General features: G+C 44.2%; 47 protein-coding genes (1 of these 47 running past the window's edge). 26 read left to right on the top strand and 21 right to left on the bottom strand.

Annotation, left to right across the window (positions count from 1 at the left end; all coding sequences use genetic code 11):
• The 5 genes from ACRD7P_RS12785 to aroC all read right to left on the bottom strand — a co-directional run.
• On the bottom strand, positions 1–285 hold the start of the coding sequence (locus ACRD7P_RS12785) for a flavohemoglobin expression-modulating QEGLA motif protein (protein WP_430908059.1). It extends 885 nt beyond the left edge of the window; only the first 285 of its 1,170 coding nucleotides appear in the window; its start codon is at positions 283–285; its stop codon lies off the left edge, out of view.
• Complete coding sequence (locus ACRD7P_RS12780) at positions 285–1,112, bottom strand: N-formylglutamate amidohydrolase (protein ID WP_430908014.1); 828 nt, start codon at positions 1,110–1,112, stop codon at positions 285–287. The genes ACRD7P_RS12785 and ACRD7P_RS12780 overlap by 1 nt, the downstream gene beginning before the upstream one ends.
• The gene (gene gshB / locus ACRD7P_RS12775) at positions 1,105–2,136 is read right to left on the bottom strand and encodes a glutathione synthase (protein ID WP_430908013.1); all 1,032 of its coding nucleotides are present in this window, start codon (positions 2,134–2,136) and stop codon (positions 1,105–1,107) included. The genes ACRD7P_RS12780 and gshB overlap by 8 nt, the downstream gene beginning before the upstream one ends.
• A 60-nt stretch (positions 2,137–2,196) precedes the next feature.
• Entirely contained in the window at positions 2,197–3,525 is a 1,329-nt protein-coding gene (locus ACRD7P_RS12770; RefSeq protein ID WP_430908012.1) for a dicarboxylate/amino acid:cation symporter, read from the bottom strand.
• Positions 3,526–3,741: 216 nt separating this feature from the next.
• Positions 3,742–4,806: a chorismate synthase gene (gene aroC / locus ACRD7P_RS12765; RefSeq protein WP_430908011.1), complete on the bottom strand. Its 1,065-nt coding sequence runs from the start codon at positions 4,804–4,806 to the stop codon at positions 3,742–3,744.
• Between the two features lie 252 nt (positions 4,807–5,058).
• On the opposite strand from aroC, the gene ACRD7P_RS12760 reads away from it, so the two are divergent.
• A complete protein-coding gene (locus ACRD7P_RS12760) occupies positions 5,059–5,919 on the top strand; it encodes a UDP-2,3-diacylglucosamine diphosphatase (protein WP_430908010.1) in 861 nt (286 codons plus the stop codon).
• On the opposite strand, the gene ACRD7P_RS12755 is transcribed toward ACRD7P_RS12760, so the two are convergent.
• Entirely contained in the window at positions 5,908–8,820 is a 2,913-nt protein-coding gene (locus tag ACRD7P_RS12755; protein WP_430908009.1) for an FAD-binding and (Fe-S)-binding domain-containing protein, read from the bottom strand. The genes ACRD7P_RS12760 and ACRD7P_RS12755 overlap by 12 nt on opposite strands.
• Before the next feature lie 251 nt (positions 8,821–9,071).
• Between ACRD7P_RS12755 and ACRD7P_RS12750 the strand changes: the two genes are divergently transcribed.
• Together ACRD7P_RS12750 and ACRD7P_RS12745 are read left to right on the top strand one after the other, a co-directional pair.
• Positions 9,072–9,584, top strand: a complete 513-nt coding sequence (locus ACRD7P_RS12750) for a hypothetical protein (protein WP_430908008.1) — start codon at positions 9,072–9,074, stop codon at positions 9,582–9,584.
• 102 nt (positions 9,585–9,686) lie between these two features.
• A complete protein-coding gene (locus ACRD7P_RS12745) occupies positions 9,687–10,817 on the top strand; it encodes a redoxin domain-containing protein (RefSeq protein ID WP_430908007.1) in 1,131 nt (376 codons plus the stop codon).
• Positions 10,818–10,892: 75 nt separating this feature from the next.
• On the opposite strand, the gene ACRD7P_RS12740 is transcribed toward ACRD7P_RS12745, so the two are convergent.
• Both ACRD7P_RS12740 and ACRD7P_RS12735 read right to left on the bottom strand, forming a co-directional pair.
• Positions 10,893–12,527: a hypothetical protein gene (locus ACRD7P_RS12740; protein WP_430908006.1), complete on the bottom strand. Its 1,635-nt coding sequence runs from the start codon at positions 12,525–12,527 to the stop codon at positions 10,893–10,895.
• 145 nt (positions 12,528–12,672) lie between these two features.
• Positions 12,673–13,323: a rhomboid family intramembrane serine protease gene (locus tag ACRD7P_RS12735; protein ID WP_430908005.1), complete on the bottom strand. Its 651-nt coding sequence runs from the start codon at positions 13,321–13,323 to the stop codon at positions 12,673–12,675.
• Between the two features lie 56 nt (positions 13,324–13,379).
• Between ACRD7P_RS12735 and ACRD7P_RS12730 the strand changes: the two genes are divergently transcribed.
• A complete protein-coding gene (locus tag ACRD7P_RS12730; protein ID WP_430908004.1) occupies positions 13,380–14,297 on the top strand; it encodes a lysophospholipid acyltransferase family protein in 918 nt (305 codons plus the stop codon).
• Here ACRD7P_RS12730 and glmM read toward each other — a convergent pair.
• The gene (gene glmM, locus ACRD7P_RS12725) at positions 14,294–15,682 is read right to left on the bottom strand and encodes a phosphoglucosamine mutase (RefSeq protein ID WP_430908003.1); all 1,389 of its coding nucleotides are present in this window, start codon (positions 15,680–15,682) and stop codon (positions 14,294–14,296) included. The genes ACRD7P_RS12730 and glmM overlap by 4 nt on opposite strands.
• Positions 15,683–15,777: 95 nt before the next feature.
• Here glmM and ACRD7P_RS12720 point away from each other — a divergent pair, with 95 nt between their 5' ends.
• The 3 genes from ACRD7P_RS12720 to ACRD7P_RS12710 are packed head-to-tail and all read left to right on the top strand — an operon-like array spanning position 15,778 to position 18,850.
• Positions 15,778–16,365 (top strand): ACP phosphodiesterase, encoded by a 588-nt coding sequence (locus tag ACRD7P_RS12720; protein WP_430908002.1) that lies wholly within the window; start codon positions 15,778–15,780, stop codon positions 16,363–16,365.
• Between the two features lie 58 nt (positions 16,366–16,423).
• A complete protein-coding gene (gene ggt, locus ACRD7P_RS12715) occupies positions 16,424–18,115 on the top strand; it encodes a gamma-glutamyltransferase (RefSeq protein ID WP_430908001.1) in 1,692 nt (563 codons plus the stop codon).
• Between the two features lie 21 nt (positions 18,116–18,136).
• On the top strand, positions 18,137–18,850 hold the full coding sequence (locus tag ACRD7P_RS12710; RefSeq protein WP_430908000.1) for a hypothetical protein: 714 nt from the start codon (positions 18,137–18,139) through the stop codon (positions 18,848–18,850).
• 34 nt (positions 18,851–18,884) lie between these two features.
• Here the strand turns inward: ACRD7P_RS12710 and ACRD7P_RS12705 are convergent, their stop codons facing one another.
• Positions 18,885–19,937 (bottom strand): transporter substrate-binding domain-containing protein, encoded by a 1,053-nt coding sequence (locus ACRD7P_RS12705; protein ID WP_430908058.1) that lies wholly within the window; start codon positions 19,935–19,937, stop codon positions 18,885–18,887.
• Between the two features lie 192 nt (positions 19,938–20,129).
• Between ACRD7P_RS12705 and ACRD7P_RS12700 the strand changes: the two genes are divergently transcribed.
• Positions 20,130–20,573, top strand: a complete 444-nt coding sequence (locus tag ACRD7P_RS12700) for a GNAT family N-acetyltransferase (protein WP_430907999.1) — start codon at positions 20,130–20,132, stop codon at positions 20,571–20,573.
• A gap of 38 nt (positions 20,574–20,611) precedes the next feature.
• On the opposite strand, the gene ACRD7P_RS12695 is transcribed toward ACRD7P_RS12700, so the two are convergent.
• Entirely contained in the window at positions 20,612–21,376 is a 765-nt protein-coding gene (locus tag ACRD7P_RS12695) for an XRE family transcriptional regulator (protein WP_430907998.1), read from the bottom strand.
• 117 nt (positions 21,377–21,493) lie between these two features.
• On the opposite strand from ACRD7P_RS12695, the gene ACRD7P_RS12690 reads away from it, so the two are divergent.
• A complete protein-coding gene (locus tag ACRD7P_RS12690) occupies positions 21,494–22,759 on the top strand; it encodes a putative DNA modification/repair radical SAM protein (protein ID WP_430908057.1) in 1,266 nt (421 codons plus the stop codon).
• Positions 22,752–23,573 (top strand): TIGR03915 family putative DNA repair protein, encoded by an 822-nt coding sequence (locus tag ACRD7P_RS12685; RefSeq protein WP_430907997.1) that lies wholly within the window; start codon positions 22,752–22,754, stop codon positions 23,571–23,573. The genes ACRD7P_RS12690 and ACRD7P_RS12685 overlap by 8 nt, the downstream gene beginning before the upstream one ends.
• 57 nt (positions 23,574–23,630) lie before the next feature.
• Here ACRD7P_RS12685 and ACRD7P_RS12680 read toward each other — a convergent pair whose 3' ends face one another.
• A complete protein-coding gene (locus ACRD7P_RS12680) occupies positions 23,631–24,542 on the bottom strand; it encodes a nucleoside hydrolase (RefSeq protein ID WP_430907996.1) in 912 nt (303 codons plus the stop codon).
• A 346-nt stretch (positions 24,543–24,888) separates the two neighbouring features.
• Between ACRD7P_RS12680 and ACRD7P_RS12675 the strand changes: the two genes are divergently transcribed.
• The gene (locus ACRD7P_RS12675; RefSeq protein WP_430907995.1) at positions 24,889–25,518 is read left to right on the top strand and encodes a L,D-transpeptidase family protein; all 630 of its coding nucleotides are present in this window, start codon (positions 24,889–24,891) and stop codon (positions 25,516–25,518) included.
• A gap of 6 nt (positions 25,519–25,524) precedes the next feature.
• Here ACRD7P_RS12675 and ACRD7P_RS12670 read toward each other — a convergent pair whose 3' ends face one another.
• Positions 25,525–26,055: a hypothetical protein gene (locus ACRD7P_RS12670; RefSeq protein WP_430907994.1), complete on the bottom strand. Its 531-nt coding sequence runs from the start codon at positions 26,053–26,055 to the stop codon at positions 25,525–25,527.
• A 209-nt stretch (positions 26,056–26,264) separates the two neighbouring features.
• Here ACRD7P_RS12670 and uvrA point away from each other — a divergent pair, with 209 nt between their 5' ends.
• The 5 genes from uvrA to ACRD7P_RS12645 all read left to right on the top strand — a co-directional run bounded on the left by uvrA (position 26,265) and on the right by ACRD7P_RS12645 (position 35,987).
• Complete coding sequence (uvrA, locus tag ACRD7P_RS12665; RefSeq protein ID WP_430908056.1) at positions 26,265–29,096, top strand: excinuclease ABC subunit UvrA; 2,832 nt, start codon at positions 26,265–26,267, stop codon at positions 29,094–29,096.
• A gap of 45 nt (positions 29,097–29,141) precedes the next feature.
• Positions 29,142–29,828, top strand: coding sequence for a TIGR00730 family Rossman fold protein (locus ACRD7P_RS12660; RefSeq protein WP_430907993.1), 687 nt, complete (start codon positions 29,142–29,144; stop codon positions 29,826–29,828).
• 117 nt (positions 29,829–29,945) lie between these two features.
• Entirely contained in the window at positions 29,946–32,696 is a 2,751-nt protein-coding gene (locus tag ACRD7P_RS12655; protein WP_430907992.1) for a metalloprotease, read from the top strand.
• Between the two features lie 333 nt (positions 32,697–33,029).
• On the top strand, positions 33,030–35,441 hold the full coding sequence (locus ACRD7P_RS12650; RefSeq protein ID WP_430907991.1) for an alpha-ketoacid dehydrogenase subunit alpha/beta: 2,412 nt from the start codon (positions 33,030–33,032) through the stop codon (positions 35,439–35,441).
• Between the two features lie 171 nt (positions 35,442–35,612).
• Complete coding sequence (locus tag ACRD7P_RS12645) at positions 35,613–35,987, top strand: DoxX family protein (RefSeq protein WP_430907990.1); 375 nt, start codon at positions 35,613–35,615, stop codon at positions 35,985–35,987.
• A 73-nt stretch (positions 35,988–36,060) separates the two neighbouring features.
• On the opposite strand, the gene holA is transcribed toward ACRD7P_RS12645, so the two are convergent.
• The gene (gene holA, locus ACRD7P_RS12640; RefSeq protein ID WP_430907989.1) at positions 36,061–37,062 is read right to left on the bottom strand and encodes a DNA polymerase III subunit delta; all 1,002 of its coding nucleotides are present in this window, start codon (positions 37,060–37,062) and stop codon (positions 36,061–36,063) included.
• Between the two features lie 26 nt (positions 37,063–37,088).
• On the opposite strand from holA, the gene ACRD7P_RS12635 reads away from it, so the two are divergent.
• The 3 genes from ACRD7P_RS12635 to ACRD7P_RS12625 all read left to right on the top strand — a co-directional run bounded on the left by ACRD7P_RS12635 (position 37,089) and on the right by ACRD7P_RS12625 (position 39,629).
• Complete coding sequence (locus ACRD7P_RS12635; protein ID WP_430907988.1) at positions 37,089–37,556, top strand: type I restriction enzyme HsdR N-terminal domain-containing protein; 468 nt, start codon at positions 37,089–37,091, stop codon at positions 37,554–37,556.
• Between the two features lie 119 nt (positions 37,557–37,675).
• A complete protein-coding gene (locus ACRD7P_RS12630; RefSeq protein ID WP_430907987.1) occupies positions 37,676–38,680 on the top strand; it encodes a glycosyltransferase family 2 protein in 1,005 nt (334 codons plus the stop codon).
• A 97-nt stretch (positions 38,681–38,777) separates the two neighbouring features.
• A complete protein-coding gene (locus ACRD7P_RS12625; RefSeq protein ID WP_430907986.1) occupies positions 38,778–39,629 on the top strand; it encodes an OmpA family protein in 852 nt (283 codons plus the stop codon).
• A 261-nt stretch (positions 39,630–39,890) separates the two neighbouring features.
• On the opposite strand, the gene ACRD7P_RS12620 is transcribed toward ACRD7P_RS12625, so the two are convergent.
• On the bottom strand, positions 39,891–40,511 hold the full coding sequence (locus tag ACRD7P_RS12620; RefSeq protein WP_430907984.1) for an L-threonylcarbamoyladenylate synthase: 621 nt from the start codon (positions 40,509–40,511) through the stop codon (positions 39,891–39,893).
• 375 nt (positions 40,512–40,886) lie between these two features.
• On the opposite strand from ACRD7P_RS12620, the gene ACRD7P_RS12615 reads away from it, so the two are divergent.
• The gene (locus ACRD7P_RS12615) at positions 40,887–41,537 is read left to right on the top strand and encodes an NAD(P)H-binding protein (protein WP_430907983.1); all 651 of its coding nucleotides are present in this window, start codon (positions 40,887–40,889) and stop codon (positions 41,535–41,537) included.
• A gap of 203 nt (positions 41,538–41,740) precedes the next feature.
• On the opposite strand, the gene ACRD7P_RS12610 is transcribed toward ACRD7P_RS12615, so the two are convergent.
• Complete coding sequence (locus ACRD7P_RS12610) at positions 41,741–42,277, bottom strand: SRPBCC family protein (RefSeq protein ID WP_430907982.1); 537 nt, start codon at positions 42,275–42,277, stop codon at positions 41,741–41,743.
• Between the two features lie 120 nt (positions 42,278–42,397).
• Complete coding sequence (locus tag ACRD7P_RS12605; RefSeq protein WP_430907981.1) at positions 42,398–44,725, bottom strand: ATP-dependent helicase; 2,328 nt, start codon at positions 44,723–44,725, stop codon at positions 42,398–42,400.
• A gap of 306 nt (positions 44,726–45,031) precedes the next feature.
• On the opposite strand from ACRD7P_RS12605, the gene ACRD7P_RS12600 reads away from it, so the two are divergent.
• The 3 genes from ACRD7P_RS12600 to ACRD7P_RS12590 all read left to right on the top strand — a co-directional run bounded on the left by ACRD7P_RS12600 (position 45,032) and on the right by ACRD7P_RS12590 (position 48,981).
• Positions 45,032–46,306, top strand: coding sequence for an amidohydrolase (locus tag ACRD7P_RS12600; protein WP_430907980.1), 1,275 nt, complete (start codon positions 45,032–45,034; stop codon positions 46,304–46,306).
• Between the two features lie 36 nt (positions 46,307–46,342).
• The gene (locus ACRD7P_RS12595; protein WP_430907979.1) at positions 46,343–47,920 is read left to right on the top strand and encodes an FMN-binding glutamate synthase family protein; all 1,578 of its coding nucleotides are present in this window, start codon (positions 46,343–46,345) and stop codon (positions 47,918–47,920) included.
• A gap of 290 nt (positions 47,921–48,210) precedes the next feature.
• Complete coding sequence (locus ACRD7P_RS12590) at positions 48,211–48,981, top strand: hypothetical protein (protein WP_430907978.1); 771 nt, start codon at positions 48,211–48,213, stop codon at positions 48,979–48,981.
• On the opposite strand, the gene ACRD7P_RS12585 is transcribed toward ACRD7P_RS12590, so the two are convergent.
• The gene (locus ACRD7P_RS12585; protein ID WP_430907977.1) at positions 48,978–50,030 is read right to left on the bottom strand and encodes a hypothetical protein; all 1,053 of its coding nucleotides are present in this window, start codon (positions 50,028–50,030) and stop codon (positions 48,978–48,980) included. The genes ACRD7P_RS12590 and ACRD7P_RS12585 overlap by 4 nt on opposite strands.
• Before the next feature lie 249 nt (positions 50,031–50,279).
• On the opposite strand from ACRD7P_RS12585, the gene ACRD7P_RS12580 reads away from it, so the two are divergent.
• The gene (locus ACRD7P_RS12580; protein WP_430907976.1) at positions 50,280–50,798 is read left to right on the top strand and encodes a hypothetical protein; all 519 of its coding nucleotides are present in this window, start codon (positions 50,280–50,282) and stop codon (positions 50,796–50,798) included.
• 120 nt (positions 50,799–50,918) lie between these two features.
• Positions 50,919–51,449: a hypothetical protein gene (locus ACRD7P_RS12575; protein ID WP_430907975.1), complete on the top strand. Its 531-nt coding sequence runs from the start codon at positions 50,919–50,921 to the stop codon at positions 51,447–51,449.
• 80 nt (positions 51,450–51,529) lie between these two features.
• Here ACRD7P_RS12575 and ACRD7P_RS12570 read toward each other — a convergent pair whose 3' ends face one another.
• Positions 51,530–52,477 carry a patatin-like phospholipase family protein gene (locus ACRD7P_RS12570; RefSeq protein WP_430907974.1) on the bottom strand — a complete coding sequence of 316 codons (948 nt, stop codon included), beginning with the start codon at positions 52,475–52,477 and terminating at the stop codon, positions 51,530–51,532.
• A gap of 2 nt (positions 52,478–52,479) precedes the next feature.
• A complete protein-coding gene (locus ACRD7P_RS12565; RefSeq protein ID WP_430907973.1) occupies positions 52,480–54,570 on the bottom strand; it encodes a M1 family metallopeptidase in 2,091 nt (696 codons plus the stop codon).
• A 64-nt stretch (positions 54,571–54,634) separates the two neighbouring features.
• On the opposite strand from ACRD7P_RS12565, the gene recG reads away from it, so the two are divergent.
• Complete coding sequence (gene recG, locus ACRD7P_RS12560) at positions 54,635–56,740, top strand: ATP-dependent DNA helicase RecG (RefSeq protein WP_430907972.1); 2,106 nt, start codon at positions 54,635–54,637, stop codon at positions 56,738–56,740.
• Between the two features lie 222 nt (positions 56,741–56,962).
• Here recG and ACRD7P_RS12555 read toward each other — a convergent pair.
• On the bottom strand, positions 56,963–57,671 hold a 709-nt coding region (locus ACRD7P_RS12555), incomplete at its 5' end, for an immunoglobulin-like domain-containing protein (protein WP_430907971.1).

Below are 57,671 nucleotides of genomic sequence, written 5' to 3'. Positions count from 1 at the left end.
GATATCCTGATAGAGTTGCCGAATGGCATCGTCCTGAACGCGTTCCAAACGCTGCGAAAAGAACAGCCGATGCAACTTATAGGCATCAAACTTCAGCTTTGGGTATCGAAACTCCGGGTTTTTGCTATACTTGGAGGCAAAAAATAGTTGCTTTTGCTTTTCGGTATTCAAGGGGTTTACATAGCTGAGCAATTCTATTTTCTTGACCAAACGGTCCAGGTTATGGTCAATATCGAACAGTTCGGTATATGCTCCCTGTAAATCGGTCTGTTGTTCGGTGATCATCATCCTTTTTTACTCAAGAATTCGTCGACTTGTCTGGGCATTGCGTCCATAAAATGTGAGGCAACGCTACGGACCACCTCCGGATAAATCATCCCCGAAAGCTCATCGCAATAAATTTTGGAAATTTCCGTAGCGAGTACCAACGTATTCTCAAAGGTATGGGTTATGTATTTTAAAAAGTGACCGTTCCCTTGAAAGGTATCATTGATTTTTGAGGTGGAAACGATACCGTTCGGCAACTTCATTTCCCCAAGCTGTCGGCGCCACGATTCCGCAAGCGCGCCAAATCTTTTTTCGTCGATATTCGCGGTACCGAGGTTCCATACCGGAACTTCCCGTTCCCATCGCCTGTAATTGTAGCTGTGCATATCAAAAACCAGTGCCGTTCCGTGTATTTTTTCGATCTGGCCGACCAAAGCACGGACCACCCGGTAAAAATTGTTGTGTTTTTTAAGGCTCAATTCCCGTTCCGTATCGGGCAAGGGAACTTTCCAAAGCGTTTTGCCCCAGGCATCGGTATACACGGCGGCCTCGGGCGCACGGTTCAGGTCATACTCGAACCGGCTGTCCCTCCCCGCGATGACTATGGGGTGGTCATGTACCATTTCCCTTGTACATGGGTCCTCTTCGTACCATCGTTCATATTCGGTATGGGTACAGTTTTCCCAAAGCGATTTTCGAAACTGGTGTCCATCGTGCACCGCGGCGCAGATATAGGGAGCGTACGAATCGATTTTCAAGCTAAAGGAATAGTCCTCGGCAACGGCCTCGAAGGCCTCCTGCCTTTCTATCTTCTCAATAATATGGGAAACGGAAAGTTTAAGCATTTTCTACCTCGTCTCGTAATCGGGTGCGCCGTTGAAAAGCCTGTAATTGGTCGAGCACCTTGCTCTCCACAAAATCGATTACCTTCGATTGTAGTTTGGCCTTGTACACCTTGTTCATATAGGTTATTCCTCCTGGCGACATCACATTGACCTCTACTAGCTTTCCGCCTATGACGTCGATTCCCACAAAGTAGAGCCCGTCCTTCACCAACTTCGGTCCGATCTGCTTGCACAGTGCCTTTTCCTGTTTGGTCAAATGGTGCTTGGCCACTGATCCACCGGCGGACACATTGCTTCGGTGATCGTCCGATCCCGGCACCCGTTTCATGGCTCCGATCGGTTCGCCATTCAACAATAATATACGAACATCACCCTGATCCGCACCTTCAATGTATTCTTGAAGTATTACATAGTTAGAACTTCCATCAGAGTTGGTTACGTAAAAATCTAACAATGATTTAATATTACTCATTGCCGATTTCTCGATTAGGATTACCCCGGATCCCCCAAAACCGTTCAAGGGTTTCAATATCATTTTATCGGCCTGGGATTCTTTAATCTGTTTCAACAGATATCCCTTATTTTTGGAAACATGGGTGGTCGGGATAATGTTGCTATGTGAATCCCCAAATGCTGCGGTGTAGAGTTTATTGTTTGCTTCACGAATGCCTTGCAGCGAGTTAACGATGAACACATCATCTTTTACGGAATCCAGAAAATTCAGCATGATCGGGTCCAAAGGCGGATTGGCCCGCATAAAAATCACATCAAAACCGGCCAGGGGAAGCATTTCCTCCCGCACCTTCGCCTGTTTGTAAAAGGTCTTCAAATTGCTCGGAACCTTCTCCATACGGCCGATAACGGTACAAAAAGCATTGGTAACGCTGTTGCGGATAGTAAGGTTGGCCGGGGTACAAATGGCTACGCCATGCTGTCTTTTCACACATTCGTGTATTAGCGCCAAACTGGTATCGTTCTCAGCGTCTATTTCCTCCCAAGGGTACATTAAAAAACAAATATTCATATGCTTCCGTTTAAAAATAATATCAAAGGCCTGATCGACAATGCGCCATTTGAAAACGTGTTACCGCACTTCTTCCAAATGGTCGTCCCATTCTTTTGGTTTTGGATCTCCTAACTTTCCTACCGATTTTGCAACGATCATTGAAACCGTGGCATCCCCGGTAACATTGACTACGGTCCGGCACATATCCAAGGGACGGTCTACGGCAAAGATCAATGCCAATGCGATAGGGTACAGTTCCGGAGGAAAACCGATGGATTCCAATACAATGACCAACATGACCATTCCGGCCCCGGGAACGGCCGCGGAACCGATAGAAGCCAATAGGGCCGTTAATACGATGATGAGCTGGTTACTGAACACCAGTCCCTCCGGCCACAACACTTGCATGGCGAAAACTGCCGCAACACCTTGGTACAAGCTCGTACCATCCATATTAATGGTAGCGCCGACGGGCAAAACAAAACTGGACACCTCCTTATCCACCCCGATATGTTCTTCTACCCTTTCCATGGTAACCGGCAAGGTAGCGGCACTCGAACTTGTTGAAAAAGCGAGCAATTGTGCCGGACTGATCTGTTTCAGGAACCACAAGGGATTTTTTCCCGTATATAAAGTTACCAAAACGGCATAAAACACGATCATCAAGAGCAGCCCCAGTACCACTACCCCAGCATATTTCAATAAGGCCACCAGAAGATCCGGGTCTCCGGAGGAGGATACCACATTGGCCAAAAGGGCAAAAACGGCATAAGGCGCCGACAACATAATGAGGTCGACCATTTTGAGCACCACCTCGTTCAGGGAATCAAAAAAGGACTTTAACGGACGGGCTTTCTCTTCTCCCACCAGTAGCATTGATATGCCTAAAAAGATGGTAAAGAATATAACTTGCAGCATTAGTTTATTATCGCTCATGGCCGCCACCGCATTGTCCGGGACCATATCCTTTAAAAACTGTAGGGGACCGTTGCTCTTTTGTTTCAACGCCTCGTCCAACTTATCGGTGACACCGCTGTCATTGGCGTAGGTCTGGGAAAATTTTTCAATGGTTTCAGCATCGATACCGTTCCCGGGTTGGAGCGTGTTTACCAGAACCAGGCCAACGGAAATGGCCACCACGGTCGTCAGCACGTAAATGCCAATGGTTCGCAAACCTATTTTTCGAAACTTGGAGATGTCCTTAAGATCTGATATTCCCTTGATCAAGGAAGCCAGAATTAACGGTACCGCTATCAGTTTTAGCAGTTTCACGAAAATAGCGCCGAAGGGTTCGATCCAATTGGCGACAAACGTTTTCCCTCCATCGAAATACGTCATGGCAAAGCCAAAAACGAGCCCCAACAGCATTCCGATCAAGATTTTCCAATGTAACGCCAATTTACCCATACCGCGGTTGCTTTAAGCGGGTAAGTTACTGTTTTTGGACGGAATGGAAAAGCAGATTTTGACGGTTGGCTTAGGGGCTATCGAAATCTTCGTCTTTCGTTGGGTGACAAGGCCGCAGGAGCGGCCTCAAATAATAGTATTGGGCGGTTGCAGGGAAAGTCTTTTTCCTTAGGTTCCTTCACACTTAAACTACATAATCAACAAGCTCCGGCACTATTATTTTTGAATGGTCCGGTTCAGTAAGGTATAGTCGGCGAGCACCAAGGCTGCCATGGCCTCTACAATGGGCACCGCCCTTGGCACAACACAAGGGTCGTGTCGGCCTTTTCCCTTGGTCTGCACCATGTTCCCATCCTTATCGATGGTCTCGTATCCTTGAATTATCGTGGCTACGGGCTTAAACGCCACCTTAAAATAGATGTCCATACCGTTGCTGATACCTCCCTGAACACCACCGCTGTAATTTGTTTTTGTGGTTCCGTCCGAATTAAATTGGTCGTTATGGGCACTGCCCTTCATGGTGACCCCTTCAAAACCGCTTCCATACTCAAAACCTTTTACCGCATTAATGGACAGCATTGCCTTTCCCAACTCCGCATGTAATTTATCAAAAACCGGCTCTCCCAGCCCTACGGGCACATTTTTTATAACACAATCGATTACACCGCCAATGGTGTCCCCTTCCTTACGTACTTCCTTGATATACGCTTCCATTGCTTTTGCCGATTCGGGATCGGGACAGCGCACGGCATTGGATTCGGTAAGGGACAGGTCCAGTTCCTGATACGGTGTTTCCATTTTTAACGCCCCCACTTGGGAAACATAAGCGTTTATTTGAATCCCGCTTAAGAATTGTTTGGCTATCGCGCCTGCAACGACCCTACTTGCCGTTTCCCTGGCTGAACTGCGACCACCGCCGCGATAATCACGAAAACCGTATTTTTTATCGTACACATAATCGGCATGGGAAGGTCTGTAGGAGTCTTTAATGTGGGAGTAGTCATGTGATTTTTGATTGGTGTTCCGAATGGCGAAGCCTATTGGCGTACCCGTCGTTTTCCCTTCAAAAATACCTGAAAAAAACTCAACGGTATCCGGCTCCTTACGTTGTGTTACGATTGCCGATTGCCCTGGCTTTCGGCGGTCCAGCTCCTTTTGTATCGCCTCCATATCCAATTCGATGCCCGATGGACATCCCTCGATCACCCCACCGATGGCAACACCATGGGATTCCCCGAACGTCATAATCTTAAACAAATTCCCAAATGTATTACCTGCCATAATGCTATACTTCTTTTAATGAAAATGGGCACGGAACCGACAATACCTTGCCGTTTATGCCCGAGAAAGCCAAAATCGTCAAGAAACAAAGGTAAATCTTAAATCAACGTTTGCCAACACGCAACCGCAGTAATATTCCCTTAACATAGCAACGTCCCCATTAAACTTCCCTTAATCAAAACAACATTCATTCTTGATGTTTTGATATCCTTATATTGATACCGATAGGTTTATTTTGTATAAAAATCCATTTTGAGAAAACGTACGCTAGAAGTTGTGGTCATTTCAGATATTCATTTGGGCACCTTTGGATGTCATGCCGAGGAACTATTGACGTATCTGAACAGCATCAACCCCAAACAATTGGTCTTGAACGGCGATATTATCGATATATGGCAATTTAACAAACGTTATTTTCCCAAATCGCACATGAAAGTGTTGCGAAAAATTATCGGGATGGCCGCAAAAGGCACCGAAGTGTTCTACATTACGGGCAACCATGACGAGGTACTCCGCAAGTTCAGTGATACGACGATGGGGAACCTGCACGTTTGCAACAAGCTGGTGCTGTCCTTGGATGGAAAAAAAGCATGGTTCTTTCATGGGGACGTTTTTGATCTTTCCATTCAAAATATGAAATGGCTAGCCAAATTGGGCGGATACGGTTACGACTTACTCATTGTTTTGAACCGGTTTGTCAACCGGGCGTTACACTGGGCGGGACGCGAAAAATTTTCACTCTCCAAAAAAATCAAAAACAGTATTAAAGGGGCCACCCGGTATGTTGGGGACTTTGAACGCACGGCGATAGACCTCGCCATAGCAAAAAGATATGACTATGTGGTATGCGGTCACATACACTTGCCCAAAAAGGAGGTTGTGACTACGCCAAACGGAACATGCACCTATTTGAACTCCGGTGACTGGGTGGAACATTTGACCGCCTTGGAGTATTCCTTCAAGCGCTGGAAAATATACCGTTACAATCACGACCGTCTTTCTCCGTTCTTTGCCGACGAGGAGTTAAAGCAGCTGGACATTCATGAATTGATCGCCTCCATAGCTTCTGAAAAGAAAGCTTCCGACACGGCGGAAGAACCCCTAATCGACTAATGCATTCTTTAAAATGGTCACGGGATGCAAGGCCTCGCGTTCCGTACCATCATGGATCTGATGTCGACAACTGGTACCGTTAGCGGCAATAATGGTATCCGCGGCGGCGTTGCGAACGGATGGGAACAATTTGAGCTCCCCTACCTGCATGCTCAGTTCGTAATGCTCCTTTTCATACCCAAAAGAGCCGGCCATACCACAGCAGCCCGAACTGATAATGGTCACCTCGTAATTTTCGGGAAGGTTCAACATGTCAAAAGTGACCTTTTGATTGCTCAACGACTTCTGATGACAATGGCTATGGATCTTTACTTTTCGTGCTTCCTTGGTAAATAGGTCTTTGGTCAGCACGCCTTTCCCTATTTCCGAAGCCAGAAATTCCTCGATCAAAAAACTGTGCTCCCCCACTTTAAGCACTTCCGACCGTTCGGGGACCAAGCGCTTGTATTCATCGCGAAACGTGAGTATCGCCGAAGGTTCCAATCCTACTATCGGAATACCCTCAGAGGCATACGCCAAAAGCGCCTTAACATTCTTTTTGGCCAACCGCTTCGCCTGTTTCAAAAACCCCTTTGAGATGAAGGTCCGGCCACTTTCCCCGAAAAACAGGGTCACCTCATACCCTAAACTCACCATAAGTGCCATCGCATCTTTACCAAGATCTACATCCATGTAGTTGGTAAACTCATCGATGTAAAGAACTACTCTTCCTTTATTCACAACACTATCTTTTTGAAGATGTTGCAGATGTTTATCAAAATTAAAACTTGAAACTTCGGGAAGGCTTCTTTTAAACGCCACCCCAGCGGATTTCTTTAAAATTCCGCCCAGCACCCCAGAGCGATAGATACGGTTGGTGAGCCCGGGAACCATGCTCCCCAGTCGGTTCAATTTGGTATTATAGGCGAAAAGTTTTGAACGCAGCGGATAGCCGTTCGCTTCCTGATACTGATACAAAAACTCCGCTTTTAGGGTAGCGATATCCACATTGCTCGGGCATTCACTGCTACAGGCCTTACAACTCAAACAAAGATCAAAGACCTCCTTCAATTCCTGCCGATCAAAGCGGTTGGGCTTTTCGGAGTGGGTCAAAAACTCCCTTAGGGCATTCGCCCTTCCCCGTGTAGTATCTTTTTCGTTTTTGGTAGCGTGGTAGCTCGGACACATGCCTCCTTTCATTTCGTGGGGCTTTCTACAGTCGCCACTACCGTTGCACTTTTCCGCCGCTTTTAATATTCCCTCGCTGTCCGAAAAATCCATTAAGGTTTCCACAACAGGCTCCTCCCTATCGATATCGTAGCGCAAAGCGGCATCCATGGGGTAGGCATCCACAATCTTTCCCGGATTGAAGATATGCTCGGGATCGAAATAGGATTTTACCCGTTTCAACAGCTCATAATTCTTTTCCCCTATCATCAAAGGAATAAACTCGGCACGCACGATACCATCGCCATGCTCCCCACTGAACGAGCCTTTATACTTTTTGGTCAGTTTGGCCACGTCCGTGGTAATTGCCCTAAAAAGGGTAACATCCTCGCTTTTTTTCAAATTCAAAATAGGCCGAAGGTGCAGTTCGCCCGCCCCGGCATGTGCGTAATACACTGCTTTTTGACCGTATCCCTTCATGATTTGGGAAAATTCCCCAATAAAGTCTTTCAAATCCTCCAAAGCTACGGCGGTATCCTCGATACAGGCAACCGCTTTTCGGTCGCCGACGATATTTCCCAAAAGACCCAATCCCGCCTTTCGGAGCTCCAGCGCCTTGGCAATGTCGCCCTCTTTTAGAACGGGACTTGCATAACTGAGCCCCGAGGCATCGATTACCGTCAGCAACCGGTCCAATTGTTCTTGCAACGCGGCACCCGTATCGGCCTTTACCTCCAACATCAATAGCGCTTCGGGATCTCCGGAAACAAAAAAGCGATTTTTTAACTGTTCCCTGTTGTTTTTGGTGCAATCCAAAATTACTTTGTCCATCATTTCGCAGGTATGCAAACCACATTCCATGACCGGGGCCACATCGGACAGACATTCCTCCAAGGTACGGTAATGGGTCACTACCATAGCCGACAAGGTTGGCGGCAATAGATCTAGCTGCAAGGTAACCTCGGTGGTAAACGCCAATGTTCCTTCGCTACCGCTTAACAATTCACAAAGGTTTACTTGGGTTTCCGAACCACCAAAAAGGGTACCGCGCAACAGCTCATCCACCGCATAGCCGGTATTCCGCCTATGAATTTCAGGTTTTGGAAATTCGCTGATAATTTCTTGCCTTATTTCCTTGTTGGACAACTCATTATAAAGGTTTTGGTATATTTTAGCTTCAATACCTTTTCCTTTGGTCTTTGCCATGAACTCCGCTTCGTCCAGCGCCCCGAATTCCACTTCCGACCCATCGGATAGCACGGTTTTCATGGAGACCACCTTATCCCGGGTTACCCCATATTTGATAGAGGTGGTTCCCGAAGAATTATTCCCGACCATTCCCCCTATCATACACCGATTTGCCGTAGAGGTATTTGGCCCAAAAAACAGTCTATAAGGTAGCAAAAAGCGATTTAACGCATCACGAACCACTCCCGGCTGAACGGTAACCTGGCGCTTTTGCTCATCCAAACCTATGATTTCCGTAAAATGCTTGGAAACGTCCACCACCAAACCGTCGCCCACGCACTGCCCTGCCAAAGAGGTACCCGCGGTTCGCGGAATCAAGCCTATGGCATGTTTCTTCGCAAAAAGAATCAGTTGTTTAAGGTCGTCTGTAGTTTTGGGAAACGCCACGCCCAAGGGTGTTTTACGGTATACCGAAGCATCCGTGGCATAAAGCGCTTTGGTCAACGCATCGTCTAAAAGCTCCCCATCGAGGGAAACGGACAGTTCTTTTAGCAAATTTTTATCCAAGTTCAAACAATTTTGAATGCAAAATTAAGTTTTTATTGGCGGAGGAACTTCTGTTCCCCTATTTTATTTAGAGAACTCGTTTAAACTTTTTCCATTTGCTAAAAAATTGCCCTTTTTCGTCCGTTCTTTGCCTTTTTTTCTTTCCGTAGTCCTGCTATGCAAATCAAAAAAGCCTTCAAATGGCCAAAAAATGACTAATTTTCGCTTAAACGCAAAAAGTTTAAACGAGTTCAGAACCAAAACGGATACATATGAAAATTTTAAAACTTTTTATCTTTTTAGCATTTTGTACGGTCGGTACCGATTTCGTACATGGCCAAGAAATTTCCAACCACGCGATCGGATTGCGTTTGGGCGAAAGCGATGGCTACGGTGCCGAAATATCCTACCAAAAATCCATCGGCAGGTACAACAGGCTAGAAATTGATCTGGGTTGGCGCGATAGCCGGGAATACGATGCCTTTAAGGTAGCCGTGCTGTACCATTGGGTGCGCCCGATAGATGGCGGTCTTCAATGGTACTACGGATTTGGGGGCGGACTCGGTGATGCCAATTTCGAACTTACCTTACGGGACAACGAAGCATTTCAGCCCGATGGTGGATTTTTCGTTTTTGCGGCAGGGACCGTGGGTATCGAATATAGTTTTGATTTCCCTTTGCTCCTTTCCTTGGACCTACGGCCCGAACTTGGGCTCATTGGTTACGGCGATTTCGATAACAATCTCGATTTCGATATCGGACTCGGGGTACGCTATCAGTTTTAAGCACAAATTCAGGTATAATTCTAGAGGCTCCTTTTCAACAAAAAGGAGCTTTTTTTATACTCGCTATTATTAGTACCTTTGAGCCGTTTTAAAAGAGAACAAATGAAAAAATTAGCAATATTTGGCGGTGCACTTTTAATGCTCGCCGCATGTGACTCGGCTCCGGAAGGCTATACCATTAACGGAAGCATAAGAGGTGAAGTCGCCAACGGTACCGCAGTATACTTAAAAGCCCTGGGCGAAAATAGCCAACCGGTCGATATCGATACCGCAACCGTTGAAAACGGAAAGTTCGTTTTTACCGGAAAGGCGGATGTTCCGGAAATGCATTATTTATTTTTTGATAAGCTAGGGGGCAACTCGGCACTGATCATCGAAAACGGTGAAATCGAATGGTCCGGACAGAAGGATAGCTTGAACGTGGCCAAAATCGAGGGAACGGAACAAAATGCAATTTTTAGTGACTATCTGGATAAGTTCAAGGGAATTTCGGGACGTGCGCAATCCATTCAGGAGGACATGCAAAAAGCGAACGCCAGCCGGGACGAAGCCACTTTGACCGCCCTGCGGGACGAAATGATGGAACTTCAAGAGGAGTACAAAAATTTTGACCTGAACTATATTAAGGAACATCGCAATGCATTGATCTCTACCTTACTGATCGAAAGGGCCATGGGTTCCAGGGCGTTGCCGAGCAGTGACATCCAGAACATGTACGATAGTCTTACCCCGGATATGAAAAATACCAAAGCGGCAAAAAGAATCCTTGAGCAATTGAAGGTGGTACGGGAACGGGAAGAAAACGCGAAAAGTACGGATATCGGTGCGACCGCCCCGGAATTTTCGGCACCTACCCCGGACGGAAAGGAAACCAGCCTTAGTGAGGTAAAGGGAAAACTGACCCTTATCGATTTTTGGGCGGCATGGTGCAAGCCGTGTCGGGCGGAAAATCCCAATATCGTAAAGGTTTATGAAAAATATCACGACAAGGGATTCAATGTGCTAGGGGTGTCCCTCGATCGTAAGGCGGAAGATTGGAAAAAGGCCATTGCCGATGACGGGCTAGTATGGAACCACGTTTCCAACCTAGCTTATTTTAATGATGCCATTGCCAAACTTTACAATGTAGATGCCATTCCAGCGGCATTTTTGCTGGATGAAAACGGTGTCATTATCGCCAAAGGCCTTCGAGGAAAGGCATTGGAGGACAAGGTTGCGGAAGTATTGAACTAAACCTCCCTCCCATCTCAAAAAGAAAAATCCGATACCGTAAAACGGTATCGGATTTTTTATGCATTTATATTTCCGTTAAAACTTGTTCTGAACATCATCGAAAGAACCGGTAATCTGGACATCGCCATTTTTTACCACATCGCCCAAAACGTTTACGACCGAATTCGCTCCTAAAAAGGCCAAGGTGGCCCCATCTTCAAGAATCAGATCGCCATAAATGGTAAGGTTGCCCTCTACCCGAAACGTGGCATCTTTGCCAACGGTCACATTTCTTCTGCGGTTGTTTCTTCCCACTACAAAGGTACCGTTCATTTCGAACGACCCGCTTTGGTTGATGTTTACCGCATTTCTTACGGTCCATGAACCACACAGCAACAACCCTCCGTCCACGTTTACGCTATTAAAACGTTTGGAACCTCGGTATGCCAATTCTTCTCCAGAATTTACGTTAAGGTTGGAACTACCGCTATAGACCGGGCTGGCACTGCATGCCGCTTCCAGACTAGTGCTCGGTTTGTTCATTTTTATAATCTGCAGACCCGATTTTCCGGAAGCCGCAAAAGCATAGTCGCCTTTGGTCTCTACATAATTGATGGATCCGTCAAGAGCAATAATACCTACCAAGTCCGTATTATCTCCGGCGTCTTCGGAAAGGCATAGCCCCGCACCACCGTTCGCCATCAAAACAATGCCTTCGTTAACCGCCACCGCATTGGTCACAACATCCGAATTGTCAACGCCTTCGGGATTGATAAGAATGGGTATATACTCCAAAAGTGTTCCGGAACCGGCTTCGTATACTCCAGCGCCTTTAGCGCCCTCGGAAACGATGATATTATTTTCATAAAAATCCAAGGTCCGTTTTGCAAAGTCACCAAAATCGGATACGATCCCGATTTGAGCGGTCACCTCTAAATCTTGGTTCAAAACATTGACACCCTGACTACCGTCTAAAACGGCAATGGTGTTGTCATTGATCGCCATAGCCCTTAAATCGGCAAAGGCGGCTTCATTGGTACTGGTTACGGTAGCTTTATCATATTTGGTGATAACGCCATCTTTTCCGCTGGTCACCAATAAGGTATTGCCCGTTATTTTTACATCGGTTGCGTTAAAACCTTCCTGAAAGCCATATGTAATGCCCCCACTAATATCAAAGCGGCCGTTGGTAACGTTCACTTTTCCAACAAAGGAATTAAATTCGATGGTTGCGGAACGTTCAGAATCGAATCCGCCAGCTAAATACACATATCCGTTGTCGTACTTTATGGAATTGATATCGGCATTGGTATAGTATAATCTTGAGGTAACCCTCGGATTGTTAGGGTCGCTTATGTTTACGGCATCGATACCGCCTAAATACGTATCACCAGAGGTGTTATACGAAATATAGGCATAATCGCCCTCCACATCCACATGGGAGGCGGTTAGCAACGTACCCCTGTACGAAGGACTTGTCACCTGACCCACTAAGGTAAGTGGGTAATCACCGGCCGTACCGTCTTCATTTTTCGAGACTTTACCGGTGGTCTTGTCCAGCTCAAAAATGTCCAGCACACCGGAATTTTCAAAACTGATACTGTTGTCTAAAATAGTTTGATTGTCCTCTAAAAGAACGTTTTCTTCAGGACTGTTGTACACTGTGGTTTCATCACTACATGATGCAACCAATATCATAGTGGCGATTGCCACGAGGGAAACTTTATTCATGATAAGTAGGTTTTACCAATTAGAATTGGGGTTCTAACTGAACGTAAATATATAGTTAATGGTATAATTTTATCATTTTATTCGACGAACGGAGTTTTTCTCCTACAAGGAGTGAATATTAGCTGTAGGAACGACTAGCAGCATGTCAAATTTTCCCGGAACGCTGCAATATGAAGAGCACGATAATAGGGATGGCCAGCAGCCCTACCATAAGGGTTTCGGTCTCAAATAGATAGGGTAGAAATATCAAGGTAGTTACATAACCGCCGATTGCACCACCGAAATGCGCCGTATGTCCAATATTTCCCAAACGGTTCTTCATCCCGTAAATGGAATACATCAAATAACCGATCCCGAAAATATAGGCAGGTATCGGAACGGCAAAAAATAAATATAGGTTCATCGTAGGTTGTAACAAAATGGCGGCATAAAGCACCCCGGTTACCGCCCCGCTAGCCCCTACGGCGCTGTAATAAGGTTCTTCCCTATGAAAAAAAAGTGCCAAAAGGCTTCCGGCGGCAAGGCTTATCGCATAAATTCCCAAAAATTTGGGTGCGCCCATACGGGAAATTACCGTATTTGCGAAAAAATACAAGGTGAGCATGTTAAAAATCAAATGGGTCCAATCCACATGTAAGAACCCTGAGGTAAGCATCCGTTCCTTTTGTCCCGATCGAATACCGCCGACGCTGAATTTATAACGCTCCAAAAAGGACCGGTCTTCAAATCCTTTGATTGAAACGAGTACGTTGGCAGCGATAATGGCAATGGTGGCAAGATGGATATTATCAAACATTTGACCTGTTTAGGTTACGATTCAAATATAGCTATATTTGCCTAGATTCATTTGAAATGCAGCGCTTAGTCTTTGTTTTGGCATACCCCTTTATTTGGTTGATTTCCATAGTTCCCTTTTGGCTACTCTACCGCTTTTCGGACGTCGTTTACGTTCTCGTTTACCGCTTGATCGGTTACCGTAAAAAAGTAGTCCGTTCGAATTTACAGCTCATTTTTCCGGAGCGATCGCAAATGGAGCGACGGCAAATAGAAAAGACCTTTTTTAAACATATGTGCGATATGTTTTTGGAAATGGTAAAAACCATGAACCTCTCCAAAACGGAAATCGCAAAACGGTATCGCATCAAGAATATGGATATGATACAGCGGTTGGAAAAGGAGAAAAGTATTTTGGTGGTATGCTCCCATTACGCCAGCTGGGAATGGAACATGAGCATGAACAATTATGTAACATCCAAAGGGTATGCGGTGTACCAACGCATTACCAATCCATACTTTGATAACTGGGCACGAAAAGTAAGGGCAAAATGGAATACCACCCTTATTACCCAAAAAGAAACGGTAAAGACCATCGTACGGAACAAACAACAGGGCATTACGGGCATTTTTGGTATGGTTAGCGATCAATCGCCACAGGCACACCGTGCCCATTACTGGGCAGAATTCATGGGCATCAAGGTTCCGGTAATCAATGGTGCCGAAACCTTGGCGCGAAAACTGGGCCTTGCCGTGGTGTTTTTAAAGGTTTCCAAAACAGGCCGTGGACATTACGAAGCGGAGTTCCTTCCCATAACGGAAAACGGAAAGGAAACCGAAAAGAATGAAATTACCGATTGTTTTCTTCGCTTAGCGGAACAGCAGATAAAGGAAAATCCCGCCTATTATTTATGGACCCATAAACGATGGAAACACCGGGGCAAAACCCCTGCCGCTTTTGCTACGGAACAACAAACCAAGTCGGAACAGGCTTAAGAAACCGCTATCGCCTCTATTTCCGCAATGATTTTGTCGGCTAGTGCATGTGCCTCTTCTTGGCTCTTGGCCTCCGTATACACCCGAATGATGGGTTCGGTATTCGACTTTCGAAGATGTACCCAATTCTCTGCAAAATCGATTTTCACCCCGTCTATGGTCGACAATTGCTCGTTTTTGTAAGCAGCGGCCATTTTCTCCAAAATACTGTCCACATCCAAGTCCGGCGTCAGGGCGATTTTCTTTTTGCTCATAAAATAGGACGGATAACCGGCGCGAAGCTCCGCTACCGTACCGTCCCTCTCGGCCATCAACATTAAAAATAGGGCCGTTCCCACCAAGGAGTCCCTACCATAGTGACTTTCGGGATAGATGATGCCACCGTTTCCCTCACCACCGATAATGGCTTTTGTGGCCTTCATTTTTGCAACCACGTTTACTTCGCCTACGGCCGCCGCTTCATAAACACCCCCATGCTTTTCGGTAATGTCGCGCAGAGCACGTGACGATGATAGGTTGGAAACCGTATTTCCCGGTGTTTTTCCGAGTACGTAATCCGCACAGGCCACCAAGGTGTATTCCTCTCCGAACATTTCCCCATCATTGGCAATAAAGGCGAGCCGATCCACATCGGGGTCTACTACAATACCAAAATCGGCCTTCTCTGCAACCACTTTTTCACAAATGGCACCAAGATGCTCCTTTAAAGGTTCAGGATTATGCGGAAAATGACCGGTGGGATCGCAATACAATTTTACCACCGTTACCCCTAAGGCTTCCAATAGTTTGGGTATGGCAATACCGCCAGTTGAGTTTACGCCGTCGACCACTACCTTGAACTTTGCCGCCTTTATCACTTCGGCATCCACAAGGGAAAGCTCCAAAACCTCGTCAATATGTATATCGATATACGCGTCGTTTCGGGTAACGGTACCCAAATCGTCCACCTCGGTAAAGGAAAAATTCTCCTCTTCCGCAATTTTCAGGATCCGGGCGCCCTGTTCGGCATCCAAGAATTCCCCTTTTTCGTTCAATAACTTTAGCGCGTTCCACTGTTTGGGATTATGGCTTGCCGTTAGGATGATACCTCCGTCCGCTTTTTCGAGCGGTACCGCTATTTCAACGGTGGGCGTTGTAGACAGGTCGAGGTCGACCACATCGATACCAAGTCCCACCAGGGTAGCGACGACCAAATCTTGGATCATTTGTCCTGACAGTCGGGCATCCCTACCAATGACCACGGTAAGGGCCTCTTTTTTGCTATAGTCTTTTAACCATGTACCATATGCAGCAGCAAATTTCACCGCGTCGAGCGGGGTAAGATTGTCTCCGGGCCGACCACCGATCGTACCACGAATCCCAGAAATGGATTTAATTAATGTCATACCTGTATCAAAAAATTTTTACAAATATAAAGGGTTGTCACCAAAGGCAACGGCTTAATTCGTAAATTCGGAGGGCTCCAATAACTGGTTGAAATATGAATTTTTTAGCGCACATTTACCTTTCTTTTGATGACGATGCCATTGCTATAGGAAACTTTGTGGCCGACAGTATCCGGGGCAATAAATTCAAGCATTTGCCCAAAAGGGTGCAACAGGGCATTTTCCTTCATCGGGAAATAGACACCTTTACCGATTCACATCCCATCCCCAAAAAAAGTAGTAAACGTTTGCACAAAAACTATAGCCATTACAGCAGGATTATTGTTGACATCTATTATGATCATTTTCTTGCAAAAAATTGGGATCGTTATTCCGACATCCCCTTAGCGGATTTCGTCGAGCGCTTTTACGATTTGTTGGAAGACCGATATGATTTACTCCCCGACGGGGTAAAACGCTTTATGCCCTACATGATCGCTGACAATTGGCTTTTCAATTATTCCAATATGGAAGGGATTTCCAGAACTTTGAACGGTATGGACCGAAGAACAAAAAACAAATCCAAGATGAATTTTGCCATTGTAGACCTTGAGGAACATTATCCCGCTTTTGAAGCGGAGTTTACCGAGTTTTTTGAAGCCTTGCGGACGTTCGCAAAACAGAAATACCTAGCCTTAAAATAAGGAAACCATAGCATGCCAATTCAATCCCCGTTTAACCTAAAAACCATTACCGTCTTCTATGAAAAATTTTAAAGCCCTTGTTCCAATTATACCTTTGTTGCTCGTTTTTAACTGCAAAACTCCTCCGGCAACGCCCACTGGCCTGGTCACCGAAAATGCCATGGTCGTTTCGGCACGGGAAGAGGCTTCCCAAATTGGGGCCGCTATCTTAAAAAAAGGGGGGAACGCTTTTGACGCCATGGTAGCGACGGAAATGGCATTGGTAGTGGCCTATCCGTTCGCGGGAAACCTTGGTGGCGGCGGTTTTATGGTATACCGAAAGGCCGATGGGGACGTTGGGGCGCTCGATTATCGGGAAAAAGCCCCGAAGACCGCTTCAAAAGATATGTATTTGGACTCCCTTGGCAATGTAGTGCCCGGTATGAGCACCATTGGGGCAACGGCAGTGGGCGTTCCCGGAACGGTCGCCGGTATTATAGAAGTTCACGAAAAATTTGGCTCACTCCCCTTAAAGGATATTCTGGCACCGGTAATCGCCCTTGCCGAAAAAGGCCTAGTCGTTACCGAAAAACAGGCGGAACGTTTTGCCAACTATCGTGAGTCGATCCTTGAAGTAAATGGAGGAAACACTAGCTTTCCCATCGGCTGTACCAAAGGGGACACCCTAAGATATCCCGTATTGGCAAAAACCCTGCGCGCGATATCCGAAAAAGGACGGGACGGCTTTTACAAGGGAGAAAATGCCAAAATCCTTGCGGATTTCATTCAAGAAAGCGGGGGCTATGTCACCATGGCCGATTTGGCGGCATATGAGGCAAAATGGCGACAACCCATCATTTTTAACTACAAGGATCTGAAGATTATTTCGATGAGTCCACCAAGTAGTGGCGGAGTGACCATCAATCAAATTTTTAAAATGATCGAAGGCCACAACATAAAGGAATATGGCCATAATAGCGCCCGTGCCATACAACTTTTCACAGAAGCTTCACGAAGGGCCTATGCCGATCGGAATTATTTTTTGGGAGACCCTGATTTTGTGGATATTCCGCTGGACGTTTTACTGAGTGATGACTATTTAAAAGAACGGATGGTCGATTTCTCCTTCGAAAAAGCGACAAAATCGACGGATATCGCAAACGGAAAGGTCGATGTAAACGAAAGTATGGAGACCACACATTATTCCATTGTGGACAGTGAGGGCAATGCCGTATCGGTGACAACGACACTGAACGGCGCCTATGGGTCCAAGTTGTATTGCGACGCCCTCGGTTTTTTTCTCAACAACGAAATGGACGATTTTAGTGCAAAGCCGGGAGTTCCCAATATGTTCGGATTGATCGGAGCGGCGGCCAATAGTATTGCTCCCGAAAAACGGATGCTGAGCAGTATGACCCCTACGATAGTAGAAAAAGAAGGCGAATTGTACATGGTAGTCGGCACGCCCGGTGGCTCTACCATTATTACGGCCGTAGCCCAGACCATTCTTAATAAATATGAGTTTCATATGAGCATGCAAGCGGCGGTAAACGCTCCACGTTTTCACCACCAATGGCTACCCGACATGGTCATTTTTGAACCAGAAGGTTTTTCGGATGAAATAAAACGGCAATTATCGGAAAAAGGCTATATCTTAAACGAGGAACGTACCCCCATTATCGGTAAAGTCGATGCCATCGGTGTTTTAGAGGATGGTCGACTTGAAGGAGGAGCCGACAAAAGAGGAGACGATACCGCCGTAGGTTTTTAAACCGCGGCAAACCCATAGAAAATGAAAAAAATAGTACGAAGTGTTTTAAAGATCCTTGCCGGGATACTCGTTATCGCCGTTGTCGGTTTTGGCTTACTCTACCTCGTTTTTAACGTGCCCGTTCCCGAAGGAAAAGAAGGCGCAAAGGCCGATGATCTGGCAAAACAAATGCTTCGTGCCATTCATTTGAAACAATACCAACAGACGCGTTTTTTGGAATGGTCGTTCGCCGGTGGTGCCCACTGCTATAAATGGGACAAAACCATGGGGACCGTGGTCGTATCCTGGTCGGATTATGTGGTGCGGTTAGATTTAAACGCATCTAAAAACAATAATGTAAAACACCAAGGCGAGACCGTGAAAGGTCGCAAACGACAAAGAGCAATTCGCAAAGCGCAAGATTTTTTTAATAATGATTCCTTTTGGTTGGTGGCTCCCTATAAAGTATTCGACAAGGGTACTACAAGAAGTATCGTGCCATTGGAAGATGGTACCGAAGGCCTGCTCGTTCGCTATTCCATGGGCGGCAGCACTCCGGGAGATTGTTATTTGTGGGAGTTGAACGAGAATGGGTTTCCCGAAAGTTATCGGATGTGGGTGAGTATTATTCCCATTGGGGGAATAGAGGCCAGTTGGGACGATTGGAAAATGATGCCCAATGGGGTCTACCTACCCCAATCCCATTCCATCGGCCCCATAAACTTGGACATGGGTACCCTAAAAGCGTACAATTGAATATTTCTTATACCATTTTAACTTTGAAATGGTATTAAATTTCCGTGAGTCCGTACTCGTTAAGGACAATGCGCCATTCGGCCGTTTCCATGATTTCCAAAATACGTTGTGAAATTTGTTGCTCGAGGGCCACCTTGTCCTTGGCAAGACCAAAAGCATAAAACTGAACGTCGAACTTTATGGGCAAGATGGCCAGTGCACTCAAACTGGAATCTGTTTGGATTCGGTGCGATAAAATGGGCTCATCATAAACGAAGGCCTCTATCCTATTTTTTTTAAGCGCCAGCAGGCCTTCCCCTACACTTTGAAAACCAGTGATATCCTTAAAAAATTGAGCACGCAAAAAGGCCATGCTTCCCGTTTTTTTAACCGACCCCACCTTCCGTTCCTTGAACTCGTTAAAACTATCAGGGTTGCTGTTCAACTGATTTACCGTGAGGCTAGAGGCGATTCCTGCGGTAAGGCCCGAAATAAAAAGCAGTCCCGTGAACATCAATACCAACGCGGCAATCTTACCAAAACCGGTTCGTGGGGACTTGTCCCCATATCCTACCGTAGTTAGGGTCACGGCAGACCACCAAAGTCCATCCCAAATGCCTTTCCACCCCGAACGAAAGTGTTCGGGGTTCGCCTTTCGCTCGAACAACCACCCCACAAAGCCGAAAAGCAATATTATGGTCAACAGCAGCAACAGCCCCCTTAAAAAATTGAGGTTGAAAAATCCTTTTAAAAATTGGACAAGTTTTTCTAGAGAGGACTTCTCCGCAATGGCAATGGTGGCGTTGGAGGCATAAAAAGAATGTGTAAACTCCATTTTTTTACTTCGTTCACTGGTAATGGTGAGGGGATTGATGCTCAAATCGATAGCGCCTGCCTCCAAAGAATCCAACATTTTAGGGAATTGCATTCGCACCAACTTATACGGTAAATCCAGGTCTTTCGCCACTCGATCCCACAACAATATATTGATACCGGACAAATCGGCGCCCTGTTCCAATATGAACGGGGGCGCTGCGGTATACCCGACAATCAGGGTGTCCCGCTCCGTTGTATTGGCCGAACCTTTACAAAAGACCAGTATGAACATCAAACATAAAAAGCGTATCCCCATAACGAAAATATCAATGAAAGCAAGATACAATATTTCATGATCCCTGTTTGTATTCCGTTATAACGCCCTTCACTTGACCACAGGAGAAAACCAAAAGGAGCTGTGATTTTGATATCCCGGTAATTTGTTGCGGTTATTTGCTTTGTTATTTTTGACAAAAGCCATTTTATGACCATCACGTTATTGAAGGGGAACACCGTTACCACCGAAGACCAAAAACAGATAACCTTGTTGTATCGACAATTGAATGCCCAGATAAAACAGCTGTCCGTAAAAAAGGTATTGGAACGGGACGAGAGATCGGCTTTCGTGGTTTGCAGGATAGAAAACGTAATCGTTGGGATGGCCGTGATGGCCATTTATACGGTTATCTCCGGAAAAAAAGGAATGATAGAGGATGTGGTTGTCGATGAAAAATACCGTGGAAACGGTATTGGAAAAAAAATCATGCAAGTGTTACTATCCGAAGCAAAAAACAGAAATGTTACCGAACTGTTGCTCTTTACGGGGCACCACCGAAAACCTGCCATCAAGCTGTACGAGGGATTGGGGTTCACCTTAAAACAAAGTGGCCTGTATACTCTTAAAACGGATACCCTTTCAAACCGTTAATACCATTTCAACATTAAAGTGATGTGAGCATATCCTTCCTAAACCTTTTTTACGTGTTTGATCTGGCTCTTTAATTCGTCCATCGATTCCTGAAGCTGACGTAATAGGCCTTTGTCGGTCGTAGCGTCCAAACTGAAAGTAATCTTACTATTGACTTCCCATAGTTCCTGTATTTGAAATGGTTTTATTTCGTAAGGAGGGTAATTGGGATTCAATGAAATTAGGGTAACATTGTTTGAATTGGGTTTTCGCTCAATTTTTTTGACCAGCACGGCATCTTCCAACACCACCACATACATCTTGTTCGCACTGACATAATCGATGTGTTCGACACCACGCGCCAGGACCCAGTCTCCAGGTTTTAGGTTGGGATACATGCTATCACCCTCTACCTGAAATCCACGATAAGTGGCATTTCTAAATTCCGGTATGGGTAGATCGAAGGCGGGCAATTGTCGGTACCAACTGGTATCCTGAATGTTTTGTGGATAGCCAGCGGCCGCTTTCGCATTGACCAGTACCATATTTTCATTTTCAGAGGCATCGACGGTCACTACCTTTGGTATAACGTTGATATTGGTCGGTTGTAGGTATTTTTCCTCGCTATCACCGAAAAGCCAGAGCGGATTTACCTTGAACTGTTTTAAAAGCTCGGTAACCACTTTTCCGGAAAGTTTTGTACGCCCCCTTTCAATATCGGCCGTGGTACTGGAAATGCCCAGAACTTTTGCAAACTCCACTTGGGTGTATCCCAAATCTCGCCGTATATCGATAAAACGCTTTAATATCAGTTCATTTTCCATAAGTCTGTGTTGTTGCAACCTTTCAAATATACGAATTATGGAATATATCCAAAATTTAATTGGAATATTTCCATTATTAGGAATATTTCCATATTTTTGGATTATATACTTATCAGCATGTCCTTTGAACGTATCCGAGAGAAACTGAACATATTGGCCGATGCGGCCAAATACGATGTCTCCTGCTCTAGCAGCGGTAGCCAGCGTACCAACAAGAACAAGGGGCTCGGTAACAGTACCGGCATGGGTATTTGTCATAGCTACGCCGAAGATGGACGCTGTATTTCCCTATTGAAAATACTGCTCACCAACCATTGCATCTTTGATTGCGCTTACTGTGTTACCCGAAAGAGCAATGATGTACAGCGTGCGGCCTTTAAAATTCAAGAGGTGGTCGACCTCACGATCAATTTCTATCGACGAAACTACATCGAAGGGCTTTTTTTAAGTTCCGGAATATTCAAAAGCCCTGACTATACGATGGAACGGCTGGTAAGGGTTGCCAAAAAATTGCGATTGGAGGAAAATTTTAATGGTTATATCCACTTAAAATCCATTCCCGGTGCCAGTGATGAATTGATGCACGAAGCGGGACTGTATGCCGATAGGCTTTCCGTAAATATCGAGATCCCCACGATTTCCGGGCTTCGATTACTGGCCCCGGACAAACAACATGAGGACTTTACCAAACCCATGTTAGCGGTGAAAAATGGAATAGACCGGTACCGCTCCGAAAAAAAAGTCATTCGCAGCACACCGAGCTATGCCCCAGCAGGGCAAAGCACACAAATGATCGTTGGGGCCACAGGTGAAACCGATAAGGATATCATGTATTCAGCAACCCACTATTACAAAACCTACAAAATGAAGCGGGTGTATTATTCGGGATACGTACCCGTAGCCGAAGACAGTAGGCTTCCCAGTATTGGATCAAAAGTTCCCATGCTTCGGGAAAACAGATTGTACCAGACCGATTGGTTGCTGCGTTTTTACGGTTTTAACGTCACGGAACTACTAAACGACCAACACCCCAACTTGGATGTCGATGTCGACCCCAAACTCGGTTGGGCATTGCGGAACCTACAGCACTTCCCTGTCGATATCAATACCGCGGACAAAAGAACGTTGGCCCGTGTTCCGGGAATTGGGATGTTATCCGTAAATAAAATTATTCAGGCAAGGCGTTTTCGGCCATTGCATTGGGAACACTTGAAAAAAATAGGTATTGCCATGAACAGGGCCAAGTATTTTATCGTTTGCAACGCAAACCACTGGTACCATAAGGACATGGACGCCCTTACGCTCAAAGGCCTTATCCTTAAAACTTCGCAAGGGAAGTTTCGAAAAAATTATAGTACCCAATTACAACTATTTAATGAATAGGATTCCACTAGCTATGGCAATCCGAAACGATATGACAATGGAAACGGCAACAACTCTAGTATATGACGGAAGTTTCAACGGTTTTTTAACCACCGTATTTAAGGCGTTCGAAGAACGGTTACACATTGCGGACATCCAAAAAAACAGCATCGGCCAAAATGGGCTTTTTTCAAAAACCGAAACCGTTTTCACCCAGATGGACAAAGCCAAAAGGGTCTGGAACGGTATTCGAAATAAAAGCAATTCCGCCATCAAACGTATCTACTTCGCTTATTTGAGTGGACATAAGGGTATTGAGGTATTGCTTTACCGCTATATTCAGGGGCTGTTCCAAAAAGACGGTGGAATCTCGGGAGATTTTTCCAATGACCTATACCTAAAAATAAGTCAACTTGCCAAAAGTGTAGGGCGTGAAAAACATCGAATGGAAGCATTTGTGCGCTTTCAGTATACGCAAGATGGAATATACTTTGCCAATATTGAACCAGATTTTGATGTGCTTCCCCTAATATCGAAACACTTTAAGTCGCGCTACGCGGATCAGGAATGGATCATTTATGACATAAAACGTTCCTATGGGCTGTATTACAACCTGAAATCCGTTGAAATTATTTCACTGGACCTAAAGGAAATCCATGCGAACAGTATTCTAAAAAGCAGTGTGTTTTCGGAAACGGAATACCACTATCAGCAGCTATGGAACGACTATTTCAGGAGCACCAATATCAAATCGCGCATCAACAAAAAATTGCATGTACAACATGTTCCAAAACGTTATTGGAAATATTTAAGCGAGAAAAAAGAAGCCGTGTAATAGAATGGTCAAGAACGATCCGGGTAGGCTCCTACACTGTTGAAAAGTGACGAAACCTTATTTTGGGGCTTTGTAAGCTTTTATTTTATCAAAAAAATCTTCTAACATCTTATCCGCATCAATATCCTTATAGTAATAGATTTCCCTGCCCCCATTGTCCTTGGAAGTCATTATGATTGTCTCTGTTGCCCATTCGGGGTGTAAAAAAGCATCGATAATCGCCAGGTCCCAGATGGTCCTCACTGCTCTACCCCCATCAACATGATCGTCCCATATTTTGAGCAGAAAATCACCTAGTTTTTGCCCTTTAAGCCTTGTTTTGGTGGTATCATAATCGAATGTCATCTTGGAGGCGACATTGACAGGAATCACATGCATTTCAACCTCGGAAAAGAGAAGATGGGTAAGCGCATACTGATCCATGGCACAGTTAAAGTCGTTTCGGCCCAATACCCCTTTTTCAAAATCATAACTGCTACCCAACCAATATAGCCGTATTTTTTCGGCTATTTCAGGTTCCATAAACACGGCAGAGGCAACATTTGTAAGTGCTCCCAGGGCAATAAGGTTCAAACGTTCGCCATCCTTCATTCTGTTGGCCTGGTCGATTATCTCGTTTGCGGCGGCCGAATATTGGGCCCTGTTCCCCCAATCGTACATTCTTGCCATAGCTCCCCTATTGGTCTTTACCGACAAGCCCATAGTTCCCAAAAGCATTTGATTCAAACGATGACTGTCCTCCATCGATTTTGGGGTAGACCAATGACTGTTTTGCCATTGGGCGGCGTTCAGGGCCAAAACCGACACCGACGAATCCATTAAAATACGAGATAGGGCAAATAGATCATCTACTTCATTTGCGGTATCGGCGTCCAAAAGAACTGTGGTTTTTGATTGTGCCCAATTTTGAGTGCCAAAATGAAGCATCAAAAATAAAACCGTCAAACGTAGTAATCGTGTATTTTTCATTTTCCGTTGGTTTTGGACCGAATTTAAAAAAATAGATCGTGTTTCTACCGTAACCACATCAGAAAAAGCCGGTTTTATAGAGCAGATTTTTTTTTGTCCTTAAATACCGTTCTCCGACAATTGCCCCAACCATTGTCCATTGCTAGTAACGTCCGATGACGAACGCAGTAAAACACCTGTTTCAATTTCAGTTGTTGTAGTAAACCTAACAGTACATCAAAGGGCAAACAGCAGTCATTTATAAATATAGCTCAGCCTCCCGGTATCCCGGTATCCCTTTTTCCCTAAATACCGTCCATCTCCTTAAAAAACAGGGTACTACTTTTGGTCCTATGAATGTATAATTATGGGAAAGAACAGGGCGTATTGGTTGATCGGAGTCGTTTTAACGGCCCTTGTGGTGCTTACGTTTTACTATAAACAAGAGTTTGAACAAAACAAGGGTATTGCATCAAATGCAAAACCTGATGTCCATAGCGACAGCGTAAAAACGGTTACTCTAAAAAAACTCTTGGACAGTGTTTATTCCCATGGCGAAACACTAAAAATAAAAATCGATAAAAGTGAGCTCACCTTACAGTTGCTTGCCGATAGTTTGGTTATTCGGGAGTATCCCATAGTATTGGGCACCGACCCTGTAGCTGATAAACGAATGCAAGGCGATCGGGCAACTCCGGAAGGAGATTTTAAGGTACGTGCCTTTTACCCGCACAAATCATGGTCAAAATTTATTTGGATAGACTACCCTACCGCGGAATCCTATCGCAAGCACCGGGCCGCCAAAGCTGAAGGTACCATACCAAAAAACGCGAGTATTGGTGGGGAAATCGGAATTCATGGCGTCCCGAACAACAATAATCGATTGATAGCCGAAAAGCAACACTGGACCTGGGGCTGCATTTCAATGACCAACCCGGACGTAGAAGAACTTTTCACCATCGTTTACGAGGGAATGCCGATTACAATTGTCCCTTGAGGCATTTTATTTAGTGCTACGTTCCCCTACGAAGAAATCCCCTTGACTCTTGAAGAGAACATTAAAAGTGGTTAAACTGCCGTAAATACGGGTAATGTACTGTTGTAAGTCTACCTTTTCACTATCGTCCAACTGTTTGCTGGAATTGATTTTTTGTTCCATAACCCGTATTCGGTCGCGGACCATTACAATTTTATGAAAAAAAGTGGCGATCGGAATTTCCTTGGCCGATAAATTAACATCCCCCGGTTGCAATACCAAACTCCCGTTCTTCCACTTGTCCGCTATCGGCGTCAAAGAACTTGCATCGCTCCATTTTCTTAAAATACCGATCAACGATTGTTCCACCTCGGAAAAACTGATGGTATCGACTTCATCCGTAACCGCCTCTAAAACTTCAAAATCACTATCGATGGCAATGGTCTCCAAACCGCTATCTATAAAAGTAACCCAATAGTGTTCGGAAGTTACATTGGTTACCACCCCCTTTCCATGGTCGGCGTGCGCGATCCTTGACCCGATTCCTAATATTTGCATGTTGTTGGTTTAATTTTACCACGAAGTTATAGGCTACATTTCAATTAACAAAGTTATAAGTATGGACGGTTTAATTTTTAACGGTCAAAATTGTAACTTCGCCACTTTGCTTTGAAAGGAAGATAACTAGGCGGTTGTGTGGTGTTATCCACACGCTTTTTGCCTTTTTGGTCCGTTCCAGAAGCATTAGGAAATACCAACAGATGCAAATGATCGACTACGAAGAGAATATCGAGGTCAAGGGCGCGAGGGTCCATAATCTTAAAAACATCGATGTTACCATACCACGGGAAAAACTAGTGGTCATAACCGGATTGTCCGGAAGTGGAAAGTCTTCCCTGGCGTTCGATACCATTTATGCCGAAGGGCAACGACGCTATATCGAGACGTTTTCGGCCTATGCCCGGCAGTTTCTTGGTGGGCTCGAGCGACCGGACGTTGATAAAATAGACGGACTGTCCCCCGTAATCGCTATCGAACAAAAAACGACTTCAAAATCGCCACGGTCCACCGTAGGTACCATTACCGAGATTTATGACTTTTTAAGGCTGCTTTTTGCCCGAGCGGGAGATGCCTATAGCTATAACACCGGAGAAAAAATGGTGAGCTACAGCGACGACCAGATACGGGAACTTATCATAAGCGCTTACGACAACAAAAAAATCAATATTCTAGCACCCATCATCAAATCGCGAAAGGGCCATTATAGGGAACTCTTCGAGCAAATTGGAAAGCAAGGCTTTGTAAAGGTACGCGTAGACGGTAAAATTGTAGATATCGTCAAGGGAATGAAGGTCGATCGCTACAAAACGCATGATATTGAGATCGTAATCGATAGGCTCAAGGTTTCGGAGACCGAAGAGTTGGGAAAACGTTTGGGCGAAACCATTAATACCGCCATGTACAGTGGCAACAATGTATTGATGGTTCTAGAAGAGGGAACTACGGAACCCCGGTATTTTAGCCGAGACCTCATGTGCCCTACCACCGGCATTTCCTATCCCGCCCCGGAACCGAATACCTTTTCTTTCAACTCTCCCAAGGGAATGTGCCCCCATTGCAATGGATTGGGGCATGTGTACGAAGTGAACGAACAAAAAATATTTCCAAACAAACAGTTATCCATTAAGGCCGGGGGAATAGCGCCCCTTGGCGCCTTTAAAAAATCGTGGGCGTTCAAGCAGATCGAAACCATAGGCCAACGCTACGGTTTCAAACTTTCCGACCCTATAGATGCTATTCCGGACGAGGCCATTGAAGTGCTTTTGCGCGGCGGCCATGAGGTATTCGAAGTAGATTCGAAGACATTGGGCGTAAAACGTAACTACAAAATCGACTACGAGGGCATTTCCAATTTCATAAAAAATCAATTCGATCAGGCCGATTCCACTTCCATAAAACGCTGGGCGAAAGAATACATGGATCGCGTGGTCTGCCCCACCTGTAATGGGTCGCGACTCCGTAAGGAATCGCTCAATTTTAAAATTGGGACCAAAAACATTGCGGAATTGGCGCATCTTGATATTGTCGAGCTTGCCGATTTTTTTGACCATCTGGAAAAAAACCTATCGGGTAATCAAAAAAAGATAGCGGAAGAAATTGTAAAGGAAATTCGTACCAGGATTCGGTTCCTTTTGGATGTAGGCTTGGACTATCTTTCGCTTAACCGGAGTTCCAAATCGCTTTCTGGCGGCGAGGCACAGCGTATTCGTTTGGCCACACAAATAGGTTCGCAACTCGTGGGAGTGCTCTATATTTTGGACGAACCGAGTATCGGGCTGCACCAACGGGACAATGAACGACTGATCCGGTCGTTGGAATCGTTACGGGATATCGGAAACTCCGTAATTGTTGTCGAACATGACAGGGACATGATCGAAAGAGCCGACCATGTCATCGATATTGGGCCAAAAGCGGGGAAATATGGCGGCAAAATCATTTCCGAGGGTACCCCAAAAGAATTAAGGGACTACGAAACGCTTACCGCAGCGTATATTACCGGAACGAAACAGATCGAGGTTCCGGCAAAACGGAGAAAAGGAAACGGTAAAAAAATTACCCTTTCGGGATGTACGGGGAACAACCTAAAAAACGTGACGGTTCATTTTCCCTTAGGCCAAATGATCGGGGTGACCGGGGTATCGGGCAGCGGTAAGTCGACCTTGATCAATGAAACGCTATACCCCATAATGAACGCACATTATTTTAACGGGGTAAAAAAACCGATGCCCTATAAAAAAATAAAGGGATTGGAACATGTGGATAAGGTTATCGACATCAACCAATCGCCCATTGGCCGTACCCCAAGAAGCAATCCGGCCACCTATACCGGGGTTTTCAGTGAAATTAGGGCACTTTTCACCAAAACTCCCGAAGCGGCGATACGCGGCTATAAACCGGGAAGGTTCAGTTTTAATGTTAAGGGGGGTCGCTGTGAAACCTGCCAAGGAGGAGGCCTCCGGGTTATTGAAATGAATTTTTTACCCGATGTGTATGTGGAGTGCGAAACCTGTCATGGAAAACGGTTCAATAGGGAAACCTTGGAAATACGGTATAAGGGCAAATCCATATCGGACGTTTTGGAGATGACCATAAACGATGCGGTTGCCTTTTTTGAAAACATACCCAAAATACATCGGAAACTAAAAACCATTCAGGACGTCGGTCTCGGCTATATTTCGCTCGGGCAGCAGTCGACAACGCTTTCAGGAGGAGAGGCACAGCGAATAAAATTGGCGACCGAACTTTCCAAACGCGATACCGGCAACACTTTTTACATACTGGACGAACCTACTACAGGGCTTCATTTTGAAGATATTCGTGTTTTAATGGAAGTTTTGAACCGTTTGGTAGACAAAGGGAATACCATTTTGGTCATCGAACATAATATGGACGTGATAAAAATGGCCGATCACATTATCGATATCGGTTACGAAGGCGGCCGTGGTGGCGGTATGATCGTTGCCGAAGGATCACCGGAAAAAGTAGCGAAAGATACCAAAAGTTACACGGCAAAATTTTTAAAGAGGGAGTTGGTATAACTCCTATGAATCTGTAAAAAACAACTCAGAACAATAGCATAAAAAATGAGAAACGAAAAACATCACAAAGGATGGAACGAACTAAAAACCAATGACTCTTGGGCGATCTTCAAGATTATGGGAGAGTTTGTAAACGGTTTTGAACGCATGAGCACTATTGGCCCTTGCGTTTCAATATTCGGTTCTGCCCGAACAAAGGAGGACGCGCCCTATTATAAGTTAGCGGTAGATATTGCCAAAGGCATTTCCGAAGCAGGATATGGGGTAATTACCGGTGGTGGCCCAGGTATTATGGAAGCAGGGAACAGAGGTGCCCATCAGGCCGGCGGCACCTCGGTAGGTCTGAACATTGACCTTCCTTTCGAACAACACGACAATCCGTATATCGACGGTGATAAAAGCCTTGATTTTGATTACTTTTTTGTGCGTAAGGTAATGTTCGTGAAATATTCACAGGGCTTTGTTGTCATGCCCGGTGGTTTTGGTACGCTCGATGAACTTTTTGAAGCCATAACCTTGATCCAAACCTACAAAATAGAAAAATTTCCAATTATTTTGGTCGGTACCACCTTCTGGTCGGGACTAATGGATTGGATCAAAAATACGATGTTGACCGAGGGAAATATCAGTCCCGAAGATTTGGATTTGATCCATTTGGTGGATACCAAGGAGGAGGTTGTGGAAATCATCGACTCTTTTTACAAGGGCCATTTGTTGAGTCCGAATTTCTAATTTTAAGTTTCCCCCTTGAAAAAAAAGGCTGCTATTTCATTTTTTCTGTTGCTCTTTGCGCTGTGTTCAAACACATATATCGCATGTGCGCAGCATGAAAATTTTGTAAATGCAAGTTTGAATGGAGAGACCAAGGAGATAACCATCAATCAGGAATTTACCTATTTCAATGATTCCAAAGTACGTTTGAGCGTGCTGTATTTTAACGATTGGGCACATTCCTATTCCGATAAAAACACGGGATTGGCCAAACGTTTTGCGGATGAGTTCAACCGGAGCCTGCATTTGGCGAAAGACAGGGAAAGGGGCAAAACAAAAATTTTAAGTGCTGTCGATGCCGAATACCGTGGACTGCACTTTGAGCGGACCAAAGAGCGGGATATTATTAAAATCGACCTGAACGAACCACTGGAACCGGGAGATTCCGCAACGCTATTTATTACCTATACGGTAAAACTTCCTCCAAAAAAATACACGCCCTACGGCTATTCCAATAAAAACAGCTATTACCTAAAAGACTGGTACCTTACCCCCGCTTTTTTTGATGGAACATGGCATTTGTATTCCAATAAGGGACTTGAAGACCTGTATACCGGGATCACGAACACCACGGTTAGTTTTACCTATCCCGAAAAGCTGTTTATCGCCTCTAATTTTGGAGTACTTAGCAATTCCGCCTTTCCGAAGAACCAAAATGCCCAATTGCAAGGGAGCAATCGAAAGAGCTGTGAAATCATACTGGAACCCATCGATCGGTTCGAGACCCATGTTACCGGGCAAATGACCGTAGTTACCGATTTGGAATCCAAACGTTTTGATGACGTTTACAAAAGTATTTCCATTTTAAAAGTTTCCGAATTTATATCTGAAAATTTAGGTGTTTATCCACATGGACAGCTATTGGTCAGTGAAATCGACTACCTAAAATATCCCCTCTATGGTTTAAACCAACTGCCCCGTTTCATCAGGCCTTACGAAGAAAAGTTTCAATTTGAAATGAAATTTTTAAAAACGGCGCTACAAAACATTCTTAAGGAATCCATGTTCCTAAACCCGAGAAAGGACCAATGGCTCAATGATGCCATAACAAACTACTTGATGATCGCCTATGTAGAACAACACTATCCCGATCAGAAGTTGCTAGGAAAGTTGTCAAAAATATGGGGAGTTCGCAGTTTCAATTTGGCTAAAATGGATTTTAACGAGCAATATCCTTTTTTATATATGTTCACCGCCCGTAAAAATCAAGGGCAACCTCTGGAAACACCTCAAGATTCCCTTTTGAAATTCAACCAACGTATTGCCAATAAATATAAGGCCGGTCTTGGGCTGGCATATTTGGCAAATTATATTGGAAAGGATAAGGTGGACAACAGCATAAAAACGTTTTATCGGTTTTATAAGGAAAACCGTACCAAGCCACTGGACTTCGAATCAATTTTAAAACGGGCAACCGATACAGACATCAACTGGTTTTTTCACGAATATGTTTCCACGGACAAACAGATCGATTTTAAGATCAAGGAAATCGAGAAAACCGAAGATTCCCTTTATGTCACCCTTAAGAACAAGAAAGGGACCAACGTTCCCATTTCGTTGTTCGGGCTGCGGAACGACTCCGTTGTATCGAAATACTGGTTCCATAATATAAAAGATCAGAAGACCTTTGCCATTCCCAGAAATGGGGAGGAAAAAATGGTCTTGAATTACGATCAAAAAATTCCGGAATTCAACCAGCGTGACAATTGGAAATCGCTCAAAGGTTTTTTATCCGGAAACAAAAAACTGAAGTTCACTTTTTTTAAGGATTCTGAAAACCCTTATCTCAACCAGGTGTTTTATGTTCCCATTGTCAATTTCAATACGTACGATGGCTGGGCACCCGGATTACGGCTCTACAACAAAACATTTTTGGAACGGCCCTTTGTGTACGACGTGGCCCCCTCCTACTCCTTTAGGGAAGGAGCCTTTGTGGGTTATGGTAAATTGTCGTATCGGCAATATCTGAATAAAAGTGGGCTGTATGTAGCCAATTATGCTTTCCGCGGATCTACTTCGCATTTTGATACCAATTCCAGGTTTACCTCGTTTACCCCTTCCATGAGCCTCGGATGGCGACCTTCCGATCTTCGTTCCAATAAAAGACAGTTTTTATCGCTCCGCTATATAAATATTTTTAGAGATCTCGATAACCTTGCCGCCACGGCAAATGCACCGGAGACGCCCGACTATAGCGTATTCAATGCCAGATATATCAACGTCGACAACAACATCATCGACTACAAGTCTTGGGTGCTGGATTTCCAACAGGCCGATCGGTTCACCAAACTTTCCCTAGAAGCGGAATACCGAAAACTCTTCGAAAACAATACACAGTTCAACATTCGTTTTTACGCCGGAAAGTTTTTATGGAACAATATCGACCCCAGTATCGATTTCTTCGATTTTGCATTGGACAGGCCCAAAGATTATCTTTTTGACTATAATTACCTTGGCCGATCCGAGGAAACGGGTATCTATAGCCAACAGATCATTATCGCAGAGGGTGGATTCAAGTCCATTTTAGACGAAGAATACCGGTTTTCGAACGATTGGATCACCACTATGAACACCAGTGTGAACCTTTGGAAATGGGTGGAGTTTTATGGCGATTTGGGTTATGTTAAAAACAGGGGCACTGCAGGTAAATTTGTATATGATTCCGGCATACGGGCCAATTTGGTTACCGATTTTTTTGAACTGTACTTTCCTCTGTATTCCAATAATGGTTGGGAAGTTGGCCAACCGAACTACGGTGAGAAAATACGGTTCATTGTTACCGTAAGCCCAAAAACGTTGATCGGACTCTTCACCAGAAAGTGGTTCTGATCCTCGTGAATATGGGTAAGGAGGCCCCATCCTTGAATTTTAGTTTAAACCAATTAGAGGAAAACCATTATCTTCTTCAAAATGTATTGTTCTTTTGTGGTACAACTTCCTATTGACAAAACTGTTTTTTCCAAATTATCTTTCTCCTAATTATCCTACACTTCTTATTTTGATTTATTCTCAACAAAAAGGCCTTTATTCTTTAAAATTTTACACATTCAACATCGTAAGCTTTAAATTTTTAATTATTTTTTAATAATTATAACAATACTACCATTGTAAAAGCTCTTGGGATATTGTATTTTTGCCCCAAATGCCAAATGCCAGATGCATATGAAACTTTCTTCTAAAACCAGTAGCGACATTTCCTTTGAAGATTTTAAAAAACAAATTTTCTTTGATTATGAAATCGCTGTTTTAAGCAGGACCTGCAGCCTGATCGGAAGAAAGGAAGTACTTACGGGCAAAGCGAAGTTCGGAATATTCGGGGATGGCAAGGAACTGCCGCAGCTGGCAATGGCACGTTCTTTTCAAAATGGGGATTTCCGAAGCGGTTATTATCGTGATCAGACCTTTATGATGGCGTTGGGGCTTTTAAAGCCTAAGGATTTTTTCCATGCGCTCTATGCCACCACCGACATCAAAAAAGAACCCATGAGCGCGGGAAAGCAAATGGGCGGACACTTTCTTACCTATAGCCTTAACGAGGACGGAAGTTGGAAAGACCTTATCCAACAAAAAAACAGTAGTGCCGATATTTCCTGTACGGCCGGGCAAATGCCGAGGCTATTGGGATTGGCCCAGGCGTCAAAGGTGTACCGGGCGGCCGAACAGATCGATTCGGAGAAATTTTCCAATAACGGAAATGAAGTAGCCTGGGGCACCATAGGGAATGCCAGTACCAGCGAAGGAATGTTTTTTGAATCGCTAAATGCCGCCGGTGTCCTTCAAGTACCCATGGTCGTTAGCGTATGGGACGATGCCTACGGAATATCGGTGCCTAATGAATACCATACGACCAAGGAGGATATTTCAAAACTTTTGGCAGGCCTTCAGCGCGATGAAAATCATCCCGGTTTTGAACTGTTCCAGGTAAAAGGATGGGATTATACGGCTTTGATGCACGCCTATGAAAACGCCTCGGATATCGCACGTGAGGAACATGTACCGGTATTGATCCATGTTACCGAACTCACGCAGCCCCAAGGACACTCGTCATCGGGATCACATGAACGTTATAAAAGCACCGATCGTTTGGAATGGGAAGCGGAAAACGACTGCAACAAACGTTTTAGGGAATGGATCATCACCTCGGGTATTGCCACCGACGAGGAGCTGTCAACCATAGAAAAGAATATTAAAAAAGAGGTGCGCCTTGCGCGAAAAGAAGCATGGTCCGAATATTTGGAGGAACACCTTCAACTCAAAAGAGCCCTGATCGGACTACTGGAACAAGCGGCAAATGGCAGTGTGAACAAAAACTTTTTGACCAAGATCAAAAACGATTTGATCGCCGTGGAAGAACCGATAAAAAAGGATTTGGCGGTCGCGGGTAGAAAAGCATTGCGTTACCTTTTAGGGGATGAACGTACGGAAAAGCACAATCTAAAAACCTGGATAGCGCGCTTTTTATCAGAAACCCAACCGAAATACAGTAACAATCTGTATAGCGAACTTCCGAACAGGGCTACCAATATCCCTGCCGTACCACCAAAGTATGAGTCAACGCCCGAACAGGTGGATGGAAGGGTCATCCTTAGGGACAACTTTGACAAACTGTTCGAAAATTATCCCGAAAGCCTTGTTTTTGGTGAGGATAGCGGTGCGATCGGAGATGTTAATCAAGGTTTGGAAGGACTCCAAAGCAAATACGGTGCAACACGGGTATCGGACACCGGTATTCGAGAGACCACCATTATCGGACAGGGCATAGGGATGGCATTACGCGGCCTGCGGCCCATTGCCGAAATACAATATCTTGATTATATTTTTTATGCGTTGGCCACATTGACCGACGATTTGGCCTGTTTGCGCTACCGGACCTCCGGAAAACAAAAGGCCCCGCTGATCGTGCGCACACGTGGACATCGTTTGGAAGGAATCTGGCACTCCGGTTCCCATATGGGAGGCCTGATCCATGTGCTAAGGGGTATGTATGTATTATCTCCAAGAAACATGACCCAAGCGGCAGGATTTTACAATACCCTTATGAAAAGTGATGAACCCGCACTCGTTATCGAAAGCCTGAACGGTTATCGCTTAAAAGAATCCCTTCCGTCGAACTTAGGAGAGTTTTGCACGCCTATAGGAGTGGTTGAAACACTGAGGAAAGGAGAGGATATTACCTTGGTCTCTTATGGTTCCACCCTGAGAATCGTATTACAGGTTGCCGAGGAGCTACAACAAGTGGGAATCGATGCAGAGGTAATCGATGCGCAAACCCTTTTACCCTTCGATATTGGAAAAGAAACGGTTAAAAGCGTACAGAAAACAAATCGCCTGCTGGTAATAGATGAGGATGTTCCCGGGGGATGCGCGGCCTATTTACTGAACGAAATCATTGAAAACCAAGGAGCCTACCAGTATCTGGATAGTGCACCGCAAACCCTTACGGCAAAAGCGCATCGGCCGGCCTACGGTACGGACGGTGATTATTTTTCAAAACCAAATGCCGAGGATATTTTTGAAAAAGTGTATGCCATCATGCACGAAGCCTCACCCGAGGAATATCCTGAATTGCGGTAATCCGTACGTATTATGGGGCATTGGGTACTACTCCTTCTTGTATCTGAAGAAGCATGTTTGCTATTTTGTGGCAATTGGTATAGCTGAAAATGCTTGAAACATAGCGGATGGGGCATTTCAGAAAAAAAACTTACTTTTATCTGTAGTCAAACCATTTTCAAAACACTTCTTATGCAACAACAATCCCTTAAAGATATAGGTCTTGCCCTCCTACGAATAGTTCCATCCGCTATGATGATCGTTCATGGATATGGTAAATTACAAATGCTCATCAATGGTGCCGATTTTGCCGATCCCATTGGAATCGGGGCTACTCCCTCATTGGTACTTACCGTATTAGCGGAACTCCTATGTCCGATATTGATTATCATCGGTTTTCGAACGCGACTTGCTGCGATACCCGCCGCGATAACCATGGCGGTCGCGGCCTTTGTAGTGCATGGTTCGGACCCTTTTCAAAAAAAGGAGATGGCCTTGCTCTATTTAACGATTTTCGTTGTAATCGCACTTACGGGTCCGGGCAAATATAGTATCGATAAAAAATAGTCGCCTGACTCCCCGCTTTAAGTAGAAGGACTTATACCATTTTTGCTTTGAAATGGTATTAAACCCCTTTTGGCTATAGAATTTTAACCAAAAGCTCCTTTAACAGGTCGGCCTGCTTTAATGCGTTCGCGCCGACTCCCTTGCCTTTTAAATCCATTTCCCGAAGGTGGGAAACGATTTGGCTCACCTTTTTCATGGGATAGTTACGTGAGGCCGTTTGAAACTCATTTACAAAATAGGGGTTGATGCGGAGTGCACTAGCAACCGTTTTTGGAGAATGGTCGTTCAATCCGTGGTACTTTAACAATTGCGAAAAAAAGGAATGTAACAAGGTTACCGTTAACACGAACGGATTGTCCTTGGGATTCTGTGCGAAATAGGTAATGATTTTGGTCGCCTTTACCACATCCCGCTCCCCTATTGCCTTTTTCAATTCAAAGTTATTATAATCCTTACTGATACCGATATGCGTTTCGATATGGTCCGGCATTATTTCAGTGTCCTTGGGAAGCACTAAAAACAACTTTTCCAGTTCTTTATAGATTCTGCTCAAATCGGTCCCCAGATACTCTACCAAAAGCGTGGAGGCTTTATGGGATATCGGATATCCCTTACTTCCCAAGGTTTTTCTGATCCAATCCGATACCTGGTTCTCATACAGTTTTTTACTTTCGAACAATAGTCCGTTTTTCTGTACGGCCTTGTAGAGTTTCTTTCGCTTGTCCAGTTTTTTATACTTGTAACAGATGACCAAGACCGTAGTCGGCTGCGGATTGTCGGCATAGGCGGTAAGACTCTCAATGGTTCGCGACAAATGTTGTGCCTCTTTTACGATGACCACCTGCTTTTCGGCCATCATGGGGTACCGTTTGGCATTCCCCACAATATCGTCGATCGTTACGTCCTTACCATACAATACCATTTGGTTGAACCCTTTCTCCTCCTCTTGCAACACATTGTTCTCGATAAATTCCGTAATACTATCAATATAATAGGCTTCCTCCCCGAACAGGAAATAGATGGGTCTGGTGTTTCCAGCACGAATATCGCCAACGATCTGCTTTACTTCTTCCATTCAAAAAAAATCATCAAATTTGCGCCATGCAAAAGCTACAATTTCCGCACTACGTATTCCGATTCAAAAGTAGCGAAAATAAGAAGTATATTTTTGATCAGATCCGCAAAAAGTTTGTAGTGCTACAGCCCGAAGAATGGGTACGCCAGCATGTTGTTCAGTTTTTGATTTCCGATAAAAAATACCCCATAAGCTTAATAAATGTAGAAAAACAATTGCGTGTCAACGGCATTCAAAAGCGATACGACATCGTGGTTTTCGACCCAAACGGGAGTATCCGGATATTGGTGGAATGCAAGGCACCGAAAATTAAGATCGACCAACAGGTCTTCGATCAGATCGCCCGTTATAATTTAAGTTTGGACGCCAACTATCTTATGGTCACCAATGGTATGGACCATTACTACTGTCAAATGGATTATCAACGGGAAACCTACGCCTTTCTGAGGGACTTACCGGACTACCGGAACATCAAAGCGGCGGATCGACCCTAATGGTGCCCAAAATACCGGCGCAAGAACATAACGAGTACCGATATTCTAAAATATTTCTTTACTTTGTCGGCCTGTACAAAAAACCGCATCGTACCAACCGTTTCATTTGGTAAGCCCCCATGTCTAAAATCGCCATCGTTATATTGAATTGGAATGGAGAGCTTCTTCTGGAAAGCTACTTGCCGTCGGTGGTGGAACATTCCAATGGGGCCGATATTTACGTGGCCGATAATGCTTCTTCCGACGATTCGGTCGCCTTTGTACGCAACAACTTTCCAGAAGTGAAAATCATACAGAATGCCGAAAACGGTGGTTTTGCCAAAGGCTACAATGATGCACTCGTTCATGTGGATGCTGAAATTTTCTGTTTGTTGAATTCGGACGTTGAAGTCACTAAAAATTGGTTACACCCCATTGCCGCCCTTTTTACGCAAAGGGAAGAAGTTGCCATCGTGCAGCCAAAAATTTTGGACTTGATGCGAAGGGACCATTTTGAATATGCAGGGGCAGCAGGTGGTTTTTTAGACCAACTTGGTTATCCCTTTTGTAGGGGGCGTATTTTTCAGGAACTGGAAAAAGACGAAGGACAGTATAACGACATTCGTGAAATTTTTTGGGCTACCGGGGCCTGTATGTTTATCAGAAAAAAGGTATTTGACGATCTGAACGGATTTGATGAGGCTTATTTTGCACACCAAGAAGAGGTAGATCTGTGCTGGCGTGCCCAAAACAAAGGATATAAAGTATTTTATGTGGGTACCTCGGAGGTTTTTCATTTGGGCGGTTCCACTCTGAGTAATATGAATCCCAAAAAAACCTATTTGAATTTCAGGAATTCCCTTTTTTCCATTGCAAAAAACCTACCCTTCCATAAAGCATTACCACTTATTTTTGCCCGTTTGTTGTTGGATGGGGTCGCCGCTTTGCGCTTTATTTTACAATCGAAATTCAGTCATTGCATTGCAATATTACGGGCGCACCTTAGTTTCTATCGGCATTTCGGGAAGATGTACCGTAAAAGGGAAAAAGCCAATTTTATATTAAAGTATTACCTCATTAAATCCATAGTGTGGTCCCATTTCGTACATCAAATAGAAAAGTTCGGCGATTTAGTAAAAGATTAACTAATTTCGCGAAAAGTAAATAGGACCATTCAATAATTTTGTGGCTTGTTTACCAAAAAGCTAACATATACAAACATTAATATTTAGGATCAACACTATGAGAAAAATCATCTTAGGCTGTTTAGGTATTTCTTTATTGCTTTCTTCATGCGTATCACAGAAAAAGTACGCGGATTTGGAGTCCAAGGCAAAAGAAACACAGGACATGTTAAATTCGGCTACAGTTAAATTAAACGACTGTTTGGAAGAAAAAGCAACGGCTACTTCCAAAATGAAAACCTTAGAAGATCAAAATGCCTTTTTAAAGGCTAACAATCAGGAATTGATCAACAATATGGGTAATTTGACCACTTTGACCACCAAAGGGGCAGAGAATCTTGAAAAGTCATTGGAAAGTTTAAAAGAGAAAGACCTGACGATTCGCAAACTCAACGATGCGATTACCCGACGTGACTCCGTAAACCTTTCTTTGGTACAGAGCCTTAAAGGAGTTCTTGGAAACCTTGATGACGAGGATATCGAGATCAGTGTAGAAAAAGGTGTGGTATTCGTATCCATTTCCGATAAGCTTTTGTTCAGCAGTGGCAGTTATAACGTAACCAGTCGCGCCAAGGAAATTTTGGGCAAAGTTGCACAAGTCGTCAACAACAAACCTGATTTTGAATTTATGGTAGAAGGCCATACGGACGACGTACCCTACAGTGGAGGCGTATTGAAGGACAACTGGGACTTGAGTGTGAAACGTGCAACCTCAGTGGTGCGTATTCTACAGAACGATTATGGTGTAGACCCAAAGCGCATGACCGCTGCGGGTAGAGCGGAATTTATTCCCGTATCACAAACGGAAAAATCCAAAAACAGAAGAACACGTATCGTAGTACTTCCAAAAATCGATCAGTTTTACAGCATGATCGAAGAAGGCATGAAGGATCCTGCGATAAACGAGTAAACCTTCTTACACACATTGAACATTGTAAAAGTGCGCCAAATGGCGCACTTTTTTTTGTGAAAAACTGAAATTAATCAATACTATTTTTAGTATTGATTTATCCGTTAAAAATTACTGATCCTCAAATGCGACTGCCAACTTGTCCATGATCAGTGGCCCTGAGTACTTGGAAGAACGGCGAACACGAAAACTAACGATTGTGATCGGTGAGTTGATTTTCCGGCAACCCTAAATAGTACTGGGCAAGCTGTACCGGTCTACCTAAACAATACTGCTATCTCCTTTTCCTTCCCTAACCAGGATAGGCGCGCCCTGCGATAAGTCTATTATCGTTGAGGCCACGTTATCGCCGTAACCACCATCGATGACGATATCGACCAAATCTGCCCATTTTTCAAAAATCAATTCCGGATCTGTAGTATATTCCAATAGTTCATCCTCATCGTAGATGGACGTGGATACGATGGGATTGCCCAAAGCGGACACCAAGGTTCGGGGAATACTATTGTCCGGTACCCGAATACCGACAGTCTTCTTTTTTTTAAAATCCTTGGGCAAATTATTGTTCCCGGGCAAAATGAAGGTATACGGGCCGGGTAACGCTCTTTTTAGGATTTTAAATGTTGCCGTATCTATTTGGCGTACATAATCGGAAAGATTGCTTAGGTCCGCACAGATAAAGGACCATTGCGCTTTTGAAAGCTTTATTCCCTTGATTCGGGCAATACGCTCCAAAGCCTTGGTTTTCGTAATATCGCATCCCAAACCATACACCGTATCCGTTGGATAAATTACCAAGCCCCCTTTTTGTAATACCTCCACTACCCTTGCAATTTTTCGGGCATCGGGATTTTCCTCATAAAGTTTGATAAATTCTGCCATATTGTGGTCGGGTTTGTTATGAAGTTATACCATTTTAACGTTGAAATGGCGCGTATAGAAATTGAATTATTTTTTAGTTGTTCGAGACAAAAAATCTAAGCATAGCCTTAGCTACGGTTATATTTTTTAACGAAGAACAGCTGAAAAAGAAACGATTTATTAGTGCTATTTCAAAGTTAAGATGGTATTATACCATTTTAACGTTGAAATGGTATTCGTTCTAATCGTAATGATAATTAAAATGTACCAAAAAAATCATATCTTGGCACTATTAAAATCTAGCATTAACATACCATCTGCCTAGTAATTTCCTAGGAAAAAAGGAGTGTCTTCATTCTTTAGGCACCCCATACACTAATGTTATGCCATTTTTTAATGAAAACAAACGAAAAAATCGCCGTAATCGGCGGTACCGGAAAATCAGGGTCTTACCTGGTTCGCCAACTTCAAAAACAAAAATATCACTTTAGACTTTTAGTACGTAACCCGGAACGTTTTGTTCCTGAGCTCGAATCCACTTCCGTTGTTGTGGGCGATGTTTCGGACGTGAACACCGTTCGCACCCTATTGAGGGGCTGCACTACTGTTCTCAGTTGCTTGGGAAGCGGTATCCCGGCCAGTAAACCTACCATTTTTAGTACTGCCACTGCAACTGTTTTGCGGTGCATGTCGGAATTGGACATCCAGAGGTATATCGTACTGACCGGATTAAATGTGGATACCCCCAAGGACAAAAAGGGGGTTGCAACCAAGTTTTCTACTGATTGGATGTATGAAAACTACCCTATATCGACAAAGGACCGTCAACGGGAATATGAATTATTGGTCAATAGTACTATCGATTGGACTTTGCTACGATTGCCATTGATCACACTCACCGATAAAACAACGACGACGGAAAGCAGTTTAATCGACTGTGGCTTCCCAGAGATAAGTGCAGCTTCCCTGGTCCGTTTTATGTTGGAGCAACTAAAAAGTGACCTTTATATAAAACAGGCTCCTTTCGTATTCGACAAACCGATCTGACCGCATTGTGTCATAAGTGACCTTCGGGCTCCCATTCTGGGGTTCGAAGGTTTTTTTCCTTGCATATGTTACCTTTGTTTTCTGAAAAAGAAAATACGGTGTACCGATACTCACTACTTTACATCTTCTAGTTTTTGAGGTTACCGCAAGTCATCCTTTTCATGGAGTCGGATCGTTATATCGGCCCAACTGATATCGATGCCCTATTCCAAATTCGATTTTAAATTTTCAAGTCCAATACTAAAATCGTTGCCTAGGGCTTCTTCCATATCCAAAAACAACAACATGATGTTCATGGGATAATCCATATGCCCTTCAAAACCCCATTTTACCATGGTTTGATCGGCAGAAACACTTTCTGTGGTCATATAGGCCTTGTCCGAAGATTCAAATGGCTCCTTAAATCGCAAAGCAAAATCAATTCGTGCGCCTTCTTTGATATCCATTATCTCTTGTTCCCCAACACCAACATCGGCACTATCGCTGGCCCAACCCGCAACAAAACCTACCGTACCATCGGTTCCGGAATAGAACCGCTGCATGTGCGGATCCATACTGGCCCACTTGCTAAATTTTTCCTGGTTTTTTAATGATTTGATGTAATCGAAAACCTGTTGATTGGGTTTATTGACCACGATTTCCCTTTCTACCGAGTAATCCTTATCAGTGAAAGCTGCGATTACTAACGGAACTACAATTATAATGACCAGCGCCAAAAAAACTTTTTTTAAGATTCCCATAGTTATACTTTTAGAATTGCAATGTACTAAAAATCAGCACAATCCCATTCGCATAGCACTTAAAAAACAGGTTTTTTAATCATTGGTATCCCGTTTTGGAAACAAGAGCAGCTGTAGGATTCAGTTCAAGACCTCCAATTTTGCAAAACGCAACAATAACTTTTTAATGTCACCTTTATCAAATTGTATCTCTGCCTTTTTATCGTTGCCGACCCCTTCGATCTTTAAAATTTTCCCTCTTCCGAAACGGGTATGGTTGACCAGGGTACCTACCTCAAGATTGGTATCCGCAACCTGGGTATTTCCAATGGGTTTGGAAAGTTCGGGTTTTAGTTTGCGAAGTTTCCGCAATTGATTTTCGTTGGGTTTGATTACGCTTGGTGGCGTTCCATTGGCCGGTTTGGTCTGTCGCAATTTGCTTTTGTCCACCGTTCCAAAAATATCCGAATCTATTAACGGTTTGTAGCGGTACCCACCGTCCAAAGGCGTTAAGTTCTCTACGTATTGCTCATCGATTTCCTCTAAAAATCGGCTTGGCTCGGCATCGATGAGTTTTCCCCAACGATATCGGTTTTGTGTATAGGTCAGATATGCCTGTTTCTCCGCTCGGGTGAGGGCAACATAAAACAACCTTCGCTCCTCTTCCAATTCACTACGGGTACTCATGCTCATTGCGGAAGGAAAGAGATCCTCCTCCATTCCAACGATATACACATAAGGAAACTCCAGTCCTTTTGCCAAATGTATGGTCATGAGCGCTACGCGATCGTCGTCACCGGTATCCTTATCAAGATCGGTGGCCAATGCCACATCCTCCAAAAATTCGGAAAGATCGCCTTTGGCACCATCTAATTCTTTCTGCCCCTCCACAAAATCTTTGATACCGTTCAACAGTTCCTCAATATTTTCCATACGGGCTATTCCCTCGGGGGTCCCATCTTTTTTGAATTCCAGGAGTACCCCGGTTTTTTTGGCCACATGTTCGGACAGGGTAAAAGCGTCGGCCCCTTCGTTCATGATCTGAAAACTTTTGATCATGGTCGCAAAATCCTTTAATTTGTTTTTGGTTCCCGAATTGATCCTTAAATCGATTTTATCCAAGTTTTCGATCACTTCAAAAATGGAACGCCCATAATGGTTTGCCGCAACGACCAATTTATCTACGGTCGTTTGCCCTATGCCCCTTCCCGGAAAATTGATGACCCGTTTTAACGCCTCTTCATCCTTAGGATTTACTACAAGGCGTAAATAGCCGAGTACATCTTTTATCTCTTTACGCTGATAAAACGAAAGTCCCCCATAAATACGGTACGGAATGTCCCGTTTGCGCAATGCATCCTCAATCGACCTCGACTGTGAATTTGTTCGATACAGCACGGCGAATTCCCCGTTCGACATTTGCTGCTGCATTCGGTTCTCCCAAATAGAGCCCGCAACGTAACGTCCTTCTTCCGCATCGGTAGGGCTTCGGTGTATTTTGATCATTGCCCCTTCATCGTTGGCCGTCCAAACTACCTTCTCGAGCTGGTTCTTGTTCTTTTCAATAATGGAGTTTGCGGCATTTACGATGTTTTTTGTAGATCGATAATTCTGCTCCAACCGATACATGCCCACATTTTCATAATCCCTTTGAAAATTTAGGATATTGCTGATGTTCGCTCCCCTAAAGGAATAAATACTTTGGGCGTCGTCACCCACTACACAAATATTGTGATACCTGTCGGCCAGTGCCTTTACAATGAGGTATTGGGAATGGTTGGTATCTTGATACTCATCTACGAGGATGTAGCGGAACCGGTCCTGATACTTCATCAATACCTCTGGAAAGCGGTTCAACAACTCATTGGTCCGTAGCAAAAGATCATCAAAATCCATGGCGCCCGCTTTGAAACAGCGATCTACATAATGTTGATAAATCTCTCCCATTCGGGGACGTTTTGCCATGGCATCGGCCTCGACTAGCTCCGGATTGTTCAAATACGCCTTTACGGTTATCAAGCTGTTCTTATAGGAAGAAATCCTGTTTTGTACCTGTTTGTATTTGTATACGTCCTTGTCCAGCCCCATTTCTTTGATAATGGATGCGATCAAGCGTTGGGAGTCCTGGGTGTCATAGATGGTGAAATTGCTGGGAAAACCCAGTTTGTTCCCATCGAAACGTAACAATTTTGCAAAAACCGAGTGAAAGGTGCCCATCCAAAGATTCTTTGCCTCGGACGAACCCACAATTTGGGCGATACGTTTTTTCATTTCGCGGGCGGCCTTATTGGTAAAGGTCAGTGCCAGAATATTAAAGGAATCAACGCCCTGGGCCATCAGGTGGGCAATACGGTAGGTCAGTACCCGGGTCTTTCCGGAGCCTGCTCCCGCAATTACCATTAAAGGCCCGTCCTTATGAAGAACGGGAGCTTTTTGGGCGTCGTTTAACTCGTCTATAAAAGTGCTCAAATCTAAAGGGTTTTTGCCCTGTGAAATTAGGAATAATTGGGGGTTTATACCATTTTAACCTTGAAATAGCGCTAATAAATCGTTTCTCTTCCCGTTTTTCTTCGTTAAAAAATAGAACCATAGCTAAGGCCATGCTTATATTTTTTGCCTTGAATACCTGAAAAAATAATTCAATTTCTATACGTACCATTTCAAAGTTAAAATGGTATTAGTAAAACGCTCCCTCTCATAATTATAAACAATCAATGGTAGATTTCCCGATTTTGGATATATTTAGGAACTGAACAGGTTTGAACACGAAAAAATATGAAGCGATTACTACTGAGTACTCTTTTTTTAACGATAAGCTGGTCCGCGAGCCACGCTCAGGACCTCTCCAAGTCCTACACCGACATTGAAAGCAAGGTTGTTGAATGGCGCAGGGATATCCATCAAAACCCGGAACTGGGCAATAGGGAGTTCAAAACTGCCGAAAAGATTGCCAAACACCTAAAGTCCTTGGGAATCGAGGTTCAAACCGGGGTTGCACATACCGGTGTGGTAGGCCTTTTAAAAGGCGGACAACCGGGTAAAGTAGTAGCCCTGCGAGCGGATATCGATGCCCTGCCCGTAACGGAAAGAAACAATCTTCCGTTCAAATCAACGGTTACGACCGAATTCGCGGGAGAACAGGTAGGTGTTATGCACGCATGCGGCCACGATACCCACGTTGCGATCCTTATGGGCGTAGCGGAAGTACTGGCCAAAAACAAGCAGCAGATGAAAGGTACGGTCAAGTTTGTTTTTCAACCGGCGGAAGAAGGACCACCACCAGGGGAAGAAGGCGGTGCACTATTGATGGTTAAAGAAGGGGTTATGGAAAACCCTAAGGTAGATGCCATTTTTGGGCTCCACATCAATTCCCAGACGCCCGTGGGAACAATCCGTTATAAAGCGGGTGGAATTATGGCCGCCGCGCAAAGTTTCACCATTAAGGTGAAGGGGAAACAAAGTCACGGCTCGCAACCTTGGTCGGGTGTCGACCCTATTCTGATCAGTGCGAAAATTATCGATGGCCTTCAAACGATCATCAGTCGTGAATCGGAATTGACCAATGAGGCCGCCGTAATTACCGTGGGTAAAATAAAAAGTGGCATCCGTTTTAACATTATTCCCGAAAGTGCCGAAATGATCGGGACCATTCGCACCTTGGACTATGATATGAAGGATCACATTAACCGACGTATGAAAGAAATGGTATCGACTATAGCGAAAGCTTACGGTGGGGAAGCTACCTGCGAAATTAGGGAAGCCACCGAAATCACCTATAACGAACCGGCATTGGTAGAACAAATGCTCCCAACGATGCAACGTGTTGCCGGAGCGGAAAATGTACAATTGCAAAAAGCGATTACCGGTGCCGAGGATTTCTCCTATTTCCAAAAGGAAGCGCCTGGATTTTTCTTTTTCCTGGGCGGAATGACACCGGGAAATACCGAATCGTTCCCACACCACACCCCTGACTTTTTAATCGATGATAGCGGTTTGTTATTGGGTGTTAAAACGCTTACCGAAATGAGTTTGGATTACCTGAACAATTGAATAGAAAAAAACGGAACATAACCCCAAAAGGTACCTATGGAGACTTTTTTAGCCTTTTTAAGTAATATCCCGTGGTATCTGTGGTTACTGGGAGTATTGGCCATCGTGGCCATACGTGATATTTTTTTTCAAAGAGCGCACACCATATCCCATAACTATCCGATCGTGGGGCATTTAAGATACTGGTTGGAGAGCATCGGGCCGGAAATGCGCCAGTATTTTGTGGCCAACAATAGGGAAGAACTCCCTTTCAACCGTATTGAAAGAGGGTGGATCTATGCCTCGGCCAAACAAGAAAACAACTATGAAGGTTTTGGTACCGACCGTGACATTTATGCACACCACCACATTTTTATTAAAAACCAGATGATGGGGTACACGGTTTCGGAAAATCACCCGAACGCAACGGATAAATCGTTTGTGCCCTGCGCCAAGGTCATGGGTGCCCACAACGGTCGTAAAAAACCGTTTCGGCCAGCTTCGGTAATCAATGTATCGGCCATGAGTTTCGGTTCGTTGTCGGCCGCGGCGGTCACCTCCCTAAACAAAGGGGTGGCAAAGTCCGATGCGTACCATAATACGGGAGAGGGCGGATTGTCGCCTTACCACAAACAAGGCGGTGATGTGGTGTTCCATTTTGGTACCGGTTATTTTGGCGTACGGTCCGAGGACGGGAATTTTTCAATGCCAAAAATGAAAAAACTGGTGGCCGAAAACCCTTGTATCAAAGCTATCGAAATTAAGCTCTCCCAAGGGGCCAAACCTGGAAAGGGCGGTGTGTTACCGGGTGCTAAAATTACTCCCGAAATCGCTGAAATCAGGGGCGTTGAAGTGGGCAAAGACGTGCTTTCGCCCGCTACCCATAAAGCCTTTGGCAGCATTCCCGAACTGTTACAATTTATAGAGGATATTGCTGAAGAGACCGGATTGCCCGTTGGCATTAAGGGCGCTATAGGAAAATTGGATCAATGGGAGGTTTTGGCCGATTTAATGGTAGCGACCGGAAAGGGGCCCGACTTTATAGCCGTTGACGGCGGTGAGGGCGGTACGGGGGCCGCACCCCCATCCTTTGCGGATCATGTTTCCCTGCCTTGGGTTTATGGCTTTTCGAGTCTTTATCGGGTTTTTCAGGAACGCAAGCTTACCGAAAGAATCGTGTTCATCGGAAGCGGTAAACTCGGGTTTCCCGCCAAGGCGGCCATGGCCTTCGCCATGGGAGCGGATTGTATTAACGTAGCACGAGAGGCGATGATGAGCATTGGCTGCATCCAGGCCCAAGTATGCCATACCAACGCCTGTCCGGCCGGTATTGCCACACAGAGCAAATGGAAACAACGGGGTATCGATATCCCTTTAAAAAGTGATCGATTGGCCCAATACTTTAAAACCTTTAAAAAGGAGCTTTTAGAAATAACACATGCGGCAGGTTATGAACATCCCTGTCAGTTTTCCATGCAAGATGTACAAGTAAATGTGGACGATATCGACCTGAACCGGAATTTAAAGACCACCTATGGATACGAAAAAACACCGGTACCCTTCACATCGGTCGAACATTTGGGCAACTGTCCGCATCTTGGCGGAAAACGCACTAAAACCACTAATGTAGGATAATATCGTGGCATTTCTTTCGTTTTCGCTTCTGTACAAATGAAAGGGTGTTCGCAACCTTGTTCACCATTCCATTATAATGAAATGGCATAAAATACGCCATATTTCATCTGTTAATATTTATTGTTTTTTAATGGTCAGATGTAATTCACCAATAATCATTTCGGTTGGTATCAAGAATTGTTATGGCTCATTTCATAATTCATTTGGGATATTATATTTTTGCCAAAAAACTAAAAGCACTGCCGTTTTGGCCTGCGCATCAAAAAGCAACTGAATCTAAAAGCCTATACATGAAACGACCACTACTTTTATTCCTTTTAATTTTTGGAAGCTGGGCTACCGTTACCGCTCAAAAAAAAAGTGAGCTAATTACAGAAAATAATGCGCTAAGATCACAGCTCGATTCCGTGAACGGGTTGGTTTTTGAAGCACAAAAAGATTCCAGGGTCAATATCGCAAAGGCAGAATCATTGGAAAGTCAGGTCAACGAGCTTCAGGATGCCAATGCCACCTTGCTTAAAAATTTAACCAGTTTCGCGGAAGTGTCCAGTAAAAATTCCCAGAACATCAACAATGCACTGGAAAGTCTGGCCGAAAAAGAAGCCCAACTTAAATCGATTACCGATGCTATTGCCAGTAACGATTCCACGGCATTGGTGGTACTGACAAATGCCAAACAATCGTTGGGAGAAAACGCAAAAATCACGGTATCCAATGGGGCAATCGTTGTTTCTGAAAGTCTTACTACTCTGTTCAATTCCGATACGGACAGTAACGTCAACGCCAATAGTGAACCTTGGATCGGAAAAATAGCGGCCATATTAAAAGCAAACCCCGCAATGGCCCTTACAGTAGAGGGATTGACGATGACCGGTGATATCGATTTGGCCACCCGCCAAGCCAATACGGTTGCCGCGGTACTCCAAAAAAACTTTCAGGTAGATCCAAATAGGCTAATGGCCATAGGAAAAGACGGCAACTTTAAAGAGGGTGTCAATTTTAAAATACACCCGAAGTTCGATGATTTTTACAACATGGTCCGTAAAAACATGAAAAATTAAGGTGTTTCGGGAAATACTAAATTCGCTCCATCGGCGTCTTCCATTTGCTGTAGTTCATTCCAAATAAAGGGAACCAGGGTCGCATATGATTCGCGCACTTCCGAATGTACCGTTTCAGGCACCTGAAAATCTGCCTCGGTCGGTATACCGTACATGGCCATATAATTGATCAGGCCTGCCAAAAAATAAATCGTGGGACGCCCATGGGGCGCATCATCTTCATACAACATGTTTACGGGTATGGTATTCAAGGATGTTTCGGTAAGTAACTTTCCGATAATAGGGCCTACGGGTATCATTTGTATCGTTAGATCCGGACGCGCATTTTTTAAATTTTGGTAATACTGCAACCACCAATCGTGAAAGTCACTACGTAAATAGGTATTGTAGTTCTCAAATTCGGTATCTGTCGGAGGAAATTGCTCCATAAACGGGGCCATATCGGGCCAGTTCTCATAAATATAAAAGGGAACACCAGGTTCCTGTTCCGACACCCAATCGAAAATTTGGAGTGTAGCCGATTCCGGGGAAAAATTATTCGGATTGTCCCCTTCATAAGGTAGGTCTGACGGGCGGTACTGCACAAAGTTTCCTGCGGTGAGCAATACCGTGTTAAAATTGGCCTGCGCGAAGGTTTCGGTATCCGAATCCCAGGCGGGAGTTACCACATCGAACCCCCACTGCGCAATTGGTGGTAAGTTTGCGTGCTGGGGCAAGAAACCATATTGACCGGATACGGAAAAATCCATATTACCAGCTTCCGAAAGCACATGCAACCAATGCGGAACGGTGGTCTCGTTGCTTGGGGTCGGAATCAAGGGAGGGTCGTGAACAATTAGACTATGTCCGAAAATATAGGTTTTTAAATTTGTGGTAAGCGGGGTCGGCATATCGTCCATCATACCGTCCTCTTCCGGGGTTTCGTCCAATCCCTCATTTTCAGGGGGTACAACTACCTCTTCATCATTTTCGGCCATGGAGGAGTCATCCGAACAGTTCGAAAATAGTCCGATAAAAAGAATAAACGAAAAAACAACGTATTTTCCCATACTTCTGAATGTCTTATAGATTGCTTCAATAACGTAAGAACGGACCATCGTATTGCTTCCTGTTAGAGGGATGATACCGCCATGGCCAATGGACTTTTTGAACATAGCACGAAATATGGGATGTTTTCCAAACAGAATAGGGCCGGTAAATCGTACCCGATTTCACTTTGGTAAAATACTTTTTGAAAAAAATATTCGTTGTACAACATGATATTGAACTACAACCAAAAAAACTAAATACACCATCAAATGAAAGGAGAACAAATTCTACAAATGTTCGGCTTCTTGTTGCCCGCCGTAGTTACCGGCGTTGTCGCATTCTATTTTTTTAAGTTGCATACCAAAAATGAGGATGGCAGAAGGCGTTTTCTTTTGCACAAGGATACCCAAAAGAACACTCTTCCGATACGGCTACAGGCCTACGAGCGTATGGCGTTGTTTTTAGAACGCATTGCGATACCTAGTTTGGTAGTGCGGGTCGCGCCAAAAACCGCAGATAAAAATGCTTACGAAAATTTATTGATCCAAAGCATTGAGACCGAATTCGAGCATAACTTATCACAACAGGTTTATATGACCGATGAATGTTGGAACGTGATTAAAGCGGCCAAGAGTGCGACCATTCAGATGATCCGTAAGGCTGGTATGAGCGAAACCGACTCTGCCGATAAACTACGAGAAGATGTTTTAACGGAAACCATGGACAAGAGTTCGCCCTCGGCCACCGCCTTGGCTTTCGTCAAAAAAGAAGTGGGCGACCTTTGGTAACGCCCATCTGCCGCGAAAACATACTATCGTTTTAGAACGACGGACTAATATTGTAGCTGTTTAAAACTACTACTGTCATGCAGTAAGAATGTAATTTATCTACAAATTGTGATTAATTAAATGGGAACGCATATTGACTGTATAATTCCGAAAGAAAAAGATTATTCAGTTAAGGAAGTTACTGAAAAACTGAATGGTGTCTTCGAAAAAGTAAAACCTGAATATCTTCATCTAGAGAAAAGCGGAACATTTACCAAAAAAGTAAATGGTAACTGGTGGATTACTAAAATAGAGGCTGATAAAGAAAATCCTGAATATGTAACTGGAGAAGGCGACAGTTTTAATATTAACATATACAAAAATGTAGTCTGCATTGGATGCGTCGAGAGGTTTTCAAGTTTATACTTAACTGAGAAAAGTATATCGAATGATTTATTTAAGATAATCACAGAATTAGGCGAAGTCTTTCGGTCCTCAAATAAAATACTGATTGGAGCTGGTGGATTTGGCGAAACGGACTTTATAACTGATATCGCCTATATTCAAAATGCCAATTTTGAACAAATTTGTAAAAAAATGACAAAAATAAATGGAAATCCAGCTAAGAGCTTAAAGGAACTGAATGAAAAATCGTGGTTTCTTAAAGAATAAAACTGATCACAACTAAGTATAAAAAAAATAGCAAAACATGTACATACGGGGTTTAATATAAGTCCTAAATATCTCGATTATTACGGCACTACGTTTCCTGTATCGGACGTTACCGTTTGTTCCAGCTCTGGTTCGATCTGATTCAGTTCTACGTTTTTGTATTTGGCATAATTATAACCACTCTCCCACCAAGCCGTCATTTTCTCCTTGTCGAATATCAAGGAATTTGTAGTCAATACTGTAGGGGTATAATAAAAGTTTATAATGGCGTCATGATGGTTGGCGACCAGTTTCCCGATCCGAATATTTTGATACTCGATCCTGTCGAGAATAAACTCAAAAATGGTAGTGAGTAACGAAAATGGATTTTTAGAGGGCATTCGATTGAGATGGTTGACCTCCGTTTGCAAAACGATGACGTCAATCTCGGTAGCCCCACGTTTTACGGCTTCTTCGATCGGTACCATATTACCCAGACCACCATCGGCATACTCACATCCATTCTTTCGAACCAGACTCATGAACGGGGCATAGTTGCATGAAATCCAAATCCACTCGCAAAATTCTTCATAATCAAAGTCATTGATGCTTTTATATTCCACCTGGTTCAAGGAAAGGTTGGAAACCGTAATAATAATATCGGTGGGTCCGTTTTTTAAGGTCTTGAACTCTTCTTCGGTCAAACTATCCTTGATCAACGCCAACAGGTTGTTGCTTTCCCCAAACGTTTTTCGTCCGGCATAGAAATTTTTCAATACGTTCCAATGGTTGATGCTGATATTCAATACCCCGTACTTTTTTTCTACCTTGAAGGGGCAAATACTGAAAATGCTCTTTTGATTTACCGAAGTATATACCTGCTTTATCTTTTCTACTTTTTCCAATGCCAAATGCGAAATGAGAAGGCTTCCGGTAGAAGTTCCTAAAAAAAGATCGTACCGGTGCCCTAATTCTTGCATCAAATATTGGGCAACACCGCCTGCAAAAGCACCTTTGCTACCGCCTCCTGAAATGACCAATGCGCGCATAATCAATCTAATTTATTTTGTAAATAGCTGGTTTTGTTCTTTTCAAGTGTTTTCAACAGCCCTGCTATCCGTTCTTTATAAACGTCATCTTTTAATAAAACGTCTAACAGGGCACGTGCAAATTTTTTAAATTGCCAGGAGTGATGGCCAGTGGCCTGCATCAAATCCAGCAAGTTGGTATCGGTAAAGCCAAACGCTTCGTTTAAATACCCGAACGCCATTCTTCTGGTTTCCGTACTATAAATACTTGAGGTGTAGCCCTGTAGCTCATCAAAATATTGCTTGGTCAACCGTCCGTTATAACCATCGGTCAAACACGCCAACGTCAGCCATAACAATCGTACGTTTTTGTTGGGCAATCCCTCAACGTTCTTTGTTGCCTCTAAATATTGGGACCTGTCTTCCGGGTAAGCTACCCATAATTGTAGCAGTGCGTTTTCTATGGTACGGTAACTGTTATCCTGCAACAAAGAGACTACTTTTTCTTTAGGGTACTTTGAAATATCATCGACCATTACTAGGGATTGGCGCAAAGGAATGGTATCGGCAGCAAAGGCCAACTCCACAATTTCCGGCGATATGGTCGGTGCATGTTCCGATATCAGATACCGCTTAAAATGCACGGATTCCGTTTTGTTCCAATAGTCTACATCATCCAGGGAATCTTTTTCCGGAGCGGCGTTGCGCTTTTCCATTTCAAACAGTAAGCGAAGCGATGCCGCTCCTTTTTGCAAACTGCTTTCTAGTGCTTCCCCCGGCAACTTGGTACTGACCAACCAATCGTTTTTAAACTGGGTTAGGTCCGTTTTGCTTCTGGAGGCCATGATGTCCAAAAAATGGGATACTGTTGCATTTTTATAGGCAAAGGTGCGCAGATACACTTGTATCCCTTTACGGAAATTGGCATCCCCTACCTTCTCTCGCAGCATATGTAACGCCAAAGCCCCTTTTTCATAAAATGTAAGGCTACTGGCATGGGCATCCAACAAACTTTCACCCTCGCCCTCTTCCACCTTTTGGCGGAGCCTTCGGTATGAACGGTATAACTTCCAGTAATAATGATCGTTCCCAAAAAGTTCCTTCTCTGCCAAATAGGCATAATATGTAGCAAAACCTTCGTGCAGCCAATGGTTTTCACTATCGGTTTCCGTAACCAAATTACCGAACCATTGGTGTGCCAGCTCATGCGCATTTACATTCACATAGTTCACATCTATATAGGCGATGGAATCCACTACGTAACTATCGGAAAAAAGCGTCGTACCGGTATTTTCCATTCCTGCATACAAAAAGTCCTTTACGGGAACCTGCTTGTAATTCTGCCAAGGGTATGCAACCCCGATTTCCTTCTCCAAAAAGTCAAAAATTCGGGTAGTATACCGGTATGTCGGTTCAACGCGCAGGCTATCCGCTGGATAATAATAGTTGACCAACGGAATACCACTTTCGGAAACCAAGGCCTGCGAATTATAGTTTCCCATGGCAAATGCCAAAAGGTAACTGCTCATGGGCTCTTGCATGCTATAGCTCCATTGCTTTTCATCCTTCGAAGCGTTCTTGGAACCCGTAAGTTTGCCGTTGGCGATTACCCTAAGGTTTTTCGGGGCCGTCAGGGTCATTTGAAACTGCACCTTCTCGGTCATGTCGTCAAAACTGGGCAGCCAATGACTGGTATACTTTCCTTGGCCCTGCGTCCAAACCTGCTCGTTTCCCGTAACGGCGTCGGACCAACCGATAAAGTACACGGTTTGTTTTGGGGTGCACTCATAAGCGAGGTCCAACGTATACGCTTTGTCCTTTTTTAGATTATGGTGCAAAACAATTTTTTCGTCGGAAACCGTGTGTCCCACCTTTTTACGGTTCAGTCGGACTTCGGAAAAATTCATATGATGTGCATCCAAAAAAACGGAATCTATTCCTTCGATTACCTTGAATGTATAGGTAACGGCACCTGATAAGCTTTTGCTTTCCGGATGGACTTGGACGGAAATGTCCGCGGTAAGAAAGTCTACGCTCGGTTGTTGCTGTGCAAGCAAACCTAGCACCGAAAAAAAGAAACCAATAAAAAAACGAAATACCATAATCGAATTCAAGTATAATCCAAATTTACCATTTTCGTTTGTTGCACTTCGTCTATCGATGCGCTAAATTCGTTTTATGAACGCCCAACTGCTCCAAACGCCTATCGCCTACCTTAAAGGAGTTGGTCCGAATAGGGCCGAAACCTTACGATCGGAGCTAGGAATTGCGACGTTTTCGGACTTGCTCAACTTTTTCCCTAACCGCTATATCGACAAAACCCAATACTACAAGGTGGCGCAACTACAGCGCAACAGCGCCGAGGTACAACTGGTGGGCAAAATTGTCAATATCAAAACCATTGACCAAAAAAAGGGAAAAAGATTGGTCGCTACCTTTGTTGACGATACGGGAACAATGGAACTGGTATGGTTTCGGGGACAAAAATGGATCAGGGAAAACCTAAAACTGAACACGCCTTATGTCATTTTTGGAAAATGCAATTGGTTCAACAATTCGTTTTCGATGCCCCATCCGGAAATGGAGTTGGTGTCGGAACATAAAAACGGCCTTAAAATAGCCATGCAACCGGTGTATCCTTCTAAAGAGAAACTGAGCAATAAAGGAATAACCAATAGGGTGATCAGCAAATGGATGCAGCAGGTTTTTATGGAGACCAAAGGTCGATTTTCCGAATCCCTGTCGCCATGGCTATTGGATGCCTTAAAGTTATTATCCAAAAGTGAGGCCATTTTCAATGTACATTTCCCCAAAAGCCAAGCGTTGTTGGCAAGGGCCCAGTTTCGATTGAAGTTCGAAGAATTGTTCTACATTCAGTTACAACTTATCGCGAAAAAACAGTTGCGCAAACAAAAGATAAAGGGGCTACCCTTCGATCGTGTAGGTACCTTGTTCCATGATTTTTACAATAATTTTTTACCTTTTGAACTTACCAATGCCCAAAAACGCGTGGTAAAGGAAATTCGCGCAGATCTTGGTAGTAATGCCCAGATGAACCGATTATTGCAGGGCGATGTAGGTTCCGGAAAAACGATTGTTGCGGTATTGATCATGCTTTTGGCCATAGATAATGGTTTTCAAGCCTGTTTGATGGCCCCGACCGAAATTCTGGCAACACAACATTACAATGGTATTCAGCAACTTTTAAAAGGAACCGGAATTGAGTGTGCCCTACTGACCGGTTCGGTTAAACAGTCGGTTCGCAAACCGTTGCACGAACAATTGGAGGAAGGTTCCCTACAGATCTTGATCGGAACACATGCCCTTTTGGAGGATAAGGTGAAATTTAAGAACCTAGGCCTTGCCATAGTAGATGAACAACATCGTTTTGGTGTGGCTCAGCGTTCCAAACTCTGGCACAAAAACACCCTTCCGCCCCATATACTGGTCATGACGGCCACTCCCATACCTCGAACGTTGGCCATGAGCCTTTATGGCGATCTGGATATTTCGGTTATCGACGAACTACCGCCAGGTAGGAAACCCATTAAAACGGTACATCGATTCGATAGCAATCGTTTAAAGGTATTCCGGTTTGTTCGCGATGAAGTAAAAAAAGGCCGCCAAGTGTATGTCGTGTATCCTTTGATCCAGGAATCCGAGGCGCTGGATTATAAAGATCTTATGGATGGTTATGAAAGTATCGCGAGGGACTTTCCCCTACCCGATTATCAAATTTCCATTGTACATGGGCAAATGAAACCGGCCGACAAGGACTATGAGATGGACCGTTTTGTAAAGGGCGAAACACAAATTATGGTGGCCACCACCGTTATTGAGGTGGGTGTAAACGTACCCAATGCCTCGGTTATGATCATTGAAAGTGCCGAGCGCTTTGGACTATCCCAATTACACCAGTTACGCGGGCGTGTCGGTAGGGGTGCGGATCAAAGTTTTTGTATTTTGATGACGGGACATAAGTTATCCTCCGAAGCAAAGACCCGAATGGAAACAATGGTCCGGACCAATGATGGTTTTGAAATTGCGGAGGTCGATCTGAAACTTCGGGGACCCGGTAACCTAATGGGCACCCAGCAAAGTGGGGTTTTACAATTAAAAATTGCCGATTTGATCAAGGACAATGCCATCTTACAGACCGCGCGGCATTACGCCATTAAAACCCTAAATGAAGATCCCGCACTTGGCCATCCCGAAAATCGGGTCATACGGGACACTTATGCCCAACTGAGTCAAAACAAGACCATTTGGAATTATATTAGTTGACAATAAGGTCAAAAGTGCTTTATTTTTACTTTTCACGTTTTGAAGTGGTTTAAACTTTTTCTCCCAAACCGTCGGTAGGTTAAAAAATGATTCTTTTCACACTTTTTTCGACTTATTTTCCTTCCGTAGCCCGGCTATGCAACTCAAAAAAGGCTTCAAAAGAGCAAAAAATCATGTCCCAAAGCATCGGAATCGCTTCAATCCAAAAAAGTTTAAATCACTTCATTGACAATCAATTCCATCATCACAACAAAGAGGATTATTTGGATCAGGGCATTCCGTCGAAATAATCCTCGTTATCCTTACCGTATCAGTATCGGTTGTGCCAACGTTATCCGTTACCTCTAATTCGAACGTATAGTCTCCTACATTGTTCATGTTCGAAACTGTAGGTATGGCACTTGTGGCATTAGTAATGGTGGGGATAGAAGCACCTGGCGACCTCGAAAGCAAACTCCATTGGTAAGAAAGTGGAGCTACCCCCCCACTTGATTGTGTCCCATTAAGATTAACACTACTACTATCCAATGTTCGGTCAAGTCCAGCATTCGCGTTAAGCGGGGCATTGTTTATACTTATGGTACGGTTTACCTGTACGGCCGCGTTATTTGCCGCATCGCTCACATTATAGGTCACCGTGTAGTTCCCTGCCACGGAAGTATTGACAGAGGAAGCATCGATTACGATGCTTCCCGTTATGTCGCCATCTACGTTGTCCGATGCGGTAGCACCCAACTCCGTATAGTCATCCCCTACCGTAAGCTCCTGGGGATTGGCGCCGTTAAGAACAATTACCGGAGGGGTATTGTCCGGGGCATTGTTTACACTTATGGTACGGTTTACCTGTACGGCAGCGTTATTTGCCGCATCGCTCACATTATAGGTCACCGTGTAGTTCCCTGCCACGGAAGTATTGACAGAGGAAGCATCG

It is taken from the genome of Maribacter sp. 2-571, assembly GCF_050589625.1.
GTDB lineage: Bacteria > Bacteroidota > Bacteroidia > Flavobacteriales > Flavobacteriaceae > Pelagihabitans.
Note: the sequence above shows the minus strand (reverse complement) of the source record. Positions and strands in the feature narration are given on the sequence as shown.

Excerpts from the sequence above, each read along its gene's own strand:
- ACRD7P_RS12780 (WP_430908014.1), bottom strand. The coding sequence starts at position 1,112 with ATGCTTAAACTTTCCGTTTCCCATATTATTGAGAAGATAGAAAGGCAG.
- gshB (WP_430908013.1), bottom strand. The coding sequence starts at position 2,136 with ATGAATATTTGTTTTTTAATGTACCCTTGGGAGGAAATAGACGCTGAG.
- ACRD7P_RS12770 (WP_430908012.1), bottom strand. The coding sequence starts at position 3,525 with ATGGGTAAATTGGCGTTACATTGGAAAATCTTGATCGGAATGCTGTTG.
- aroC (WP_430908011.1), bottom strand. The coding sequence starts at position 4,806 with ATGGCAGGTAATACATTTGGGAATTTGTTTAAGATTATGACGTTCGGG.
- ACRD7P_RS12750 (WP_430908008.1), top strand. The coding sequence starts at position 9,072 with ATGAAAATTTTAAAACTTTTTATCTTTTTAGCATTTTGTACGGTCGGT.
- ACRD7P_RS12745 (WP_430908007.1), top strand. The coding sequence starts at position 9,687 with ATGAAAAAATTAGCAATATTTGGCGGTGCACTTTTAATGCTCGCCGCA.
- ACRD7P_RS12740 (WP_430908006.1), bottom strand. The coding sequence starts at position 12,527 with ATGAATAAAGTTTCCCTCGTGGCAATCGCCACTATGATATTGGTTGCA.
- ACRD7P_RS12735 (WP_430908005.1), bottom strand. The coding sequence starts at position 13,323 with ATGTTTGATAATATCCATCTTGCCACCATTGCCATTATCGCTGCCAAC.
- ACRD7P_RS12730 (WP_430908004.1), top strand. The coding sequence starts at position 13,380 with ATGCAGCGCTTAGTCTTTGTTTTGGCATACCCCTTTATTTGGTTGATT.
- glmM (WP_430908003.1), bottom strand. The coding sequence starts at position 15,682 with ATGACATTAATTAAATCCATTTCTGGGATTCGTGGTACGATCGGTGGT.
- ACRD7P_RS12720 (WP_430908002.1), top strand. The coding sequence starts at position 15,778 with ATGAATTTTTTAGCGCACATTTACCTTTCTTTTGATGACGATGCCATT.
- ggt (WP_430908001.1), top strand. The coding sequence starts at position 16,424 with ATGAAAAATTTTAAAGCCCTTGTTCCAATTATACCTTTGTTGCTCGTT.
- ACRD7P_RS12710 (WP_430908000.1), top strand. The coding sequence starts at position 18,137 with ATGAAAAAAATAGTACGAAGTGTTTTAAAGATCCTTGCCGGGATACTC.
- ACRD7P_RS12705 (WP_430908058.1), bottom strand. The coding sequence starts at position 19,937 with ATGTTCATACTGGTCTTTTGTAAAGGTTCGGCCAATACAACGGAGCGG.
- ACRD7P_RS12700 (WP_430907999.1), top strand. The coding sequence starts at position 20,130 with ATGACCATCACGTTATTGAAGGGGAACACCGTTACCACCGAAGACCAA.
- ACRD7P_RS12695 (WP_430907998.1), bottom strand. The coding sequence starts at position 21,376 with ATGGAAAATGAACTGATATTAAAGCGTTTTATCGATATACGGCGAGAT.
- ACRD7P_RS12690 (WP_430908057.1), top strand. The coding sequence starts at position 21,494 with ATGTCCTTTGAACGTATCCGAGAGAAACTGAACATATTGGCCGATGCG.
- ACRD7P_RS12685 (WP_430907997.1), top strand. The coding sequence starts at position 22,752 with ATGAATAGGATTCCACTAGCTATGGCAATCCGAAACGATATGACAATG.
- ACRD7P_RS12680 (WP_430907996.1), bottom strand. The coding sequence starts at position 24,542 with ATGAAAAATACACGATTACTACGTTTGACGGTTTTATTTTTGATGCTT.
- ACRD7P_RS12675 (WP_430907995.1), top strand. The coding sequence starts at position 24,889 with ATGGGAAAGAACAGGGCGTATTGGTTGATCGGAGTCGTTTTAACGGCC.
- ACRD7P_RS12670 (WP_430907994.1), bottom strand. The coding sequence starts at position 26,055 with ATGCAAATATTAGGAATCGGGTCAAGGATCGCGCACGCCGACCATGGA.
- uvrA (WP_430908056.1), top strand. The coding sequence starts at position 26,265 with ATGATCGACTACGAAGAGAATATCGAGGTCAAGGGCGCGAGGGTCCAT.
- ACRD7P_RS12660 (WP_430907993.1), top strand. The coding sequence starts at position 29,142 with ATGAGAAACGAAAAACATCACAAAGGATGGAACGAACTAAAAACCAAT.
- ACRD7P_RS12650 (WP_430907991.1), top strand. The coding sequence starts at position 33,030 with ATGAAACTTTCTTCTAAAACCAGTAGCGACATTTCCTTTGAAGATTTT.
- ACRD7P_RS12645 (WP_430907990.1), top strand. The coding sequence starts at position 35,613 with ATGCAACAACAATCCCTTAAAGATATAGGTCTTGCCCTCCTACGAATA.
- holA (WP_430907989.1), bottom strand. The coding sequence starts at position 37,062 with ATGGAAGAAGTAAAGCAGATCGTTGGCGATATTCGTGCTGGAAACACC.
- ACRD7P_RS12635 (WP_430907988.1), top strand. The coding sequence starts at position 37,089 with ATGCAAAAGCTACAATTTCCGCACTACGTATTCCGATTCAAAAGTAGC.
- ACRD7P_RS12630 (WP_430907987.1), top strand. The coding sequence starts at position 37,676 with ATGTCTAAAATCGCCATCGTTATATTGAATTGGAATGGAGAGCTTCTT.
- ACRD7P_RS12625 (WP_430907986.1), top strand. The coding sequence starts at position 38,778 with ATGAGAAAAATCATCTTAGGCTGTTTAGGTATTTCTTTATTGCTTTCT.
- ACRD7P_RS12620 (WP_430907984.1), bottom strand. The coding sequence starts at position 40,511 with ATGGCAGAATTTATCAAACTTTATGAGGAAAATCCCGATGCCCGAAAA.
- ACRD7P_RS12615 (WP_430907983.1), top strand. The coding sequence starts at position 40,887 with ATGAAAACAAACGAAAAAATCGCCGTAATCGGCGGTACCGGAAAATCA.
- ACRD7P_RS12610 (WP_430907982.1), bottom strand. The coding sequence starts at position 42,277 with ATGGGAATCTTAAAAAAAGTTTTTTTGGCGCTGGTCATTATAATTGTA.
- ACRD7P_RS12600 (WP_430907980.1), top strand. The coding sequence starts at position 45,032 with ATGAAGCGATTACTACTGAGTACTCTTTTTTTAACGATAAGCTGGTCC.
- ACRD7P_RS12595 (WP_430907979.1), top strand. The coding sequence starts at position 46,343 with ATGGAGACTTTTTTAGCCTTTTTAAGTAATATCCCGTGGTATCTGTGG.
- ACRD7P_RS12590 (WP_430907978.1), top strand. The coding sequence starts at position 48,211 with ATGAAACGACCACTACTTTTATTCCTTTTAATTTTTGGAAGCTGGGCT.
- ACRD7P_RS12585 (WP_430907977.1), bottom strand. The coding sequence starts at position 50,030 with ATGGGAAAATACGTTGTTTTTTCGTTTATTCTTTTTATCGGACTATTT.
- ACRD7P_RS12580 (WP_430907976.1), top strand. The coding sequence starts at position 50,280 with ATGAAAGGAGAACAAATTCTACAAATGTTCGGCTTCTTGTTGCCCGCC.
- ACRD7P_RS12575 (WP_430907975.1), top strand. The coding sequence starts at position 50,919 with ATGGGAACGCATATTGACTGTATAATTCCGAAAGAAAAAGATTATTCA.
- ACRD7P_RS12570 (WP_430907974.1), bottom strand. The coding sequence starts at position 52,477 with ATGCGCGCATTGGTCATTTCAGGAGGCGGTAGCAAAGGTGCTTTTGCA.
- recG (WP_430907972.1), top strand. The coding sequence starts at position 54,635 with ATGAACGCCCAACTGCTCCAAACGCCTATCGCCTACCTTAAAGGAGTT.